Genomic DNA, 57671 nt, shown 5'->3' with positions numbered 1-57671 from the left:
TTCAGGTGGATGAGGACGACAAGAGCGTCCTGCTCGAAGGTATCTACCGCAGTCGCCTGCAGCAACAACCACCCGCACAGTGGAAGGAATTGAAGAAGAAACAGCGAGCCGAACGCATGCGTGAAGCGGTTCTGGCGTCCTGGGCCGAAAGCACCGCCCTGCTGCGCAGCCTCAGCCGCGATCGCGCAGCGGCGATCAAGGGGTACCTCGTGGATCACGGTCTGAATGCCGAGCGCGTGTTCCTGCTCGATACCGGCATTGCGGAACCACAGGATGACGGTCGCGTCGTTACCGTCCTGCACCTGGGAAGCGAATAGGCATGCCTGGACGCGCGATTCTGCTTGGCCTGCTGCTGTCAGGCGCACCGCTCTGGGCTCACGCCGATACGTTGCGCTGTGGCAGCCAACTGGTCAGCACTGGCGACCGCGCCTTCGCGGTCGAACGCAAGTGCGGCCCGCCCGTTCAGCGCGACCTGGTTGGCTATGGCCTTAGCGCCAATGGACGCCAGGAGTTCATTGTCGAAGAGTGGATTTACGGACCGAATAACGGCACGCTCAGCATTCTCACCTTCGAAGGCAACCGTTTAATACGGATTGAAACGCAACGGGCGAGATAGGCCAGTAACAGGAGACGTCATGCCCTACCGATCTCTCGCATATTTCTCCTTCCTCGCCCTGCTGCTGTGCAGCAATCTCACCTGGGCATCGTCGACCTTCCGCTGCAATAGCCGCCTGGTCAGCCTGGACGCCAGCACCGCGCAGGTCCGTGAAAAATGCGGTGCCCCCGCCAGCAGCACGGTGATCGGCTACAAGGAAATAGTCGACGATTACGGTTTCCGTCAGGAAGTAGTGGTGGAGGAATGGATATACGGACCGAACCACGGCATGTACTACTACCTGCGCTTCGAGGGTAATCGCCTGCGCGGCATCGACAGCAGGCGCGGAAACTGAGGCATGAGGGCATAAAAAACCCCACGCGAGGTGGGGTTTAGGCCTACCGGAGCGTTCCGGTAGCCGCGTGTTACTCGACGGCCTTCAAGCCATCGGCAGATACTTCGCGCACGCCCTTGATGCCCTTGGCCTTGGCGATTGCTGCCTCCTTCTCCGCTTCGGTGGCTACGGTACCCGAGAGCGAAACGACACCATCCTTGGTTTCCACTTCGATTTCCATGCCCGGCGTTGCATCTTCAGCCAACAGCGTGGATTTCACTTTGGTGGTAATCCAGGTATCGGAGACAGCGTCCTTGGCTTGCTCGACATTCTCATTGGTAGCGAGCATGACGGCTTCGGTTTTCTCGATAGCAGGCGTGTTGTCTGCCAGTGCTACGCTGGCCAATGGCAGGCTGAGGGCGGCGGTAACGGCGGCAGCAGTAAGAGAGTTCTGAATCTTTTTCATGATGTCACTCCTGTTTCTCGTGGTGTCCAGGCATTACTCCGAGCCCGGATTCAGGAGTGATAAGCGCAAGCGGCGTGCCAAACCGCGAAAAATAATAATTCCATTTATATTCAATAACTTACACGCATACCTGTAATTACACCTACGTGCACTATGCATGTTCACCCGCGAAGGCACGTGCATCTTGCAATCTATCAACTCGCTCGAACTGCTCGGACCGCTCGGACCGCTCCACGTACGGTGACGCGCAACCCTCTTTTGCCAGGCAACAAAAAAGGCCCCGAAGGGCCCTTTCTGCGATCGTCGAAGCTGTTCGCTTAAACGCCCGACGCTTCCGCAGCGGCAACGTCCTTGATCGACAGCTTGATGCGGCCACGGTTGTCCACGTCCAGCACCAGAACCTTCACTTCCTGGCCTTCCTTAAGCACATCGGTGACTTTCTCGATGCGCTGATCGCTGATTTGCGAGATGTGCACCAGACCGTCCTTGCCCGGCAGGATGTTGACGAAGGCACCGAAGTCGACGATGCGCTCCACCTTGCCGACGTAAATCTTGCCGATCTCGGCTTCGGCAGTGATGCCCAGCACGCGCTGCTTGGCCGCCTCGGCCGCCTCACGAGTCTCGCCGAAGATCTTGATCGAGCCATCGTCTTCGATGTCGATCGAAGCCTTGGTCTCTTCGCAGATGGCACGGATGGTAGCGCCGCCCTTGCCGATCACATCGCGGATCTTGTCCTGGTCGATCTTCATCGCCAGCATGGTCGGCGCGTTGGTCGACAGCTCGCTACGCGACTGAGCGATAACCTGATTCATCTGGCCGAGGATATTCAGGCGCGCTTCCAGGGCCTGGCCCAGGGCGATCTCCATGATTTCCTCGGTGATGCCCTGGATCTTGATGTCCATCTGCAGCGCCGTCACACCCTTGGCGGTACCGGCAACCTTGAAGTCCATGTCGCCCAGGTGATCTTCGTCGCCCAGGATATCGGTCAGCACGGCAAACTTGTCGCCTTCCTTGACCAGACCCATGGCGATACCGGCAACCGGCGCCTTCATCGGTACCCCGGCATCCATCAGTGCCAGCGAAGCACCGCAGACCGAAGCCATGGAGCTGGAGCCGTTGGATTCGGTGATCTCCGACACCACGCGGATGGTGTAGGGGAACTCGTCATCGCGCGGCAGCATGGCAGCGACGCCACGACGGGCCAGACGACCATGACCGATCTCGCGACGACCGGCGCCACCCATGCGACCACACTCACCAACCGAGAACGGCGGGAAGTTGTAATGCAGCATGAAGGCATCTTTCTTCTCGCCTTCCAGGGTATCGAGCAGCTGGGCGTCGCGCGCGGTACCGAGGGTAGCAACCACCAGCGCCTGGGTCTCGCCGCGGGTGAACAGCGCCGAACCGTGAGTCTTCGGCAGCACGCCGACTTCGATCTTCAACGGGCGCACGGTGCGAGTGTCGCGACCGTCGATACGCGGTTTGCCGTTGACGATGTTTTCGCGCACGGTGCGGTACTCGAGCAGACCGAACGCGTCCTTCACCTCGGAGACCGACGGCTGGCCTTCACCTTCACCGGCGAACCGGGCGACCACCTGCTCGCGCAGCTCGTCCAGACGGGCATAACGCTGCTGCTTGATGGTAATGGTGTACGCCTGAGAAATGGCTTCACCGAACTCGCCCTTGATGGCGGACAGCAGGCCGGTATTTTCCACCGGTGCGCTCCACTCCCAGGCCGGCTTGCCAGCCTCTGCGGCGAACTCCTTGACGGCTTGAATCACGGCCTGGAACTCCTGATGAGCAAACAGCACCGCACCGAGCATCTGATCCTCGGTCAGCTCCTGCGCTTCGGATTCGACCATCAACACGGCTTCTTCGGTACCTGCGACAACCATGTCCAGGCTGGAAGCCTTGAGCTGCTCGTAGTTCGGGTTGAGCAGATAGCCGGTGCTTTCATGGAAAGCCACGCGTGCCGCGCCGATCGGGCCATCGAAGGGAATGCCGGAGATGGCCAGCGCCGCAGAAGTACCGATCATCGATGCGATGTCCGGATCGGTCTTCTTGCTGGTGGATACGACGGTGCAGACTACCTGCACTTCATTCATGAAACCTTCGGGGAACAACGGACGGATCGGGCGATCGATCAGACGCGAGGTCAGGGTTTCCTTCTCGGAAGGACGGCCTTCACGCTTGAAGAAACCACCGGGGATCTTGCCGGCCGCGTAGGTCTTTTCCTGATAGTGCACCGACAGCGGGAAGAAGCCCTTGCTCGGGTCGGCGGTCTTGGCCCCTACCACGGTCACCAGAACGGTGACGTCGTCGTCGACGGTGACCAGCACGGCGCCGGAAGCCTGGCGGGCGATGCGGCCCGTCTCGAGAGTTACGGTCGACTGACCGAATTGAAATTTCTTGGTTACCGGGTTCACGGTGTTTTCCTTCTCTTTGTTGCCTTTGGGGGAAATCGGTGAAGCAGTGGGAGTCGGACCCTTTCTGCTCCTTCTAGAAAGCTAAAAGCTGGAAGCCCGAAGCTGGAAGCGGGGAACCCCAACTTTCAACTTCAAGCTTCCAGCTTCTTGCTTCCGGCGTGCGACGCTTAGCGACGCAGACCCAGACGGCCGATGAGGGCGCTGTAACGAGTAGTGTCCTTACCCTTCAGGTAATCCAGCAGCTTACGACGCTGGTTGACCATGCGGATCAGACCACGACGGGAGTGGTGGTCCTTACCGTTGGCCTTGAAGTGACCTTGCAGCTTGTTGATGTTGGCGGTCAGCAGGGCAACCTGCACTTCCGGAGAACCGGTATCGCCTTCAGCTTGCTTGTACTCGTTAACGATCTGGGCTTTTTCTTCAACGCTCAGTGCCATGATGGGCTCCTTGAGTGAACAGGCCGGGAGCGAGTCCCGTGTTTAATAAAGAGGCATGACCGTGCCTGCTGACAGCCACCCTCTGACGCACCACGCCAAGCATGATGCGTACCGGTCATTCCGACCGAATCAGTCGACGCGGCGCAATGCGCCCGTCTTCGCTCACCTCACCGATACCGATGAAGCGACCCGCATGATCCTGAACTCGGACCATGCCGTACTTCGGAGCATCCGGCGCACGCACCGGTTGCCCATGTAGCCAGTAATACGCACTATGCTCGGAAAACTGCAGTAGAGGCCAATGCTCAAGCCCGCTGTCCACCGGCTTGAGAAAGACGTCCAGTGCCTCGGCACCGCCTTCGGCATGCGCCTGCTCCAGTGTCTCAAGCGTCACCGTCTGAGCCAGGCTGAACGGTCCGGCTTGGGTACGACGCAGCTCCGCAACGTGTGCACCACAGCCGAGCAACCGGCCAAGATCCTCGACCAATGTGCGAATGTAGGTGCCCTTGCTGCAGGCTACCGCCAGCCGCGCCTTGTCGCCATCAAGCGCGAGTAACTCCAGGCGCGCAATATTAACAGAACGCGGCTCGCGCTCCACTACCTCGCCTGCACGCGCGAGCTTGTAGAGCGGCTGCCCGTCACGTTTGAGCGCGGAGTACATCGGAGGAATCTGCTGGATGTCGCCGCGAAAACGCGGCAACAGCGCCTCGAGCTGCTCGCGCGTGACAGCGACGGGCTTGCGCTCGAGCACTTCCCCCTCAGCATCGGCAGTGGTAGTCGTCACGCCCAGCTGCATTACCGTCTCATAGCCCTTGTCGGCGTCGAGCAGGTACTGGGAGAACTTCGTCGCCTCACCGAAGCACAGCGGCAGCACGCCTGTCGCCAGCGGATCCAAGCTACCGGTATGCCCTGCCTTCTCCGCATTGAGCAACCATCGGACCTTCTGCAGCGCGGCGTTGGAGGTGAACCCGCGAGGCTTGTCCAGCAGGATGATGCCGCTGACGTCGCGACGAACACGTTTGACCTGTGCCACCGATTACTCTCCGCGCTCGTCGTTATGCCTGCGATCTTCCGCAACCGCCCGCTCGATCAGCGAGGCCAGTTCGACCCCTCGCCGGACGCTGGCATCGTAGTTGAAATGTAGCTGCGGCACGGTACGCAGCTTCATCACCTTACCCAGCTGCATGCGCAGGAACCCGGCAGCATCATTGAGAATGCGCAGGCTATGGGTAACGGCTTGCGCATCGTCATCCTTACCCATCACCGTGATGAAGATCTTCGCGTGTGACAGGTCGCGGCTGACGTCCACGCCGGTAATGGTCACCAGCCCCAGGCGCGGATCCTTGATCTCACGCTGGATCAGCTGCGCCAGTTCGCGTTGCATCTGGTCGCCGATACGCTGGGTACGACTGAATTCTTTGGTCATATCGAAACTCGCAACAGGCTGCAGGCAACTCGCTTGCAGCGCTGAGAAACAGGAACACATAAATGCAAACGGCAAGTCCTGGCAGCGCAGCCACGCACTACCAGAACCTGCCGTCTGTAGCCGGCTTCGCCTTACAGCGAACGCGCTACCTCGACCTTCTCGAACACTTCGATCTTGTCGCCAACTTTGACGTCGTTGTAGCTCTTCACGCCGATACCACATTCCATGCCAGCGCGAACTTCGGAAACGTCGTCCTTGAAGCGCCGCAGCGACTCCAGCTCGCCTTCGAAGATGACCACGTCGTCGCGTAGAACGCGGATCGGGCGGTTGCGATGCACCATCCCCTCGGTGACCATGCAGCCGGCGACCGCACCAAACTTGGGCGAACGGAACACATCGCGGACCTCGGCGATACCGAGGATGTTCTCGCGCACGTCGCTGCCGAGCATACCGGTGAGCGCCTTCTTGACGTCCTCGATGATGTCGTAAATGACGTTGTAGTAGCGCATATCCAGACCTTCGGCTTCGACGATCTTGCGGGCACCGGCATCGGCACGCACGTTGAAGCCGAACAGCACGGCGTTGGACGCCAGCGCCAGGTTGGCATCGGACTCGGTGATACCACCAACGCCGCCACCGACCACACGAACCTGTACTTCATCGTTGCCCAAACCGTTGAGCGAGCCCTGAAGCGCCTCGAGCGAGCCACGCACGTCGGCCTTGAGAACGATATTGAGCGTCTTCTTCTCGTCCTGGCCCATGGTCTCGAAGATATTTTCCAGCTTGCCGGCATGCGCGCGAGCCAGTTTTACTTCGCGGAACTTGCCTTGGCGGAATAGCGCAACCTCGCGAGCCTTCTTCTCGTCAGCGACCACGGTCAGGTCGTCGCCGGCTTCCGGGGTACCGTCCAGGCCGAGAATTTCGACCGGAATCGACGGACCAGCCTCCTTCACAGGCTTGCCATTCTCATCAAGCATGGCCCGCACGCGACCGAAGTTAACGCCGCACAGAACCATATCACCCTGGCGAAGGGTGCCGTCCTGAACCAGTACGGTGGCCACCGGGCCACGGCCCTTGTCCAGCCGCGATTCGACTACCACACCCCGGCCAGGCGCCGACGGCGTAGCCTTGAGCTCGAGGATCTCGGCCTGCAGCAGTACCGCCTCGAGCAATTCGTCGACACCGGTACCCATCTTGGCGGAAACCGGGATGAACGGCGTATCGCCGCCCCACTCCTCAGGAATCACATCGAGCGCGGCCAGACCGTTCTTGATGTTGTCCGGGTTGGCATCCGGCTTGTCGATCTTGTTGATCGCGACCACGATCGGTACGCCCGCCGCTTTCGCATGCTGCACGGCTTCCTGGGTCTGAGGCATCACGCCATCATCAGCAGCCACGACGAGAATCACGATATCGGTAGCCTTGGCACCCCGCGCGCGCATGGCGGTAAACGCCGCGTGACCGGGGGTATCGAGGAACGTGACCATGCCGCGTTCGGTTTCAACGTGGTAGGCACCGATATGCTGAGTAATGCCACCGGCTTCGCCCACCGCAACTTTAGCGCGGCGAATGTAGTCGAGCAGCGAAGTCTTGCCATGGTCGACGTGACCCATGACGGTCACCACCGGCGCGCGTGTCGCTGATTCACCTTCGAACTTCAGCAGTTCGGCCAGTTGCTCTTCCAGAGCATTGTCGCTGACTAGCTTGACCTTATGGCCGAGCTCTTCGGCAACCAGCTGCGCAGTTTCGCGATCGAGCACCTGGTTGATGGTGACCGGCGAACCCATCTTGAACATGAACTTGATGACTTCAGCGGCCTTTACCGACATCTGCTGGGCCAGTTCTGCCACGGTGATGGTTTCACCGATCGATACTTCGCGCACAACAGGACCGGTCGGGCTCTGGAAGCCGTGCTGGTTACGTTTCTTGAGCTTGGACTTGCCACGACCACCGCGGCGGAAACCGTCGGCATCGTCTTCGCCGGTGCGCACGGTTCGCGTCAGCGGCGCTTTGGCCTTCAGCGAAGGGCGATGCTGCGCATGCTTGCGATCACGTCGCTCGTCCTCGTCACTGCGCGGCTTCTCGGTGCGGCGCGGTTCCTCTTTCTTGCGCTCTTCAACCGGCGCGGCGGCAACCAACAGCTCGGCTGTCGCAGGCTCGGAAGCCACCTCGGCAACGCGGGGCTCGGCGGCTGCCGCCTCAGCTTGCTGCTGAGTCTGGCGTCGGGCCTCTTCCTCAGCGCGAATCCGCGCCTCTTCTTCGGCCTTCAGGCGCGCCGCTTCTTCAGCCGCGCGCTGCTCTTCCAGCTCGCGCTGCTTCTCTGCCTCGATCTCGTCCGGGCTGCGCTTGACGAAGGTCTTCTTCTTGCGCACTTCGACGCTGATGGTCTTGCTGCCACCGACCTTCAGTTTCGTCGTGGTCTTGCGCTGCAAGGTGATCTTGCGCGGCTCGTCCACCTTGGCGCCGTGACTGCTCTTAAGATGAGCCAGCAGGGCCTGTTTTTCGTTATCGGTCACTACTTGCTCGGCGCTGGTGTGCGACAGCCCTGCCTCACGCATCTGCTGCAGCAGTCGCTCAACCGGTGTGTCGACCACTTGGGCCAGTTCTTTCACCGTGACTTGCGTCATGCATCTCTCTCCTCAGGCCGCTAATTACTTACTCGAACCAGTGGGCTCGGGCGGCCATGATCAGCTTGCCGGCACGTTCTTCATCGATGCCGTCTATGTCGAGCAGGTCGTCGATCGACTGCTCGGCCAGGTCTTCACGGGTAATGACACCCCGCACGGCCAACTCGACCGCCAGTTCCTTGTCCATGCCTTCCAACGCGAGCAAATCCTCGGCTGGCTGTGCGTCCGCCAGTTTCTCTTCTGTGGCGATGGCCTTGGTCAGCAGGCGATCTTTGGCACGTGTACGCAGTTCGTTGACGATGTCCTCATCAAAACCTTCGATGCCGAGCATTTCCTCCATCGGGACGTAGGCGATCTCTTCGAGAGAGGTAAAGCCCTCTTCGACCAGCACTTGGGCCAGCTCTTCATCGACATCCAGCTCTTCGATGAAACTACGCAAAATGTCGCCCGTTTCTTCCTGCTGCTTGGCCTGAATATCGGCCTCGGTCATCACGTTCAACGTCCAACCGGTCAGCTGACTGGCAAGACGCACGTTCTGACCGCCACGACCGATGGCCTGGGCCAGATTGTCCTCAGCTACGGCGATATCCATGGCATGGGCATCTTCATCGACGATGATCGCCGCAACCTCTGCGGGCGCCATGGCATTGATGACGAACTGTGCCGGATTCTCATCCCAAAGCACGATATCCACACGCTCGCCACCGATTTCGCCGGAAACCGCCTGGACGCGCGAGCCACGCATACCGATGCAGGCTCCCTGCGGATCGATACGTTTGTCCTTCGAACGCACGGCGATCTTGGCGCGCGAACCCGGGTCCCGCGAAGCCCCCATCACCTCGATCAGGCCTTCTGCAATCTCCGGCACTTCGATACGGAACAGTTCGATCAACATCTGAGGCGCGGTGCGCGACAGGATCAACTGCGGCCCGCGGTTCTCGGTACGAATTTCTTTCAGCAATGCCCGTACACGGGCACCGACACGAAAAGTTTCGCGCGCGATGATGTCTTCGCGTGCCAGCAGGGCCTCAGCATTGTTGCCCAGATCGACGATCACGCTGTCGCGAGTGACCTTCTTGACGGTGCCGGAAATGATCTCACCAACACGATCGCGATAAGCCTCGACCACCTGGGCACGCTCTGCCTCGCGCACTTTCTGCACGATCACCTGCTTGGCAGTTTGTGCAGCGATTCGACCGAACTCGATGGACTCGATTTTCTCCTCGAACACATCACCGATTTTCGCGTCCGGCTTGCGCTCTTGAGCCTGATCGAGGGCCAACTGGTGGGCGGGATCTTCAAAGTGCTCGTCATCCACCACGGTCCAGCGACGAAACGTTTCATAGCTGCCGTTGTGGCGATTGATCTCCACTCGCAGATCTACTTCGTCTTCGTAACGCTTTTTGGTTGCAGTGGCCAGAGCCAACTCCAACGCCTCAAAAATAACACCAGCCGGCACGCCCTTTTCGTTGGACACCGACTCCACAACTAGCAGTACTTCTTTGCTCATCGTACGCCTCGCCTTTCGCAATCCATTGGGGTCCGCGGGATCCGCATTCAGTCAAAACGGGGAACTATGTTGGCCTTATCGATCATGTCGACAGGCAAGAGATACTCATGATCGTCAACGAGTATCACCACATCCTGCTCCTCCACCCCGCGGAGAAGACCCTGGAAATTGCGCCGGCCCTCGAAGGGCGAGCGCAGCTTTATTTTTACCTGTTCGCCCACATGAGCAGCATATTGCTCAAGCTTGAACAACGGCCGATCCATACCGGGGGAAGAAACTTCGAGGGTGTAATCGACACTGATGGGATCCTCGACATCGAGAACACCACTGAGCTGACGGCTCACCTTTTCGCAGTCATCGATCAGAATCCCGTTGGCGTGATCGATATAGACACGCAGTAGCGAGTGCCTTCCCTGAGAGAGGAACTCGATACCCCAACACTGATATCCAAGCGCCTCTACCACCGGGGCCAACAAGGCCTGCAACTGTTCTAGCTTGCTCGACATCGAAGTCCCTCGCGCATGCTGTACAAACGAAAAATGGGCGAAACGCCCATCCCTGTGATCGCCCAAAGATGCCGGCGACCTGGCTCAAGCCAATAAAAAGCCCCTATACAGGGGCCCTTTACTTCACTGGTTGCGGGGGCTGGATTTGAACCAACGACCTTCGGGTTATGAGCCCGACGAGCTACCAGACTGCTCCACCCCGCGTCAAACTGGGCACGAATTATACAATCCCACCCACAACCGGTCAACCAAAAACCCTATTAAACAAGAAAGCCCGCACTAGGCGGGCCTGCTTGTTTGGTACCGAGGAGGGGACTCGAACCCCTACAGCCTATGGCCACTACCACCTCAAGGTAGCGTGTCTACCAATTCCACCACCTCGGCAAAAACCTTACTGCTTATCCTGAACCGAAGGAACTTCACCCGCCGGGTTACGCTCTTCAAGCACCGGAACATCCTCTACCGCCGGCTTGCTTACTGGAACCTCCAGCACCGCTGGATCCGGCAGCCCTGCCTGCGAAAGATGATCAGACTGCTGCCTGGCGAAAAAAGCCAAACCCAGACTTGTCACAAAAAAAACGCCGGCAAGTATAGCAGTGAATCGACTCAGAAAGGTAGTAGAACCTTGACTACCGAATACAGTTGCCGAAGCACCCGAACCGAACGACGCTCCCGCGTCCGCACCCTTACCCTGCTGCAGCAATACCAACACAACCACACCTAGAGCAACCAGCAGATGCACCACGATCACAACAGTCTGCAACATCTGATCAGTTCCCCGCAGCGCGACAGATCGCGCTAAAATCGTTCGCATTCAGAGAGGCACCACCTATCAGCCCCCCATCAACATCCACCTGCGAAAATAGCTCGGCGGCGTTTTCTGCCTTCACGCTTCCACCATAGAGAATCCGCAGGCCTTCCGCGATAGCTGGATCTCGACGCGCCACCACTCCACGAATAGCAGCATGAACACGCTGAGCCTGACCAGGAGTTGCCGACAAACCGGAACCAATAGCCCAGACCGGCTCATATGCAACCACTGCGAACTCGAAAGCTGCAACGCCAACCACATCCAGCACGCAACTAATCTGTCTCGACACTACCTCAAGCGTTCTTCCCGCTTGACGCTCATCGAACGTCTCACCAACACAAAGGATGGGCCTCAAACCGCTTGCCTGAGCCGCCGAAAATTTCCGGCTAACAACCTCGTCACCCTCACCCAGCAACAACCTTCGCTCGGAGTGACCGACTAAGACCCAAGTACAACCGGCATCCAGCAACTGCGCTGAAGACTCTTCACCGGTGAAAGCACCGAACCCACACTCTTCAGCGCAATCCTGAGCACCTACCGATATCGCCGAACCTTCCAGCTCGCCGACAACTTGTGCGATATGCAAAGATGAAGGGAAAACCGCAACATCTACACCACTTGGCAACTCTTCCCGCTTAAGGGAAGAAATCAGCTCTGCGACGCTAGTGCGGGTACCGTTCATTTTCCAGTTACCAGCTACCATCTTGCGGCGCATGCTTTACCTCGTCGGTCAAAGTGGGCGCAGATGTTACTCAACCGGTTGCCCCCTGGCAAGCATGATCATGCACAAACTTGTGCAACCACTTTGGCAAGGCCTTCGGCATACTCCCTGACCTGCTTTTCGTCGTCACCCTCCACCATCACCCGCACCAAGGGCTCCGTACCCGATTTTCGCAACAGCACCCTTCCACGACCCGCCATACGTTTTGTAACGTCCTCACAGGCGGCCTGTACGTCAGGATGAGCTATTGGGTCGACCCCGCCGGTGAAACGCACGTTTATCAGCACTTGAGGACATTTGTGCCACGCTAAGCGCTCCTGCGCGAGCGACTGACCACGTCGCCGCAAGGCGAGTACCACCTGCAACGCCGCGATGATGGCGTCACCTGTAGTTGTGTGCTGAGCACAGACGATATGTCCCGAATTCTCCCCACCCAACTGCCAATTGCGCTCAAGCATTTCCGCAATGACGTAGCGATCGCCAACCTTGGCGCGAACGAAGGGTATTTCACGCTCCTTGAGCGCCAGCTCCAGCCCTAGGTTGCTCATCAAGGTTCCAACAACACCACCTGATAACCGCGCACGATCCTGTAAATCAGTAGCGATGATATAGAGCAGCTCATCGCCATCGACGACCGCGCCAGTATGATCGACCATCATCACCCGATCACCATCGCCATCGAACGCGATACCAAGATCCGCGCCATTATCAACAACAGCCTTCTGCAACTGCCCAACGTGAGTTGAGCCGACATCGGCATTGATGTTTAGGCCATCGGGCTGCGCAGCGATTACGACAACCTGCGCACCGAGCTCACGGAATACGCTCGGCGCCACCTTGTATGTGGCCCCATGCGCACAGTCGATCACCAGCTTGAGACCCGAGAAGTCCGTACTGGTCGGCACGCTGCTCTTGCAGAACTCGATGTAGCGCCCCGCCGCATCGTTGATTCGAGACGCCTTACCCAGCTGGGAAGACTCGACGACCGTCATCGGCGCATCTAGCAACTCTTCAATCATCAGTTCGACTTCGTCCGGCAGCTTGGTGCCGCGACCGGAGAAAAACTTAATGCCGTTGTCATGATGCGGATTGTGCGACGCACTGATGACAATCCCGGCTTCCGCATGGAACGTGCGCGTCAGATAAGCAACCGCCGGCGTCGGCATCGGCCCCAACAACAGCACATCAGCGCCCGCCGCCGACAGTCCTGCCTGCAAGGCTGATTCGAACATGTACCCGGATATACGCGTGTCCTTACCGATCAGAATGCGGCACTTGCCTTGCTTGCGAAACGCCATACCCGCAGCCCATCCGAGCTTGAGCATGAAGTCAGGGGTGATGGGAAACTGCCCGACATGACCGCGAATTCCGTCGGTACCGAAGTACTTTCTACCCATGAACAATTTTCCCTATTCTGCTGCGTTAACTGCAGCAATCATACGAACTACATCAACCGTTTCCGCCACGTCGTGCACACGCACGATCTGCGCCCCTTTGGTAACCGCAAGCGCCGCCAATGCAAGGCTTCCATACAAACGCTCTCCTACCTCGCGACCCAACGCCTTGCCGATCATACTTTTGCGAGATACGCCGACCAGTAACGGGCGGCCGAGTCGATGCAGCTGCTCGAGATGCCTGAACAAGCTGAGGTTATGTTCGAGGGTCTTGGCAAAGCCGAATCCAGGATCCAACACGATACGCTGAGCCGCAATTCCCGCGGCTACGCATTCCGCCATGCGTCGCTCAAGAAAGATGCAAACCTCGTCAGTAACATTCTCGTAATGCGGGTCATCCTGCATGTCTCCCGGCTCACCACGCATGTGCATCAGACAGACCGGCAGCCCAGTATCGACTGCCGCATCCAGAGCGCCGTCACGCCGCAAGGAGCGCACATCATTAATCAGCCCCGCACCGAGCCGCGCGACTTCGCGGATCACCGCTGGCGTAGACGTATCGACAGAGATGATCACATCCAACTCGCGAGCAATCGCCTCCACCACCGGAGCGACGCGCTCCAGCTCCTCAGTGGGAGAGACAGTCCTAGCACCGGGCCGGGTGGACTCTCCGCCAACATCTACGAGTGCTGCACCGGCCGCCAGCATTGATTCGGCGTGCCGCAATGCTGCATCTCGCAATGCATAGCGACCACCGTCGGAAAAGGAATCTGGAGTGACATTCAGAATACCCATCACTTGAGGACGGGATAAATCAAGAACCCGGCTGCCACAGGACAGCCGGGTTGGAGACAGGGTTTCGATCATCTTGAAGCCTTAAACTCAGTGCTCGCCGGCCGGACCTCCGATCGGCGCCTCCGGGCGCCCGTCTTCAGGCTGTACCGGCGTACCAGAAGCGCCGGACCCACCTTGCCAGTCGCGCGGCTCTCGCGGTGGTCGCCCAGCCATGATGTCGTCGATCTGCTCGGCATCGATGGTTTCATATTTCATCAGCGCCTCAGCCATCATGTCCAGGCGGTCACGATTGTCCGAAAGAATCTGCTTGGCCGTGCCATAACAATGATCAATGATGCTGCGCACCTCCTGATCGATCAGCTTGGCTGTTTCACCGGAGACATTGGTGTGCTGGCTGCCCGCACTACGGCCCAGAAATACTTCACCCTCTTCCTCCGCGTACATGAGCGGACCAAGCTTTTCGGATAACCCCCACTTGGTCACCATGTTCCGCGCCAGTTGCGTGGCCCGCATGATGTCGTTGGATGCACCGGTAGTGACACCTTCGAAACCGAGCGTCATTTCCTCGGCGATACGCCCACCGAACAGTGAACAGATCTGACTGATCAATGCACGCTTCGAGAGACTGTACCGATCCTCCTCGGGAAGGAACATGGTGACCCCCAATGCACGGCCACGCGGAATGATCGACACCTTATAGACCGGATCATGCTCAGGCACCACCCGACCCACGATGGCATGTCCAGCCTCATGGTAAGCAGTATTAAGCTTCTCCTTCTCAGACATAACCATCGATTTGCGCTCTGCGCCCATCATGATTTTGTCCTTGGCCAGCTCGAACTCCCGCATCTCGACGATCCGTTTGTTGGCTCGAGCGGCGAACAGCGAAGCTTCGTTGACCAAATTGGCCAAATCTGCACCCGAGAAACCCGGAGTTCCGCGCGCAATCAGTGCCGGCTCGACGTTCTCGCTTACCGGAACCTTGCGCATGTGCACCTTCAGAATCTGCTCACGACCGCGAATATCCGGCAGACCGACCACCACCTGGCGATCGAAACGCCCCGGACGCAGTAGCGCCGGATCCAACACGTCGGGACGGTTGGTCGCAGCGATGACGATGATGCCGTCGTTCATCTCGAAACCGTCCATCTCCACCAGCAACTGGTTGAGGGTCTGCTCGCGCTCGTCATGGCCACCACCAAGCCCGGCCCCACGATGACGCCCCACCGCATCGATCTCGTCAATGAAGATAATGCAGGGTGCATGCTTCTTCGCCTGCTCAAACATGTCGCGCACGCGACTGGCGCCGACGCCAACAAACATCTCGACGAAGTCCGAACCAGAAATGGTGAAGAACGGCACTTTGGCTTCGCCGGCAATGGCCTTGGCCAGCAGCGTCTTACCGGTACCAGGCGGGCCAACCATCAAAACGCCTCGCGGGATACGGCCGCCCAAGCGCTGGAACTTGCCAGGATCGCGCAGGAACTCGACCAGCTCGCTGACCTCTTCCTTGGCTTCGTCGCAGCCCGCGACGTCGGCGAAAGTGGTCTTGACCTGATCTTCCGAAAGCAGGCGCGCCTTGCTCTTGCCGAAACTCATCGGGCCGCCCTTGCCACCGGCCCCACCCTGCATTTGCCGCATGAAGAACATGAATACGGCGATGATCACCAGAATCGGAAAACTAGCCACCAACAACTGAGTCCAGATGCTCTGCTGCTCGGGCTGCTTACCTTCGATGACCACGTTGTTGTTGATCAGATCGCCAATCAGGCCGTTGTCCTGGATCGCCGGACGAACAGTTTTGAAGGTTTCGCCGTCACTACGCTTACCAATGATCACGAATCCATCAACGGTGACGCGCTCGACGCGCCCTTCCTTCACCTGCTCGATGAAGTCCGAATAGTTGAGCGTCTGCGGCTCGCTCGGGCTGGAAAAATTGTTCATCACCGTCACCAGCACAGCGGCGATGATCAGCCACAGGATGAGGTTCTTAGCCATGTCGTTCAAATTAACTACCCTCTGGAGCAAACCCCCTCAAACGGGGCTGCATGACGGCCGAATGCTTGCTCGGCCTAACTTACTACACAACGCTGGAGAACTGGCAGCTCGTCTGTAACCCTATATGAAACAGCCTAGCGGACCAAACAGACTCCCGCTATCGCCCCACTGGTCATGGTCAATCACCGCTCACGCGTCCCGCCGCCCCTGAACCCCCGCGCCAGCAGATACTGCTCCCGTGAACGATCGCGCGACGAGAGCGGCTTGCGCATTTGCACCTTCTCGAAATTCTGGCGCACCTCTTTCAGGTAGGCATCGAAGCCCTCGCCCTGAAAGATCTTGATCAGAAAATCGCCGCCGGGACGCAGCACACGCGTCGCCAGATCCAACGCCAGCTCGCAGAGAAACATTGCCCGCGGCTGATCCGCTGCACGGACTCCACTCATATTGGGGGCCATGTCGGAAATCACAAGGTCCACCGGATGATCGCCAATCGCTTCGAGAATCTGTGCGAACACCTCATCCTCGGTGAAGTCGCCCTGAATGAAGGTAACATCGGCGATGCTGTCCATCGGCAGAATGTCAGAGGCAATAAGCCGCCCCTTGTCTCCGATGACTCGGCTGGTGACCTGCGACCAACCGCCGGGCGCAGCACCAAGATCGACCACCGTCATGCCAGGCCGCAAAATGTGATCCTTCTCTTGAATCTCCAGCAGCTTGTAACTGGCGCGGGAGCGATAGCCGTCCCTCTGCGCCATCTTCACGTAGGGATCATCGAAATGTTCTTTCAGCCAACGCGGGCTGGTCTTGGAGCGTGCCAAGCTGATACCTCATCTGTGCGGCTCGGAACCTGTCGGGTTACACTAGCCGCCGTTTTTCAAGGGTTCTGACGCAAGGGTCGAAATATGCCGCTCACCAACGAGCAGAAGAAACACTACAAATCCATCGGCCACCACCTGAAACCGGTTCTGATCGTAGCTGAAAACGGGCTCAACGAAGGCGTGATGGCCGAACTTGAACGCGCACTGAACGATCACGAACTGATCAAGGTTCAGTTTCGCATTGCCGAGCGCGAAGATCGGCGCGCACTGATGGAAGAGCTCTGCAAGACCGCCAATTGCGAGCTGGTACAAACCATCGGCAAGATGGCGCTGGTCTACCGCAAGAACCCAAAGGCCAACAAGCAACTTTCCAACATCCACCGCTTTCAGGCCTGATACCCACGGCGGGCACGGCCCGCCGCTTATTATCAGTCCTCACGTCCCGGCAACGGTTGCAACACCAGCATCAGCCCACAGCAGGCTATCGCGAGGTAACTGAACACCGGCCAGTAGACCGACTCAAAGCCGTCAACGCGCTCGACGAAGAAGCTGGCGGCAAGCAGCAGGATCGTCAGCAACAACTGGCCGCGCAGGTCGCGAACGAAACGCACCAACCCGGTAACCTGCACCAACACCATCGCCTGCAGGACCACGCAGAACGCCGCGAAACCCACCAGCAAAGGACGCAGCGCACTGGCGATGTCATCGACCAGCAACGGTGCCAGCCCTACCTTGCCCAGCGCAGGCAGCACGACGAAGTGCAATAGCCAAAGGCCGCCGACCCAGAAGGTCTGAGCCAGCTGCCAACTGATGACGGCGGCCGGCGACCGCCGTCGCTCAGAGATGGCGAACCTCGACAATCTCATACTCGATCAGACCGCTGGGCGTCTTGACCGCTACCACGTCCCCCTCTTCTTTGCCGATCAGCGCGCGAGCAATCGGCGAACTCACCGACAATTTGCCCTGCTTGATGTCAGCCTCGTCGTCACCAACGATCTGATAAGTCACCTGCTCATCGGTTTCGACGTTGGCGATATCCACAGTCGTACCGAAGATCACTTTACCGGTCGGCGGAATACTGGCGATATCGATTACCTGAGCGTTCTGCAGACGGCCCTCGATGTCACGAATGCGCGCCTCGACCATGCCCTGCTGCTCACGCGCTGCGTGGTACTCGGCGTTCTCCTTGAGATCGCCCAACTCACGCGCCTCGGCGATGGCCTGAGTGATCTGCGGGCGCAGCACAGTTTTCAGATGCTTGAGTTCTTCTTCCAGGGCGCGAGCGCCCTGGATGGTCATGGGGAATTTTGTCATGCGTTGATTCCTGCATGGAGATCCTGCAAACGGCGCACAGTCTTCTCGGGACCGAATTTGAGCGCCTCACAGATCGCCTGACCACCGGCGATGGTGGTGGTGATGCAGATCTTGTGCTGCAGGGCATTACGACGAATGGAATACGAATCGGCAATCGACTGCCGTCCTTCGGTGGTGTTGATGATCAGCGTAACCTCGTCATTCTTGATCATGTCGACCACGTGCGGCCGTCCTTCGGTCACCTTGTTCACGCGACGCACCGGCAATCCGGCGGCCTCGATGATGCGCGCCGTGCCGGCGGTCGCGACCACTTCGAAGCCCAGCCCGATCAGATCACGGGCGACCTGCTCGACGTAGGGTTTGTCGTCTTCGCGCACGCTGATGAACGCGCAACCGGAAGTCGGCAGGATTTCGCTGGCACCCAGCTGGGCCTTGGCGAAAGCCTCGGCGAAGCTATCGCCGACACCCATCACCTCGCCGGTGGACTTCATTTCCGGGCCAAGTATGGTGTCCACTCCAGGGAACTTGGCGAAGGGGAACACCGCTTCCTTGACGCTGAAGAACGGCGGGATGATCTCCTTGGTGAAGCCGATCTCAGCCAGGGTCTTGCCGGCCATGACGCGTGCGGCGACCTTGGCCAGCGACTCGCCAATGCACTTGGAAACGAACGGCACGGTGCGCGAAGCACGCGGGTTCACTTCCAGCACGTAGATGTCTTCGCCCTGCACGGCCATCTGCACGTTCATCAGGCCAACCACGTCGAGTTCCAGGGCCATCTTGCGCACCTGTTCGCGGATCTCGTCCTGAATGTGCTGCGGCAGCGAATAGGCCGGCAGCGAACAGGCGGAGTCACCGGAGTGCACGCCAGCCTGCTCGATGTGCTGCATGATCGCGCCGATCACCACCTGCTCGCCGTCGCATACGGCATCCACATCCACCTCGATGGCGCAGTTGAGGAAGTGGTCGAGCAGCACCGGGCTGTCGTTGGACACCTGCACCGCTTCGCGCATGTAGCGCTTGAGTTCTTCTTCCTCGTAGACAATTTCCATTGCCCGACCACCGAGTACGTAGGACGGACGCACCACCAGCGGATAACCGATGGTCTTGGACGCCGCGATGGCTTCCTCCTCGCTGCGCGCGGTGGCGTTCTGCGGCTGACGCAGGTTCAAGCGCTGCACCATCTGCTGGAAGCGCTCACGATCTTCGGCGCGGTCGATCGCGTCCGGGCTGGTACCGATGATCGGCACGCCGGCTTCTTCCAGGGCGCGGCAGATTTTCAGCGGGGTCTGGCCGCCGTACTGCACGATCACGCCCTTGGGCTGCTCGACACGGACGATCTCCAGCACGTCCTCCAGAGTTACCGGCTCGAAGTACAAACGGTCGGAAGTGTCGTAGTCGGTGGAGACGGTTTCCGGGTTGCAGTTGACCATGATGGTCTCGTAACCGTCTTCACGCATCGCCAGCGCCGCGTGCACGCAGCAGTAATCGAACTCGATGCCCTGACCGATACGGTTCGGACCGCCGCCAAGAATCATGATCTTGTCGCGGCTCGACGGATTGGCCTCGCACTCTTCCTCGTAGGTCGAATACATGTAAGCAGTGTCAGTGGCGAATTCGGCCGCGCAGGTGTCGACGCGCTTGTAGACCGGCAATACCTTGAGCTTATGGCGATGGCTGCGCAGGTTCTTCTCGGTGACACCCAGCAGCTTGGCCAGACGCGCGTCGGAGAAGCCCTTGCGCTTGAGCTTGTACATCAGATCTCGATCGATACTGGATAGACCGAGCGTCTTGACGTGCTCCTCTTCCTTGACCAGGTCCTCGATCTGTACCAAGAACCAAGGATCGATCTTGGTCAGTGCGAATACGTCGTCGACGCTCTTGCCGGCACGGAAGGCATCAGCCACGTACCAAATGCGGTCAGCGCCCGGAACGGTCAGCTCGCGCTTGAGGGTGCTTTCGGCCTCAACATCGGCAAAATTTAGCTTCGGATCGAACCCGGTAGCGCCGACTTCCAGCCCACGCAGAGCCTTCTGCATGGATTCCTGGAAAGTACGACCGATGGCCATGACCTCACCGACCGACTTCATCTGCGTGGTCAGACGCGCATCAGCCTTGGGGAATTTCTCGAAGGCAAAACGCGGCACCTTGGTTACGACGTAGTCGATGGCCGGCTCGAACGAGGCAGGCGTGCGGCCGCCAGTGATGTCGTTCTGCAACTCATCGAGGGTGTATCCCACCGCCAGCTTGGCGGCGATCTTGGCGATCGGGAATCCGGTAGCCTTGGAAGCCAAGGCCGAGGAACGCGACACACGCGGGTTCATCTCGATCACGACCATGCGACCGGTATTCGGGCAGATGCCGAACTGCACGTTGGAACCGCCGGTTTCCACGCCGATCTCACGCAGAACCGCCAGCGAGGCGTTACGCAGGATCTGATATTCCTTGTCGGTTAGGGTCTGCGCCGGAGCCACGGTGATCGAATCACCGGTGTGTACGCCCATCGGATCGAAGTTCTCGATGGAGCAGACGATGATGCAGTTGTCCTTCTTGTCGCGGACCACCTCCATCTCGTATTCCTTCCAGCCGATCAGCGACTCATCGATCAGCAGCTCGCTGGTCGGTGACAGATCCAGGCCGCGGGCGCAGATCTCTTCGAACTCTTCACGGTTGTAGGCGATACCGCCACCAGTGCCACCCATGGTAAACGAAGGACGGATGATGCAGGGGAAGCCGACCTTGTCGAGCACGGCGTAGGCTTCGTCCATGTTGTGCGCTATGCCAGATACCGGACAGGCCAGGCCGATGTTCTTCATCGCCTTGTCGAAGCGCGAACGATCCTCAGCCTTGTCGATGGTGTCGGCATTGGCACCGATCATCTCCACTCCGAACTTCTCCAGCACACCGTGCTTTTCCAAGTCCAGCGCGCAGTTCAGCGCGGTCTGGCCACCCATGGTGGGCAGCAGCGCATCCGGACGCTCCTTCTCGATGATCTTGGCCACGGTGGCCCACTTGATCGGCTCGATATAGGTAGCGTCGGCCATGGCCGGGTCGGTCATGATGGTGGCCGGGTTGGAGTTCACCAGAATGACGCGGAATCCCTCTTCCTTCAGCGCCTTGCACGCCTGGGCACCAGAGTAGTCGAACTCGCAGGCCTGGCCGATAACGATCGGGCCGGCACCGAGGATGAGGATACTTTTGATATCTGTACGTTTTGGCATTTTCTTACTCTCGAATCCTTTGGTCAGTCGGCAGGCTTAGCGGCGCTTGGCCATGGCTTCGATGAAACGGTCGAACAGTGGCGCGACATCGTGCGGGCCGGGGCTGGCTTCAGGGTGGCCCTGGAAGCTGAAGGCGACCTTGTCGGTACGCTCGATACCCTGCAGGGTACCGTCGAACAGCGACTTGTGAGTGGCGCGCAGATTGACCGGCAGACTGGCCTCGTCGACGGCAAAACCGTGGTTCTGGCTGGTGATCATCACTACACCGGTATCCAGATCCTGGACCGGATGGTTGGCACCGTGGTGGCCGTTGGGCATCTTCACCGTCTTGGCACCGGAGGCCAGCGCGAGCAACTGATGACCCAAGCAGATGCCGAAAACCGGAATATCGGTTTCGAGTACTTCCTGAATCGCCTTGATCGCGTAGTCGCAAGGCTCGGGGTCACCCGGACCATTGGCCAGGAAGATTCCATCCGGATTCAGCGCCAGGGCTTCGCTTGCCGGGGTCTGCGCCGGCAGCACGGTCACGCGGCAACCGCGCGCGACCAGCATGCGCAGGATGTTCCACTTCACACCATAGTCATAGGCCACAACGTGGTACGGCAACTCACTGGCAGGAGTTTCCGGATGACTATCGTTCTGCAGATTCCAGACGCTGGAGCGCCACTCGTAGCGTTCCTTGGTGCTGACCACCTTGGCCAGGTCCATGCCCTTGAGGCCGGGGAAGCTGCGCGCCAGTTCCAGCGCCTTGTCTTCGGTGGCATCGTCCCCCACCAGGATGCAGCCATCCTGCGCACCTTTCTCACGCAGAATACGAGTCAGGCGACGGGTATCGATGCCGGCAATGGCAACGGTACCGTTGGCCTTAAGGTAGTCGGGCAGCGACTGTTTGTTGCGCCAGTTACTGGCCAGCAGCGGTAGATCGCGAATGACCAAACCTGCAGCCCACACTTGAGCCGCCTCCGCATCCTGCGGCGTGGTACCGGTATTGCCGATGTGCGGATACGTGAGCGTGACGATCTGCTTGGCGTAGGAAGGATCGGTGAGGATTTCCTGATAGCCGGTCATTGCGGTGTTGAATACCACCTCACCGATGGTTTGCCCATCGGCGCCGATGGATTCGCCGCGAAAGATGCTGCCATCAGCAAGGGCGAGTATGGCTGGCTTAGTCAAGAGACCTCCCGTAGATCAAGGCTGGAGCAAACGCAGATTGTAAAAAAGCGGGATGACGTGTGAAGGTCATCCCGCTTTTTGTTTGATTCATTTCTGCGCAACTTTTAGTGGACACACTAAAGCGAGTAGCTTACAGAAAACCCCTTTTCGGGTCCAGCCAAAATGGCCGAACAGCGCGCCCGAAAAGAGCAGCATCCAGCCGACCAAAGCAGAAACTCATTTCAGACCAAGCACATCCTGCATGTCATAGAGTCCGGGAGGCTGCTGTTCCAGCCACAACGCCGCGCGCACCGCCCCCTTGGCGAACGTCATGCGACTGGACGCCTTATGCGTGATCTCCACACGCTCGCCATCCGCCGCGAACAACACGGTGTGATCACCTACCACATCACCGGCACGCACAGTGGCGAACCCGATGGTTTCCCGCGCACGCGCCCCGGTCTGCCCCTCTCGCCCGTATACCGCGACCTTCTGCAGATCACGTCCGAGCGCATTGGCGACCACCTCGCCCATACGCAGCGCGGTGCCGGATGGCGCATCGACCTTATGGCGATGATGAGCTTCGATTATCTCGATATCCACCTCATCCGCCAGCACGCGCGCAGCGGTGTCCAGCAGCTTCAGACAGAGGTTCACGCCGACACTGAAATTAGCCGCAAACACGATCGGAATATCCTTCGCTGCCGCCGCCAGCCGCTCTTTCTCCTCAGCCGAGAATCCGGTAGTCCCGATGACCATGGCCTTGCCCGCACGCCGGCAGATGTCCAGATTTTTCAACGTCACCGAGGGGTGAGTGAAGTCGATCAGCACATCGAACTCATCGGCAGCCTTGGTTAGGTCCCCGGACAGCGGCACCCCAAGCCGACCGATGCCTGCCAACTCACCAGCATCGGCCCCCACCAGACTGCTGTCCGGTCGGTCGATGGCGGCGGTCAGCCCCGCAGCACCAGCGGTCTGCTGCACCGCCTCGATCAGAATCTTGCCCATGCGCCCAGCGGCACCCATCACAGCAATACGTCGCATAAATCAGCTCCAGGCTGCATGCACCGCGCAGTGTGGGCAGCTTCAGCGCCCGCACTGCGCGTCACACTGATTACAAGTCCCCGAAAAAGCGCTTCACGCCCTCGAACCAGCCACTAGCCCTGGGCGAGTGTGAACTATCGTTTTGTAGCGTTCCGCGGAACTCTTCGAGCATTTCGCGCTGGCGCTTGCTCAGATTGACCGGCGTCTCGACCACCACCCGGCACATCAGATCGCCGGCAGCACCACCGCGCACCGGCGCCACGCCCTTGCCACGCAAGCGGAACTGTTTGCCGGTCTGCGTGCCTTCCGGGATCTTCAGCTTGACCCGACCGTCCAGCGTCGGCACCTCAAGCTCGCCACCCAATGCTGCATCGGCAAAACTGATCGGTACTTCGCAGTACAGGTGCTTGCCATCTCGCTGAAAAATCGAATGTTCGCGAACATTGACCACGACATAGAGGTCGCCCGCCGGGCCACCCTGAGCGCCGGCCTCACCCTCGCCAGACAGGCGGATACGGTCGCCGGTGTCGACACCCGGCGGAACCTTGACCGACAGCGTCTTCTGCTCCTCCACGCGCCCCTGGCCGTGGCAGCTGCCACAGGGATCGGAAATCATCTTGCCGCTGCCATGGCAGCGCGGGCAGGTCTGCTGCACAGAGAAGAAACCCTGCTGCATGCGCACCTGGCCAATGCCGCCGCAGGTGGTGCAGGTTACCGGACTGGAGCCCTTCTTCGCGCCGGAGCCATCGCAAGTCTTGCACTCGACCAGCGTCGGCACGCGAATGGTGACCGTGGTGCCGCGCACCGCCTCTTCCAGATCCAGCTCCAGGGTGTAGCGCAGGTCGCTGCCGCGCTGCGCGCCGCCACGCGAACTGCCGCGCGCCCCACCGAAGAAGTCGCTGAACACGTCACCGAAGATGTCGGAGAAATTCGCCCCACCGTAGCCTGCCCCAGCGCCTGCACCCATCTGCGGATCGACGCCGGCATGACCGTACTGGTCGTATGCCGCGCGCTTGCTCGCATCGGAGAGCACCTCGTAGGCCTCGTTAGCCTCCTTGAAGGCCTCTTCAGCGGCCTTGTCACCCGGATTGCGATCCGGATGGTGCTTCATGGCTAGTCGGCGGTAGGCCTTCTTCAGCTCCGCCTCGCTGGCGCCGCGCTCGACCCCCAGCACCTCGTAAAAATCACGTTTGGCCATAACTTTCCTGAACCCTCAAATTCATGCCCTCCAGACACGCCGACGCGGGAGCAAGCTCCCGCGCGGCGGTCAGGTCCGCCCGGCCGAAGCCTTGGGCGGACTGGAGCGGAAGCAAGCCGGGGCTTACTTGTTGTCCTTGACCTCTTCGAACTCGGCATCGACCACATCGTCGCCCGCCTGGTCCTTGTCCGCGGCCGGCTGACCTTCGGCACCCTGCGGCTGCTCGGCATACATCTTCTGCGCCAGCGGCGTAGAGGCCTGGGAAACCGCCGCGATCTTGGCCTCGATCTCGGCCTTGTCGTCGCCCTTGATGGCCAGCTCCAGTTCGCCGATGGCTTTCTCGATCGCCGTCTTGTCGTCGGCACTGGCCTTGTCACCGGCCTCGGTCAGCATCTTGCGAGTGGCGTGGACCAGCTGATCGCCCTGGTTGCGTGCAGTCGCCAGCTCCTCGAACTTGCGGTCTTCCTCGGCGTTGGCTTCGGCGTCGCGCACCATCTGCTCGATCTCCTCCTCGGACAGACCGGAGTTGGCCTTGATCACGATCGACTGCTGCTTGCCGGTGGCCTTGTCCTTGGCGGACACGTGCAGGATGCCGTTGGCGTCGATGTCGAAGGTGACCTCGATCTGCGGCATGCCGCGCGGTGCCGGCGGAATGTCGGCCAGGTCGAAGCGGCCCAGCGACTTGTTCTGTGCCGCCTGCTTACGCTCACCCTGCAGCACGTGAATGGTCACGGCATTCTGGTTGTCGTCGGCAGTGGAGAACACCTGCGACTTCTTGGTCGGAATGGTGGTGTTCTTCTCGATCAACGCAGTCATCACGCCACCGAGGGTCTCAATGCCCAGGGTCAGCGGGGAGACGTCGAGCAGCAGCACATCCTTGACGTCACCGGCCAGCACCGCGCCCTGAATGGCGGCGCCCATTGCGACGGCTTCGTCCGGGTTGACGTCCTTGCGCGCTTCCTTGCCGAAGAACTCGGCGACCTTCTGCTGCACCAGCGGCATACGGGTCTGACCGCCGACCAGGATCACGTCGTCGATCTTCGAAACGTCGATACCGGCATCCTTCAGAGCGATGCGGCAAGGCTCGATGGTGCGCTCGACCAGATCCTCGACCAGCGACTCCAGCTTGGCGCGGGAGATCTTCACGTTCAGGTGCTTCGGACCGGACGCATCGGCCGTGATATACGGCAGGTTGACGTCAGTCTGCTGGCTGGAGGACAGCTCGATCTTGGCCTTCTCGGCAGCTTCCTTCAGGCGCTGCATGGCCAGCGGATCGCCCTTGAGGTTCATGCCGGTCTCTTTCTTGAACTCCTCGACGAGGTAGTCGATCAGGCGAATGTCGAAATCCTCGCCACCGAGGAAGGTGTCACCGTTGGTAGCCAGCACTTCGAACTGATGCTCACCATCGACCTCGGCGATCTCGATCACCGACACGTCGAAGGTACCGCCGCCCAGGTCATAGACGATCACGGTGTGGTCGCCCTTGGCCTTGTCCATGCCGTAGGCCAGCGCCGCGGCGGTCGGCTCGTTGATGATGCGCTTGACGTCCAGACCGGCGATGCGCCCGGCGTCCTTGGTGGCCTGGCGCTGGCTGTCGTTGAAGTAGGCCGGAACGGTGATGACCGCTTCGGTGACCGGCTCGCCCAAGTAGTCCTCGGCGGTCTTCTTCATCTTCTTCAGCACTTCGGCGGAAATCTGCGGAGGCGCCATCTTCTGGCCCTTCACTTCGACCCAGGCGTCGCCGTTATCTGCCTTAACGATGCTGTACGGCACCATCTTGATGTCCTTCTGCACCACGTCTTCTTCAAAGCGACGGCCGATCAGACGCTTGACTGCATACAGGGTGTTCTGCGGGTTGGTCACCGCCTGGCGCTTGGCCGACTGGCCCACCAGGGTTTCGCCATCATTGGTGTACGCGATGATCGACGGAGTGGTACGGCCGCCTTCGGCGTTCTCGATGACCTTGACGTTGCCGTTTTCCAGAATGGAGACACAGGAGTTGGTGGTCCCCAGGTCGATACCGATGATCTTGCCCATTTAATCTCTCTCCGAACTTTGATTGGTCCGCGCCTGTTTACCGGCTGCGGGTAACACAAAAACGCTTGGCTACCAGATGGGGATGGCCAGCCCGAATTCAAGCCTTCTCGTCAATTGAAGGCGGCACGTCGGCCGGCGCCTTACTGACCACCACCATCGCCGGACGCAGGAGGCGCCCGTTGAGCAGATAACCCTTCTGGAAGACCTTGAGCACGCTGCCCGGCTCGGCATGGGTACTCTCTTCCATTGCCATTGCCTGATGGTGCTCCGGATTGAACGGCTCGCCATGCGGATCGATCTGCGTCAGCTGATGGCGCGCCAGCGTGTCGAGCAACAGCTTGAGCGTCAGCTCCAGCCCCTCGCGCACCGACTTGACCGCCTCATCGTCCGGCTTCGACAGCTCGAGGCCCCGCTCCAGACTGTCGGCGACCGCCAGCAGATCGCCGGCGAACTTCTCCAGCGCAAACTTGTGGGCCTTCTCCACATCCTGCTCGGCACGCCGGCGAATGTTCTGCAGTTCAGCCGCCACCCGCAGCGACTGATCCTGGGCAGCCGCCAGCTGCTCCTCGAGGGACTGCACGCGGGCAGCCAGATCTTCAGCCGCGGTGGCTTGCGCGGGCTCTTGCCCTTCAGGGGTCTGGTTGTCCAGGTTCTGCTCGTCGGCCATGCATTCCTCCTTAATCTCAGTACGTCGGCGGGCGACAGCCCGCGCTTGTGCCGCTATATGGGGGCACAAAACCTCGCTTCAAGGGCAAAGCCCCTACAGCGTGTCCAGGTTGCCGATGAAGACCTCACCACATAGATCGGCCCGCCGCAGCCCCCTTCGCACCCACGGAGACGCGCGCACTTGAAGCGACACAGAAAACCACTGTATAAATAGCCAGCCACGCAACTCCGGAGCGCCACCATGCTGGTTCATCTTTCGGTTCACAACTACGCCATCGTCGAACATCTGGATCTCGAGCTGAAACGCGGCATGAGCGTGATCAGCGGAGAGACCGGGGCCGGCAAGTCGATCATGCTCGATGCCCTGGGCTTGGCGCTCGGCGACCGTACCGACAGCAGCGTGGTACGGCTGGGTGCTGACAAGGCAGACATCCTCGCCAGCTTCGATCTGGACGACATTCCCGACGCCCGCGCCTGGCTTGCGGAGCGCGACCTCGATACCGAAGGGCCCTGCATTCTGCGCCGCGTGATCACTACCGAAGGTCGCTCGCGCGGCTATATCAACGGCACTCCCTGCCCGCAGGGCGATCTCAAAGCTCTCGGCGAGCTGCTGATCGACATTCACAGCCAACATGAGCACCAATCGCTACTAAAGCCCGACACCCACCGCCGCCTGCTTGATGAGTACAGCGGCAGTCAGGATCTGGCGCGTCAGGTTCAGCTCGCCGCACAGCGCTGGCGCCAGACCCGGCAAACCCTGGAGCGCCTGAGCAACAGCAGCGACGAACAGCGCGCACGCCACCAGCTACTCAGCTACCAGCTGGAAGAACTGGAAAACCTGGCACTGGCCGAGGATGAACTGGAACAGCTGGAGCAGGAGCACAAGAACCTTGCGAATGCCGAACAGCTACTCGGCGCCTGCCGCCAGGTCATGGAACTATGCAGCGAAAGCGATGCGGGCAACGTGCTATCCGCCCTAACGTCGAGCCTGCAACGCCTGAGCGCCTTCCAGAACCAGGCGGGCGCACTTGGCGAAGCGGCCAACCTGCTGGCCAGCGCGCAGATTCAAGTCGAGGAGGCCGTCGGCGAACTCAATCGCTTCATCGATCATTTCGATGCTGACCCGCAACGCCAGCAGGCATTGGAAGAACGGCTGGACGCCATCTATACCCTGGCGCGCAAACATCGCGTACAGCCTACGGAGCTGGTCAGCCTGCAGCAGCGACTGCTGGAAGAGCTGGAGGGCCTGAATGCCGATGATGAAGCGCTTGAACGTCTCACTGAAGAGCTGGCCGCCAATGCGCGCCACTACGAGGAAAAAGCCGGCGAACTCAGCCGCATCCGCCAGGCCGCCGCTGCACAGTTGTCAAGCGCGGTAGAGAACGAGATCCAGCGCCTGGGCATGCCCGGCGGCCAGTTCAGCGTGACGCTCAAGCCGGCTGCGGAAGGCGACTATCCGCCCTACGGGCTCGAGCAGGTGGAGTTTCTGGTCAGCGCCAACCCAGGGCAACCGTTGCGCCCGCTGGCCAAAGTCGCCTCGGGCGGCGAACTGTCGCGCATCAGCCTGGCGATTCAGGTGATCACTGCCCAGACCTCGCGAGTACCAACGCTGGTCTTTGATGAGGTAGATGTTGGCATTGGCGGCCCGACCGCCGAAATCGTCGGCCAGTTGCTGCGTCGACTTGGCGAACGCGGCCAGGTACTGACGGTCACGCACCTGCCGCAGGTTGCCGCCCAGGGTCATCATCACCTGTTCGTACACAAGGCGCGGGGCAGCGACGAAACGCGCACTGCCGTCGCCGAACTGGATGGCAGCGGACGTATCGAGGAGATCGCACGAATGCTCGGCGGCGTCGACCTGACCGAGCAATCACTGGCGCACGCTCGCCAGATGGTCGGCGCGGCACAATCCTGAGCGCCGAGCAGATCGAACAAAAAAGGCGACCCGCAGGTCGCCTTTTTTCATGCAAAGAAGACTTCAGGCCTTCTTGCGCACGTAGAGCACCAGATTGTGATCGACCAGCTCATAGCCGTGCCGTTTGACGATCTCTTTCTGTAGCTTCTCGATTTCCGAATCGAAGAACTCGATCACCTCACCACTATCGACACAGACCATGTGATCGTGATGGCCGCCATCTGCCAGCTCGAATACGGCATGCCCGCCATCGAAGTTGTGCCGAACCACCAGCCCAGCTGCTTCGAACTGCGTCAGCACACGGTAGACAGTCGCCAGTCCGACGTCTTCGCCCGCCTCCATGAGCGCCTTGTAGACATCCTCAGCGCTCATATGACGCCGGTCGGTGGTGTCCAGCATCTGCAGGATCTTCACCCGGGGCAGAGTTACTTTCAGACCAACTTTTCGTAGTTCGCTATTTTCAACCATGGGTGGCTTTCTCGCTGCTGCTGTTTCGCAGCCTCCTTCAATACGGGTATGATCCGGGTTCTTTGCCCAGCCAAGATAGTGGAAGTCACCCACCGATGCAAAACACCAAGCTCATGCTGACCAGCCTCACGCTCGTGGGTTTGTTCGCACTCGCCGGTTGTTCATTTCCCGGGGTTTACAAGGTCGACATTCAACAGGGCAATGTCGTCACGCAGGACATGATAGACCAGTTGCGCCCGGGAATGACCCGCAAACAAGTGCGGTTTATCATGGGCAACCCGCTGATCACCGATACCTTTCATGCCAATCGCTGGGATTATCTGTACAGCATTCAGCCTGGCGGCAGCCCGCGACAGCAGGAGCGTGTGAGCCTGGTCTTCGACGGCAACGACCAGCTGGTCGGCCTGGCCGGCGACTTCATGCCCGGCGTCAGCCGCGACGAGGCAATCCTCGGCACCCAGCCAGCTACGTCCGAGGCACCCGCTGCGAGCAAGCCCGAGACCCAGCAGCCAGAGACGGAGAAACCTGCGCCAGGCTCACTACTCGAACAGATCCAGCGTGAAGTCGACGCTGCCGAACCGGTGGCGGTACCGATACCCGAACCGCTGGACACCGAATAAGCACGCAATAAAAAGCCCGGCCTAGCCGGGCTTTTTATTGCCACTGAAACGCTTACCGCTCAGTTCGCCTCAGCGTCGTCGGCCTTGGTCTTCGCCGCCTTGGCGGCACGCTGCTTGCGCACCTCCTTAGGATCAGCGATGAGCGGCCGGTAGATCTCCACCCGCTCGCCCTCTTCCAGAATCCGCTCGTCCGGCTTGGCTACCGCCTTGCCGAAGATCCCCAGCGGTGCACTCGCGAGATCGAGGCCCGGGAAAAACGCAGCCATCCCCGAACGTAGCGCCGCGTCGCGCACCGAAGTCCCGGCCGGCACGGTCAGGCGCAACAACTTCTGCTTGTCGGCCAGTGCATATACCACCTCTATGGCGATCTCCGGCTTATCCATAGAGCTGCTTCGCCCGATCACAGAACGCATCAACCAAAGTGTTGGCCGCTTGATTGAACAGCGGACCAAGCGTGGCCTTGACCAGTGGACCTGCGTAGTCGAAGGTCAGATCGAGGCTGATCTTGCAGGCCTTCTCTCCTAGCGCTTTGAACTCCCAGATGCCGTGCAGGTGACTGAACGGCCCCTCCTCCAACGTCATTTCAATACGTTTGCCAGCCTGCAGCTCATTACGCGTCTTGAACTTCTGACTGAGGCCAGCCTTGGCGACAGTCATGCTCGCGTGCATCTGCGTATCGCTGCTGGCCAACACCTCGGTGGCGGAGCACCAGGGCAGGAACTGCGGATAGCTCGCCACGTCGTTGACCATGTCGAACAGAGCCCGTGCCGGGTATGGGAGCAGCGCCGAGCGTTGAATATGCGTCGTCATGCGGACCTTCTACTTCGTCATGCCGTCTGCGCTTGCAGCCATCCCGCTGCCGTTCTGCTCCACGAGCAGCCCCGGCCTTGGCAGCACCACCACGGCGCGTGCAAAAAACCGCGACATTGTCAGGGATAAGCGCGCCCCCCTCAAGTTTCACGCAACCACAATGCCGAGGCTGTCGCCAGCCGCGATGCGACTCCCTATAATGCGCCCCCTATGGCCAAACAGAAGAAACAGTCCCCCGGGACCATCGCGCTGAACAAGAAAGCGCTACATGATTATTTCATCGAACAGAAGTTCGAGGCCGGTCTCGTCCTCGCTGGCTGGGAAGTGAAAAGCCTGCGGGCGGGCAAGGCACAGCTGGTCGATAGCTACGTCTTGCTCAAGGATGGCGAAGCCTGGCTGATGGGCAGCCACATCACTCCTCTGACCACGGCGAGCACCCATGTCATCGCCGACCCGACTCGTACCCGCAAGCTGCTATTGAACAAGCGCGAGCTAGGCAAGTTGTTCGGTGCCGTGCAGCAGAAGGGCTACGCCTGCGTGGCGCTGTCGCTGTACTGGAAGAAGCACATGATCAAGTGCGAGATCGCCCTGGGCAAAGGCAAGAAGGAGTTCGACAAGCGCCATACCGAGAAGGAGCGCGACTCCGCCCGTGAGATCCAGCGAGCCATGCGCACCAAAGGCAAGGACGACTGAATCGTTCGCCGCTCTCACCCGCCTAAGATCCCCTCCCGAGCACGCCCGCCCCGCAGGCGTGCCCTCCTCAAGCCTTGTGTCCCACCCGCTCGCCATGGCGGCGCTGCGCGCGAGCCAGACGTTGAGCCTCCTGCTGCCCTTCGGCGAGCACCTCCTGCACGTAATTAATGTGCCGATGGATCACGTCGCGGGCCTCGCTCGCGCGCCGCGCCATGATCGCCTCGTACAGCTCGCTATGCTGGCTCATCAGCATGTGCCGCGTTTCATCGCGCAGGGCGTACATTCCGCCAATGTTGGTCACGACATTGCGCTTTAGCAGATCGAAGAGACCACGAATGGTATGCAGCAGCACGGCGTTATGGCTGGCTTCCGCGATGGCCAGATGGAACTGGGCATCGGCCGCCCCCTCCTCTGCGCGGGTGACCGTACCCTCACGGGCGTAGCAATCCTGCAGTGCGGCGAAGGCCTCGGTCAGCCGCTGCTGGTCCACCTCGGTGGCGCGCATGGCAGCGTAATAGGCGCAACTGCCTTCCAAGGTATGCCGGAACTCCAACAGATCACGCTGTGCGTCACGGTTGTTCTCCAGCAGGTGCAACAATGGATCGCTGAACGTGGAGCCCAGAGACTCGGCGACGAAATTGCCGCCGCCGTGCCGACTGATCAGCAACCCCTTGGCAGCGAGCTTCTGGATCGCCTCACGCAGTGACGGGCGCGATACGCCGAACTGTTCGGCCAATGCGCGCTCGGCGGGCAGCCGCTCACCGGCCTTGAGCGTACCTTCCAGAATCATGGTTTCCAGCTGCGCAACGATGTCATCGGCCAGCCGCCGCTGGCGCACCACTCCCACTTCCATCGCGAATCCCGCTCTCGATTGGTTTGACCACTTTAAATGTCATGCCAGCCTAACGGCGCCCGAATGGCCCCGCAACACCGCAGCGTACTACCAATGTCTAAAGTTGCTGAATTGACGCATCCAAGCGCGACCTCTTACGCTGGCGTCTCGCACCGATAAATTGGTATTACCACTTTACAGTGCGAATCCCAACAAGAAGAGGACGACCCATGAAGTCGTATCGAATTCGCCAATCCTCGGTCTCTATCGACCCCATCCAGCGCCTTGTGACGGCGGGAGTCTGAATCCATGTCAAACGGCCTTCTCGCGTTCTTCGCGTTTTCCCCAATTCTGCTTGCTGCCATCCTGCTGATCGGCCTGCGCTGGCCCGCCAAGCGCGCCATGCCGCTGGTGTACCTGCTCACCGCGGGTATCGCGCTGTACGTCTGGGACATGAGTTTCAACCGCGTACTCGCTTCGACCGTACAAGGTCTGGTGATCACCGCCGGCGTCCTGTGGATCATCTTCGGCGCAATCCTGCTGCTCAATACGCTCAAGCACTCCGGTGGCATCACCGCCATCCGTGCTGGTTTTACCACTATCAGCCCCGATCGCCGCATCCAGGCCATCATCATCGCCTGGCTGTTCGGCTGCTTCATCGAAGGCGCTTCGGGCTTCGGCACCCCGGCAGCCATCGCCGCGCCGCTGCTGGTCGCCATCGGTTTCCCGGCCTTGGCCGCGGTCATCCTCGGCATGCTGGTGCAGTCGACACCGGTGTCCTTCGGCGCTGTCGGCACACCGATCATCATCGGCATCAACGGCGGTCTGGACACCGCGACGCTGGCTGCGCAACTGACCGCCCAAGGTTCCAGCTGGCCGGCCTTCCTGCAGCTGATCACCAGCGAAGTGGCGATTCTCCACGCCGTGACCGGCACCATCATGCCGCTGATCATGGTGCTGATGCTGACCCGCTTCTTCGGCAAGGAAAAAAGCTGGAAGGCCGGTTTTGAAGTGCTGCCCTTCGCCCTGTTCGCCGGTCTGGCCTTCACCCTGCCCTACGTCGCCACCGGCATCTTCCTCGGCCCGGAGTTCCCCTCCCTGCTGGGCGGGCTGATCGGCCTGGCCATCGTCACCAGCGCCGCCCGTTTCGGCTTCCTGGTTCCGAAGAAATCCTGGGACTTCGCTGATGCCAAGGAATGGCCGAGCGAGTGGCTCGGCAGCATCGAGATGAAGCTCGAAGAACTGACCGCCAAGCCGATGAGCACCTTCCGCGCCTGGCTGCCCTACGTACTGGTCGGCGCGCTGCTGGTGATCAGTCGCACGGTTCCGGAAGTCGGCGCCTTCATGAAGTCCGTCGTGCTGGTCTTCCCGGACATCCTCGGCGAGGCCGGCATCAAGGCCGACTTCATGCCGCTGTACCTGCCGGGCGGCATTTTGGTCGCCGTAGTCATCGCCACGTTTTTCCTGCATGGCATGAAGGTTCGCGAACTGGCCGCTGCGGTCGGTGAATCGAGCAAGGTGCTGATCGGCGCCGGCTTCGTGCTGCTGTTCACCGTGCCGATGGTGCGCATCCTGATCAACTCCGGCGTCAACACCGCAGAACTGGCGAGCATGCCGATCACCATGGCGCGCTACGTGGCCGATAGCGTGGGTTCGGTCTATCCGCTGCTGGCACCAAGCATCGGCGCACTGGGTGCCTTCATCGCCGGCTCCAACACTGTCAGCAACATGATGCTCAGCCAGTTCCAGTTCGGCGTCGCGCAGAACCTTGGCATCTCCGGCGCATTGATCGTCGCCGCTCAGGCGGTAGGGGCAGCGGCGGGCAACATGGTGGCGATCCACAACGTCGTCGCTGCCTCCGCTACAGTGGGGTTGCTAGGCCGCGAAGGAACTACGCTTCGCAAGACGGTATGGCCAACGCTGTACTACGTTCTGGTCTCGGGCCTACTGACGCTGATCGCGATCTACGTGATGGGCGTGAGCGACCCGCTGGTCGGAGTGTGATTCAACCGTGATGTCTTGCCCCGCCCATGCGGGGCAAGAGCGTTTCCAACATCCCGCAGTTTGCGGATAACCGGGTCCACCCGGAGACCAAGCCGATGAGCGAACTCTTCTACGATGCTGCGCCGAACGCTACCCGCGTCGCGCCGCCGCTGCCCAAACCACGCGAGTATCCGGCCAAGCCGAGCCAGGTCTACCTGTTCGGAACCTGCGTGGTGGATCTGTTCTATCCCGAGGCTGGCCTGGATGCCATCCGTCTGCTCGAACGCGAAGGACTGACCGTGCACTACCCGCAGGGCCAGACCTGCTGCGGCCAGCCGGCCTACACCACCGGCTATACCGACGAGGCGCGCAAGGTGGCCCGTGCGCAGCTGGCACTGTTCGCCAACGACTGGCCGGTGGTCGTCCCTTCCGGTTCCTGCGCCGGCATGCTGCGCCACCACTATCTGGACCTGTTCAAGGACGAGCCGGCCACGCTGAAGCAGGCCCAGGCGCTGGCCGAGCGCACCTTCGAGCTGGCCGAGTTCCTGCTCAACGTCTGCAAGGTCGAGTTCAAGGACGCCGGCACACCGACCAAGGTTGCCCTGCACACCTCCTGCTCAGCCCGTCGCGAGATGAACACCCACCTGCACGGCCGTGCCCTGCTCGCCCAGCTGGGCCAAGTCGAGCGCGTCGAGCATGATCACGAGAGCGAATGCTGCGGCTTCGGTGGCACCTTCAGCGTGCGCATGCCCGATATCTCCGGCGCCATGGTGCTGGACAAGACCCGCGCGCTGAAGGAATCCGGCGCGCATCAGGTGGTCAGCGCCGACTGCGGCTGCCTGATGAACATCAATGGCTCGCTGGAAAAGCAGCGCGAAGCCCTGCGCGGCCAGCACCTGGCGAGCTTCCTCTGGCAACGCACCGGAGGTGCCCGATGAACGCCGAACAGCGCATCCCCGCGGTACAGATCGAGAACGCCGGCGACCCGGACTTCCGCGCCCGCGCGCGCAAGTCGCTGAAGGACGAGCAGCTGCGGCGCAACTTCCGCACCGCCATGGACTCGCTGATGACCAAGCGCGCCGCGGCCTTCAGCGATGCCGACGAACGCGAGCGGCTGCGCGAGATGGGCAACCATATCCGCGCCCGCGCACTGTCCAAGCTGCCCGAACTGCTCGAGCGGCTGGAAACCAACCTGACCCGCAACGGTGTGAAGGTGCACTGGGCGGAGACGGTCGAAGAGGCGAACGACATCGTCCTCGGGATCGCCCGCGCTCACGAGGCGCGCCAAGTGATCAAGGGCAAATCGATGGTCAGCGAAGAAATGGAGATGAACCATTTCCTCGAAGGCCATGGCATCGAATGCCTGGAATCGGACATGGGCGAGTACATCGTCCAGCTCGACCACGAAAAGCCTTCCCATATCATCATGCCGGCGATCCACAAGAACGCCGGCCAGGTCGCGTCCCTGTTCCACGACAAGCTTGGCGTGGAGTACACCAAGGACGTCGACCAACTCATTCAGATCGGCCGCCGCACGCTGCGCCAGAAGTTCTTCGAGGCCGACATCGGCGTCTCCGGGGTCAACTTCGCGGTGGCCGAGACCGGCACCCTGCTGCTGGTGGAGAACGAAGGCAACGGCCGCATGAGTACCACCGTGCCGCCGGTGCATATCGCCGTCACCGGCATCGAGAAGGTCGTGGAGAACCTGCGCGACGTCGTCCCGCTGCTCTCCCTGCTGACCCGCTCGGCGCTGGGCCAGCCGATCACCACCTACGTCAACATGATCTCCGGCCCGCGCAAGGCGAACGAGCTGGACGGCCCGCAGGAAGTGCACCTGATCCTGCTGGACAACGGCCGCAGCCAGGCCTTCGCCGACAGCGAGCTGCGCCAGACGCTCAACTGCATCCGCTGCGGCGCCTGCATGAACCACTGCCCGGTGTACACCCGCGTCGGCGGCCACACCTACGGCGAGGTCTATCCCGGGCCGATCGGCAAGATCATCACCCCGCACATGGTCGGTCTGGACAAGGTGCCGGATCACCCCAGCGCCTCGTCGCTGTGCGGCGCCTGCGGCGAAGTCTGCCCGGTGAAGATTCCAATTCCGACCCTCCTGCGCCGTCTGCGCGAGGAGAACGTCAAGGCACCGGACGACCCACACAAGGTCATGCGCGGCCAGGGCGCCAAGTACTCGCGGCAAGAACGGCTGATCTGGGCCGGCTGGCGCCTGCTCAATAGCAGCCCGACGCTGTACCGCCTGTTCGGCTTCTTCGCCACCCGCCTGCGCGCCCTGACGCCGTCGAACATCGGCCCCTGGACGCAGAATCACAGCGCACCGAAACCGGCCGCCCGCTCGCTGCACGAGCTGGCCAAGGCACACCTGGAGGGCAAGCGATGAGCCTCGACCGCTGCCGCCTCAACACCCGTGTGGACAAGGCTGCGCCGTTGTCCACCCTACGCCGGCCTGCGGGCTCCGTAGGGTGGAAAACAAGCGCAGCTTTTTTCCACCAACGTGCCGTTTCCGGGAGCCTGACATGAGCGCCAAAGCCAACATTCTCGCCAAGCTGAACACGAGCTTGGAAGGCACCACACCGATCGTCGATGACTACGACGAGTCGCTGGTTACCCAGCCGTGGACTTACCCCGCGGAGCAGCGTATCGCCCGCCTGCGCCAGCTGATGGAAGCTGTGCACACCGAGATCCATCTGACCACCGATGCCGGTTGGCCCGCCCTGCTCGAACAGCTGCTGCACGACCGCCAGCTGCCGAGCCTGCTGATCGCCCCAACCACGCCGTACGGCCAGCGCTTCACCGCGTATTGCGCCGGCCGTGAAGGCCTGCCGACGCTCAAGGCTTACGACCGCCCGGTCGAGGAATGGAAGGACGAGCTGTTCAACGACACCCCGGCCAGCCTCACCGGCACCCTCGGCGCCATCGCCTCCACCGGCAGCCTGATCATGTGGCCGACCCGCGAGGAACCACGCCTGATGAGCCTGGTGCCGCCGGTGCATTTCGCCATCCTCAAGGCCAGCGAAATTCACGACAACTTCTACGAGATCCAGCAGAAGTTTCACTGGGCCGCCGGCATGCCGACCAATGCACTGCTGGTCTCCGGCCCGTCGAAGACCGCCGACATCGAGCAGGTGCTGGCCTACGGCGCCCACGGGCCGAAAGATCTGGTCTTGCTGATCCTGGAGGACGCATGAACGCGGCCGCCCAGCTCGAACGTGCGCCGCTGCCGGCGGCGTTCATCCGTGAAGTCGAACGCCTGATCCCCGCCGAACGTCGCTTCGACGACCCGGTTTCCACTCTCGCCTTCGGCACCGACGCAAGTTTTTACCGGCTGATTCCCAAGCTGGTGGTGCGCGTCGAATCCGAAGCCGAAGTGGTCAGGCTGCTCAAGCTGGCGCATGCCGAGAACGTGCCGGTGACCTTCCGCGCCGCCGGCACCAGCCTGTCCGGCCAGGCGATCAGCGACTCGGTGTTGATCGTGCTCGGCGACAACTGGAACGGCCGCGAGATTCGCCACGGCGGCGCGCAGATCCGCCTGCAACCCGGCGTCATCGGCGCCAACGCCAACGCGGTGCTCGCGCCCTTCCAGCGCAAGATCGGCCCCGACCCAGCGTCGATCAACGCGGCGAAGATCGGCGGCATCGTCGCCAACAATTCCAGCGGCATGTGCTGCGGCACCGCACAGAACAGCTACAAGACCCTCGCCGGCCTGCGTGTGGTGCTGGCCGACGGCACCGTGGTCGACAGCGAGGATGCCGCCAGCGTCGCCGCGTTCCGCCAGAGCCATGCGGCGCTGCTCGAGCAACTGGCCGAGCTGGGCCGCGAGACCCGCGCCAATGCCGAGCTGGCGGCGAAGATCCGCCACAAGTATCGGCTGAAGAACACCACCGGCTTTTCGCTCAATGCGCTGGTCGACTACGACGAGCCGCTGGATATCCTCAATCACCTGATGGTCGGTTCCGAAGGCACGCTGGGCTTCATCAGCGCGGTGACCTACGACACCGTACCGGACCATCCGCACAAGGCCAGCGCGCTGGTCGTGTTCCCCGACGTGGAAACCTGCTGCCTCGCCGTGCCGGTGCTCAAGCAGCAGCCGGTATCGGCGGTTGAGCTGCTCGACCGGCGCAGCCTGCGCTCGGTCGAGCACAAGGCCGGCATGCCCGAGTGGGTGAAGGAACTGTCGCCGACGGCCTGCGCGCTCCTGATCGAATCGCGCGCCGCCAGCCAGTCGCTGCTGCACGAGCAGATCAACCTGATCATGACCTCCATCGCGCATTTCCCGGTGGAAAAGCAGGTCGACTTCAGCGAAGACCCGGTGGTCTACAACCAGCTTTGGAAGATCCGCAAGGACACCTTCCCGGCAGTCGGCGCCGTGCGCCAGACCGGCACCACGGTGATCATCGAAGACGTCACCTTCCCCGTCGAGCGCCTGGCCGAGGGTGTCAACCGCCTGATCGAACTGCTCGACAAGCACCGCTACGACGAGGCGATCCTCTTCGGCCATGCGCTGGAGGGCAACCTGCACTTCGTCTTCACCCAGGGCTTCGATGACCCGGCGCAGGTCGCTCGCTACGAGGCCTTCATGGGCGAAGTGGCGCAACTGGTAGCCGTCGAATTCGGCGGCGCGCTCAAGGCCGAGCACGGCACCGGGCGCAACATGGCGCCCTTCGTCGAGCTGGAATGGGGCAGCGAAGCCTACGCGCTGATGTGGAAGATCAAGCGCCTGCTCGACCCCACCGGCATCCTCAACCCGGACGTGGTGCTCTCCGAAGACCCGGACATCCACCTGAAGAACCTCAAGCCCTTGCCGGCCGCCGACGAAATCGTCGACAAGTGCATCGAATGCGGCTTCTGCGAGCCGGTCTGCCCGTCCAACGGCCTGACCCTCACCCCGCGCCAGCGCATCGTCATCTGGCGCGACATCCAGGCGCGCAAACGTGCCGGCGTCGACACCACGGAAATCGAGCGGCTCTACCACTACCACGGCGTCGAAACCTGCGCGGCCACCGGTCTCTGCGCCCAGCGCTGCCCAGTGGGCATCAATACCGGCGACCTGGTGCGCAAACTGCGCGGCCGTGAGGCGAACAAAACCGGCACCGCCAACTGGCTGGCCGAGCATTTCGCCACCGCCGTGCAAGGCACCCGCTTCATGCTGCATGTGGCCAACGGTGCGCACTTGATCATGGGCACCAAGAATCTGGCCAAGCTGTCTTCGGCGATGACCAATGCCAGCAAAGGGCGCGTGCCACAGTGGACGCCGTCCACGCCGCAGCCACTGCAACGCCTGCACCTGCCCAAGCCAGCTACCGGCGACGAGCGCCCACGGGTGGTCTACCTCGCCGCCTGCGTTTCCCGTGCCATGGGCCCGGCGGCACGCGATCAGGAACAGGAGCCGCTGCTCGACAAGACCCGCAGCCTGCTGGAAAAGGCCGGCTACCAGGTGATCTTCCCCGAACAGTTGAACGACCTGTGCTGTGGCCAGCCGTTCGCCTCCAAGGGCTACGCCGAGCAGGGCGAACGCAAGCGCCAGGAAATGCTCGATGCGCTGCTCAAGGCCAGCCGCGGCGGGCTCGACCCGATCTACTGCGACACCAGCCCCTGCACCCTGCGCCTGGTCCAGGGCCTGACCGATCAGCGCCTGGACCTGTACGACCCGGTGCGCTTCATCCGCACGCATCTGCTCGACCGGCTGGACTTCGTCCCGCAGGACAAGCCGATCGCCGTGCACGTCACCTGCAGCACCCAGCACCTGGGCGAGGCGCAGGCGCTGATCGACATCGCCCGCCACTGCGCCAAGGAAGTCGTGGTGCCCGAAGGCATCCACTGCTGCGGCTTCGCTGGCGACAAGGGTTTCACCACGCCGGAGCTGAACGAGCACGCGCTGCGCAGCCTGAAGAACGCCGTGCAGATCTGCGACGAAGGCATCTCCACCAGCCGCACCTGCGAGATCGGCCTGTCGCGTCATGGCGAGATCGACTACCACGGTCTGGTCTACCTGGTCGACCGCGTAACCCGGCCCAAGGTCAGCGCATCGCTCTAACTCGCCGCATACGGCCCCGTGCGCAATGCCGGGGCCGCTGCGTTTGTGGCATTTCGATGAACGCTCAAGCGTAATCGCAGTCGGAATTTCAGAGCCCCTGACGGGTTCGATTCGACTCGGCGCCGCCGCTTTATCCGTTCATCAGGCGGACCGGGAAGTCCAAAGACTGGAGGACCCACAATGAAAATTCACGCTTTGCTCGCATCCGCCGTGCTGCTCGCCAGCCCCGCCGTTTTCGCCCAAGACGATCTGTGTCAGCTCAACCTGCAGGAAATCGACGACAACATGGCCACCAACATGGCCACCCTCGGGGAACCGGCCAAGAGCCAGGTCGAGGAATCCGTCCAACAGGCCAAACAGGCTCAGCAAGCGGGAGACACCGAGGCCTGCATCGCCCATTCCACCAAAGCCCTGCAGGCACTCAAAGGTCCGGGTAGCTCCGGCAGCGGCGGCACCAGCGGCTCAGGCTCCGGCGCAGGCAACTGAGCCCGCGGTGGCGGGGTCGACAAGCCGACCCGCCACCCCACCACTGTACATTTTGTAACCAGCATGGCTAAAAAGTGATCGACACGGCAAACGCTTCGCCGTATAGTCGCGCCCAGCACCACAAGCGACACCAGGGGCCGATTAGGATTCGACGCCGGTAACGAAACTTGAGGGGCATGCCGAGTTGGTAACAGAACTCGTAAATAAACTGTTGCAAACCTATAGTTGCCAACGACGACAACTACGAAGGGTACGCGCTAGCCGCCTAACCTTCATCTGGTCGCTTCGGCGCCAGCGGTCACTAGGGGATGCCTGTAAACCCGAAATGACCGTCAGATAGAACAGGATCGCCGCCAAGTTCGCTGTAGACGTAACGGCTAAAACTCATACAGCTCGCTCTAAGCACCCTGCCAATCGGGCGGCGCGGAGTTAACTCAGTAGATCTGGCTAAGCATGTAGAACCGATAGCGGAGAGCTGGCGGACGGGGGTTCAAATCCCCCCGGCTCCACCAATTCAACACTGAAACCCGTCTAGAACGCGGGTTTCAGCCCAGATTTGATGGCATTGGATTACTCACAGTCCGTCTGTGAATCCAAAAGGTATGCCATCATGTCCAAGCGCCAAAGCAAAACAGGTGTCCCCCACCTGGTCTATCAAGCCAACTCTGGCTTCCAGTACTACCTCACATTCCCGAAGCATTTCGCGGCCAACCCGAAACTGCCTGCGCAAATCCGGTGGTCGCTCAGCCACGACGAAGCCCTGGCCCGCGATCTCGCTAAGTACCTGAATGCTTCTTTCGAGCACTTCCTTGCCAAAGCAACAGAGCACTACGTCGAGCTCTTTTCTGACCGCCTGCTGGTTGACCTCCAAAGGTTTCACCTTGCGGTAGCGGAAGCACTTAAATTCGCCGACCGAGTTTGGAAAGTCCGCCCGTCGCCAATGAAGCTCGCGAACCAAGACCTTTCGGTCGCCCACGCTCGCATGATGAAAGAGAGTGCCGAGCGTGTAGTGCTCTATAGCCACGAGCCAGGGGGCGAAATTTTCTTCGCACTGACACCAACGCCCGCACTGGTAAAAGCGCTTGGGGTCGGGTTCGTACGCTTTGACTGGCCGCTCGGAACCAGCAACCAGAACGTGGCGAGCGACGCTGCCCGGTACATTTACGCTGCCCTTGATGTACTCGAGACAGTCCCACCCTCTCCAGGGCGCTATTCGAAAGAATCTCCTGCGTTTGCAGCGATGACGCTTTATGAATACCTGTGCCATGCCCGCCCAGACCAGGGTCGGAATCTCATGCACATCCCCCAAGCACTACCGCAATCTCGGCAAGCTTTGCATTTTCATCTTCAGCAAGCCAACGCGATGCATCTGAAGCTGCGCATCATTGATCGAGCGCTCTTGGTGCAGGAGGAGTCGGGGCTTTATGTGATGCTTATCGAACTTGATCCGCTGTGCATGAAAGCGCATCTGAGAGAAAAGAAAAGCTTTCGGGTTGAGCTGCTCACTAGCTCCATCATCATTGCGGTCCTCATGCTGACGTATACGCTGCAGAAGGTTGATAAGGTGCTGTTGCGTTACTTTCAGGAAGACGATCACCAAGATCCTTACGCCCAAGCCATGCAGGAAATCGGTGACCTGGTTCGGCGGATGTTGGGTTCTGCTGCAACCACCGAGCCTATGCAGACGATTCCGGAGCTGAACTCGCCGACAGATACTGTGGCACCGCCACAGGATCCAGGCACGCTCGCGTTGCTGAATGCGCTCGGGAGCGTTCTGCCCGACGCGCAGAAAGCGAAGCTTGAAACCCTCTTTACGCAACCTTCGGTCAGCGAACGCATTGTCTCGCCGACGAGCAGTCCAAACGCAGGGCTGAGCCTCGCAGCATTGGTAAAGGAATACGAAGAACGGCAAATTCGTGAAGGAGCCTGGGCCAATCCGCGGACTCGCATTACCGCAAGGGCCCGCCTGGCAGGCCTGTGCGAACTGCTTGGCGGGCACCGGCAAGTCGGAACGCTGAGTCGTGCCGAATTCAACACACTACGCGATCATTTGCGCAGCTATCCGAAGAACCGGCATCGCCTCCGTGCCACGCGTAACCAGCCGCTAAGTAAGATCATTAGCGACGGTAAGTTCGAGCCAATCAACCCTCGCACCGCGAAGAAGTTTTTCGAATTGGCGAGGGCGCTTGTCACCTACGCCCATGATCAAGGTTACATCACCGAAAACATCGCGGCCGGATTGGCGTTCAGCACGAAAGGTGCCGAGGCGCCTAGGAAGCGCACATATAGCCCAAGCCAAATCGAGAAGCTGCTTCACGGCCCGGCCTACACGCTGACCCAGCCGCCTCGCTGGCGTCTGGACGACTACAAGTTTTGGTTACCGCTGCTAGGCCTCTATACCGGCGCGAGGCTCAGCGAGCTGTGCCAGCTACGGCTCGAAGACATTCGGCAGGAGCTCGGCGTTTGGATCATCAGCATCAATCGGACAGGGTCGAAGCAACTCAAAACATCCGACTCTGAACGGCTAGTGCCCATTCACAAGCAGCTGATCGAGACAGGCTTCCTCGACTATCACCAAGCTCGCCTGGACATAGTTAAGCAGGATATGAAAGCTCCTCTTTTCGAAAATATCCGTGTCTACGGTGATCTTTCTCCTGGGCACGTTGCGAGTCGTTGGTACCTGGGCTCAAGCCAGGGCAGTCATGGCTACTTGGGGCTCTGCGGCCTCGGAGAGGAGGGCCTGACGTATCACGGCCTACGGCATACTTTTATCAACCAATTCCGCAGACAGAACCTCGACCTCGCGAAAGCTAAAGCACTCGTGGGTCACGCTGATAAAAGTACAACTGGCGGCTATGGCGACTGCTATCCGGCAGGCGTCCTCAAGGACGAGCTCGACAAAATCGATTTCGGCCTTGGCTTGGATCACATCCATTACCGGCACTATCAGGGGCTCCAGAAAGCACAAGGTGACTTTAAAGTCGGGCGGCCGGTGGGCACGCCATTCCCGAACGTGCGAGCTCCTAAGCGCCACTGGAAATCGTACGCATAAGGCCTAGCCAAACAGAGGCGGGAGCCCTGCTCCTGCCCTTTTTACACATCCCATAATTATTGACAAAGTGTCAATAAAAACTATCGAATGTATTTTTCCAATAGATTATCTTGACTGGTCATTTATACAGTAATAATCTCGAGCCTCACCCACCGTGAGGTATATATGAATGTAACGTCCCCTATCTCCATTCCTTTTTATAAGGGCCTGAGCCTGATTGTAGAGCCTGGCCATGAAGAGCACTTGCGAATCGCCTTGGCGAACATCTCCGCGGTAACGGACGCGATCAACCGCTTCCACTCTTCACCGTTACTTACCGAGTTCATGGACACTACGCTGTCCCGCTTCCTGCGAGAAAACACTTACGCAGGAAAGTCCGAGCATATGCTGCGGGCTCGAATGGAAAAGCTGAAGGTCATCCTGACCCGAGATAACCCTACACGCCGAGTCGCTGAGCTTGATCGAGCTGATGTGCAGCGTCTAAAGGATCAGTTGCCATTGTTACTGAAGCAGAACTCGGCTTCGGGAAGTAAAGGCGCAAACCTCACGACCTATTACCAGCTGTTCAATCGCATGCTGGACGAGGCGCTGGAGAGCAAGCTGATTACTGATGCGATCAAGGTTGCTACTTGCAGTACAAAACAGGCCGAGGTCACCAAGCCATTTCTAGATAGCAACCTGATTCAGATGCTCTCCGGCTGGCCTTACCAAAAGTACCTCGCGGGCACACTGCCCAAGGTCTACCAAGACGCCAAGCCGTATCGGTTCTGGTTGCTTCCTCTCGGGCTCTACACCGGCGCGCGGCTCAATGAACTCTGCCAGCTTCGTGTGCATGATGTGATCCGGGATGTCCACGGCGTAGAGCTCATCGACATAAACGATAACGGCTACAACAAGTCGCTAAAAACGGGCTCATCGGCACGGCAGATTCCGATCTGCACGAAGCTTGTGGAGATGGGTTTTATAAATTTCGTAGAGGAACGACGACGGGCCGATGGCAACGATGCATTGCTTTTCGGCGAGCTGAGCTTTGACCCGAAGCACTTATACTCCCGCGATCCGAGTCGTTTTTTCTGCGGGCCGTGTACGGGAACGGGATACATCGGTCAGCATTGTCCGCCGGCCGTTAATGGCGGGCTCAATTTTAAAAGTCTCCGTCGTTCGTTTGCCGTCCGGCTGGAACGGTCAGGCATATCTCCGTCCACGATCGCCCATCTGCTGGGCCATGAGGGCGGTGCTCCGGAGGTCACAGCAGACCACTACTTGGAAAAGCCGCTGAGTTTGAGATTACTGGAGCAGATGGAACGCGGCCTGACTTACAACATCCAGACCGACGAGATTCGCTGGGAGCATTTTAAAAAGCTGCTCAATAGCCAGGTGGGACGTGGAAAGCGCGGGAGGAAAAGTAAGCTGCAGCTTTACTAACGCATAGAGCGGGAACGATCATCGCTTGGAGATGGTTATGAGACAGGATGAATAAAAGGCCGCAGCTAATCTGCGGCCTTTTTCGTTCTGAACACAACAGGAAAGAAACCGTATATTCACACGACTGCGGGTATCACTTGCGGCGACCGTTGGAACACCCAATCGCTGAGCACGCTCTTCCACCGAAAAATTTGGATCGGCTGCGACGCGAATTTCGTGACAGTCGGCGGTTACTGCCACACAAATCGCACTTGAAGCATGGGCGCTTTGGGATCAGACCGAACGCTGCATCATAGCTCCGTGACAAACACCCGGCACGGTCCCCCGGCGCATCGACGCGCACTAGGTGCCGCAAGCCCTAAGAGTGACACGGCGAGAGTGCAGCACTCGAGTCATGCGGCATGGTGGTCGTGATAGAACAAGTGTGCAGCGGCAATCGGGCCCGAGTTTGTTAGGCCGGATACGGGGGCGCGCTCGCGGAGGCGCAGCTCACGTCTTCTGCTAAATCGCCATTTCGGCCAGGCAACGCCTGGCGGCTAGAGCTTTGACAACAAAATTGCGGGGGCATACTTGAAGCAGCGAAGCGTTCCTTCAAGTATGCCCCCGCGCCCCATACTTGAAACCTTCAAGTATGGGGCAGTTGAGCATTTTGGGCGTTTGCAGGTAAGCGAAACGAATGTGGAGCGAGACCGAGCAATAAGACCAAAATGATCAACTGCCTTCGCGAAGCGGCTGCCATTGTTGTCAAAAAAGCAGCTTTCTTCATTTGCCGCGGGTAAATGGCTAGCTCAAATTTCGATGCTATGCATGGCTACCTCTGCTAAAGCGGAAGAAGCCTGCTCACGTCCGCTTCCTCTATGGAATGCGCAACATTTCTATGCATCGACCGCCGCTTGGTCACCTCCCATTCTGCTAACCCACCACGTCTTAAGTCAGGAAAGTACGCACCTCTCAACAGACAAACGCTCCGTAGCGCTATTCCTGTACCAGCCTCCCGATGACTTCATCGCACTCGAAATCGGTCGACCTTCCTTTTCCCCCTTCATGCCCAAACGGTAGACTGAGACACAACACAGCAGTGTCGTTCTCAGAAGGTTACCCATGTCCAAACTCGCCGAATTCAAAGCTCTAGAAGCCCAGCTCGCAGCCCAATGTTGGCGCTGATGGAAAATTGACCCACCCTGCCGATTGAAATTTGACCCAGGGCGGATTGCTGATTTTGTTACCAGCAACTGTGGATAAGTCTACCAGCGCAGCTGCTGTTGCCCCCACTCCTTCGCTAGCCCAGTTCAGTTGTTTAAGACCTGCCACACGCAGCCATGTAGCAGGCCGTCGTCGCCATGAAATCAGAACGGCTCATCGTCCTCCGGTTCCTGGCCGCCCTTACGCTTTCGCTCCCGTGATTTGATCTTGGCCTGGGCCGCCAAGCTACTGTGTTGCAGGCGATAGGACTCGTTACCGGTTTCGACGATGTGGCAGTGGTGGGTCAGCCGATCCAGCAGGGCGGTGGTCATCTTGGCGTCGCCGAACACGCTCGACCATTCGGCGAAGCTCAGGTTGGTGGTGATCACCACGCTGGTGTGTTCGTACAGCTTGGACAGCAGGTGAAACAGCAACGCACCGCCAGCCTGGCTGAACGGCAGATAACCCAGTTCGTCGAGGATGACCAGATCCATGCGCAGCAGTGCCTGGGCGATCCGCCCGGCTTTGCCGTCGTGTTTTTCGCGCTCCAGCAGATTGACCAGATCGACCGTGGAGTAGAAGCGCACGCGCTTACCGTGCCGGGTGATGCCGGACACGGCCAGCGCGGTGGCTAGGTGGGTTTTACCGGTGCCTGGCCCACCGATCAGCACCACGTTCTGCGCGGTGTCGGTAAAGGCCAGGCTGGCCAGCTCGCTGATCAGGCGTGCGTCGGCGCTAGAGGCGTTGAAATCGAAGCTGGCCAGATCGCGGTGCATCGGCAGCTTGGCCATGTTCATCTGGTGGCTCACCGAGCGCATGGCGCGATCTGTGTGCTCTTGTTCCAGCAGGTGTTCGAGCAGCCACTTGGACGAGGCTGTGTTCGACTCACCCTGTGCAGTTAACTCCGCCCAGGCCGTGGCCATGCCGTGCAGGCGCAGCTCCTTGAGTTCCGCCATCAAATCACGCATGACCGACCTCCTCGGCCTGGCCACGCAGGCGGTCGTAGCGCGCCGTGTTAGCGACGGGGGCTTCCTTGAGCGACAAGTGGGTTTCGACGCTGGGTGGTGGTTCGGTCGCGGCCAGGCGCGCCACGACATTGAGGATGTGTTCGGCGCTCAGGCTGCCGCTTTCCAGTACCAGCTCAACAGCCACCAGCACCGCATCGAGCCCGGCGACTGGTACGGCAGCCAGAACTTGCGCCATGATCCGGTCACCGCCGGCATGACGCCCCAGACCGTGCTTAAGCTGACGCAGCGGCGCCGGCAGATCAGCAAAGGGCGCGCCGTTGCGCAGCGCACCGGGCTTGCGTTCGATCAGCGGGAGGTAGTGCTGCCAGTCATAGCTGACCTGGTCGCGATCCAGCAAGCGGACATGGCTGGCGATCAGCGCGTCGTCAGCCACCACCTCGATTCGCGTCGGATACAAACGGCTGCTGACCCACTTACCCGCGTACTCACACGGCACCGAGTAGCGGTTGCGCCCGACGCTGACCAGGCAGGTGCTGGAGACCCGCGCAGGCCGCTCGACGTAACCGTCGAATGGCGCTGGCACAGGCATCAGTTCAGCGCGCTCCAACTCCAGCACTTCGGCCACACTCAGCCCGCTGTATTGAGGGTGCGTCAGCTCGTTCCAAAGCGCGCGGCAGCGCTGGCCCAGCCAGGCATTGAGTTCCTCGACGGAGTGAAACTGGCAGTCCTGGGCGTCTAGCCAGATACGCCTGCGGCTGTCTTGCACGTTCTTTTCAACGATGCCCTTTTCCCAACCAGCGGCGACGTTGCAGAAGTCCGGATCGAACAGGTAATGCGCGCACATCACCGCAAAGCGCGCATTCACCGCCCGGCCTTTGCCCTTATTGACCTTGTCGACGGCGGTCTTCATGTTGTCGTAGATGCCCCGGCGCGGCACGCCGCCCAAGGAGCCGAACGAGCGTGTATGGGCGTCAAATAACATCTCATGGCCCTGGCTCGGATACGCCACAAGCCAGAACGCACGGCTGGCACACAGCTTCAGATGTGCCACCTGCATACGCCGGTAAATGCCGCCGACCAGCAAGCCTTCCTCGCTCCAGTCAAACTGAAACGCCTCGCCAAGAGCAAAGGTCAGCGGCACAAAGGCCTGCGACGCCTTGCCCTGTCCCCCTCGCCAGGCACGGATAAACGCGGTGAGCTGGCTGTAGCCACCGTCATAACCTTCGGCTTTGATTTGCGCCAACAGCGCCTTGGCACTGCGCTGCTGTTGCTTGGGCCGCAGCGAATCGGCTTTTAGCGCCTGCTCCAGCGTGGCGTGAAAAGGGCTGAGTTTGTTGAAGATCGCGCGGCGTTGGTAGACCGGCGGCTTGGCCTCAGGTGCTCTGACCCACTTGCGAATCGTGTTGCGCGCCAACCCGGTGCGCTTGGCTATCTCATGCAGCGACAGCTTGTCGCGGAAATACATCCGGCGGATTTTGCCCATCATTTCCATACTGATCACCCTGTGTTCTCCTGCTCAAAAATTGAGCAGGAGCAGTTGAACACCTGGGTCAGTTTTCAGTCGGCAGAACAGCCTCTACTGGGTCAGTTTTCGGTCAGCGGCAACAGCCCAGTGGTAACCACCCTAGAGAGGTTAGCTGAATTTTTCGAGGCTGAGGAGTATCACCAAGACTTCTTCACAAAGAATCCAAGCAACAGATACTGCCAGATATCAATCTCACCAAAGCTCGCAAAACTGGAAAAAATAATCAAAAAATAATCAAACATGTGGCACCACTAGTACCACATAAACTTAGCGATCTGATTCTTCGAAATGGCCTGACTAGAGGTCTCTCTTACAACGTCTGCGATGGAGGCACCGGGTTCAGAACACTCCTGAATGACCTGGGCCTTAAAAGATTTGCTGTAGGTACGGCGCTGAGGGGGCATGGAAAATCCGCTTGATGGGCCATGGCCTTCGGCGGCGGTGTCGGGAAGGTGTGTTGGCAGGACGGATACTGTTGAACTACGTTGTCTGGGGCAACGGAAGTGTTTCGGCCCGACTCTGGAACGCGATCCGCAGCGACGACTGGGCAATTCCGCACGTTGGCCTGAGCAGCCTCGGGGAAATCGTCGGCTGGGCGCGCCCAGACGAGTTTCCGCCAAGGAACATGCAGACGAGCAAGGGGCTGCGGGCACTCGGCTACAACGTGAGGATCGGTGTTTGATCGAGGCGCCTGTGGCACACGCAGGCTGACGAGCCATGCGCTGTCCATGGCCTGATCAGGCCGCCCCGCTGCGCCTTGCCTGAGCAGTTGACCTGCATCAATGGGGCGGGAGATCGCTGTACATTGACTCTTGAAGTTTGTCCTGGTAAGCGCAATACCTTGCAAAGTCTTGCAAGAACTTCCTCAGGCGAGGCCGCGTGACGACGGAACTTGTGGGGGTGGTATGACAGCGCGCCAGCAGGCGATCTTCACACTCGACGAGTTGGCTGCCTACTTGAAAGTCGGCAAGCGGACGCTTTACCGGCTCGCCTCGCACGGGGAGATTCCGGTCTTCAAGGTCGGCGGGACGTGGCGGTTTCGTCAAAGTGAAATCGAACGATGGATCAATGATCAGATCCAAGCAGGCAGAAAGAAGGAGGTGATACGCACAGATGAGCAGCCAAAGTCAGCGGAACACTCCGTGTCGTCTGGGCGCGCTGTCCGTCGCCGCAGGCAAACGGAGCGAGCGAGAGTCTTCAATTTTTCTTCTGGAGGTATGACATGGACATTGATTTCAAGAAGTTGGCTCCCTGGAACTGGTTCAAGAAGGAGCAGGAAGAACAACAGAGCACTGCCTCGCTGCCCGTGCAGCGCAATGACCTGCCGGTGGCGGGTGGGCCCGTCAGTCCCATCCTGCAATTGCACCGCGAGATCGACCGCCTCTTCGACGACACGTTTCGAGGCTTCGGTTTCCCGGCGCTGGCCATGCCACGCTGGCCGTCGGACTGGCCGGGCCTGCTGAAGCCGGCGCTGGACATCCAGGAGACCGACAAGCAGTACAAGATCGCCCTGGAAGTGCCCGGCGTCGAGGAAAAAGACATCCAGATCACGCTCGACAACGACGTGCTGCTGGTGCGCGGTGAAAAGCGTCAGGAGCAGGAAACGAAAGACGGCGGTTTCCACCGGGTGGAGCGCTGCTACGGCAGCTTTCAGCGCGCTCTGAACCTGCCGACCGATGCCAACCAAGACACGATCAAGGCCGCTTTCAAGAACGGCGTACTCACGATCACGATGGAAAAGCGCGAGGCCAGTGCTCCCAAGCAGGGCCGCTCGATCCCGATCAACGGCTGACGCCGATCGGCTCGTCCTCCGAAAAAACCAGGTGAAGGTCGAGGCGCCGTGATCGGTGGCGCCTCGTCAAATCAATCTTTACAGGAGCATCAGCATGGCCAGAAAACAATGCCAAGTCTGCGACCAGTCCGCCACGGTGCGGGTGGAAGCCAATCTCAATGGTCGCCACAGCACCATGCTGTTGTGTGACGATCACTATCGCCAACTGGCGCGCCAGCAAAAGCGCACCGTCTCGCCGCTGGAGGCTCTGTTTGGCTCGCGCAGCGGTTTGTTCGAAGACTTCCTCGGCAGCGACTTCTTCCGCATCGGTGACGATGCACCGTCCGTGGCGGCTGATGCCGACGAAGTGGTCGATGCGTCTTTCGGCGAATCCGCTCCCGCAACGGCGGGCACGGCGCGCCGCCGCGGCAGCGGGCTGGCCAGCCGTATCAGCGAACAGTCCGAGGCCCTATTGCAGGAGGCCGCCCGACACGCTGCAGAGTTCGGGCGCGCCGAAGTCGATACCGAACACCTGCTGCTGGCGCTATCCGACAGCGACGTGGTCAAGACCATCCTGGGGCAGTTCAAGATCAAGGTCGATGACCTCAAGCGCCAGATCGAATCCGAAGCCAAGCGCGGCGATAAGCCGTTCGAGGGCGAGATCGGCGTGTCGCCCCGGGTCAAGGACGCGCTCAGCCGTGCTTTCGTGGCCTCCAACGAACTCGGCCACTCTTATGTCGGGCCGGAGCATTTCCTGATCGGGCTCGCCGAGGAAGGCGAAGGTTTGGCGGCCAACCTGCTGCGCCGTTACGGCCTCACGCCGCAAGCGCTGCGCCAGCAGGTAAGCAAGGTGGTCGGCAAAGGGGCCGAGGATGGCCGCGCCGAGACGCCGACCAACACGCCGGAACTCGACAAGTATTCGCGCGACCTCACCAAGATGGCGCGCGAGGGCAAGCTCGATCCGGTCATCGGCCGCGCGCAGGAGATCGAGACGACCATCGAAGTGCTGGCCCGGCGCAAGAAGAACAACCCGGTGCTGATCGGCGAGCCCGGCGTCGGCAAGACCGCCATCGTCGAAGGGCTGGCGCAGCGCATGGTCGCCGGCGAAGTGCCCGAGACGCTGCGCGACAAGCGCCTGGTGGAACTCAACATCAATGCCATGGTGGCCGGCGCCAAGTACCGCGGCGAGTTCGAGGAGCGCGTGCAGAAGGTGCTCAAGGAAGTGACCGAGCACCAGGGCGAGCTGATTCTCTTCATCGACGAAGTGCACACCATCGTCGGTGCAGGCCAGGGTGGCGGCGAAGGCGGGCTGGACGTGGCCAACGTGTTCAAGCCGATGATGGCGCGCGGCGAACTGAACCTGATCGGCGCCACCACGCTCAACGAGTATCAGAAGTACATCGAGAAGGACGCCGCGCTGGAGCGTCGCTTCCAGCCGGTGATGGTGCCCGAGCCGACGGTAGCGCAGACCATGATGATCCTGCGCGGCCTGCGCGACACCTTCGAGGCGCACCACAAGGTCAGCATCACCGAGGATGCGATCATCGCCGCCGCCGAGTTGTCGGACCGCTACATCACCGCGCGCTTTTTGCCTGACAAGGCCATCGACCTGCTCGACCAGGCGGCCGCACGCGTGAAGCTGTCGGCCACGGCCCGCCCGGTGGCGGTGCAAGAGCTGGAGTCCGAACTGCACCAGCTGCGGCGTGAGCAAGACTATGTGGCTTCGCGCAAGCAGTACGACAAGGCCGCCGAGCTGGGCAAGCGCATCGAGGCCAAGGAGACTGAACTCAAGAAGCTCGTCGAGGAATGGGAACGCGAGCGCGCCTCGGGCAGCGCCGAAGTCAAGGCCGAGCATGTCGCGCAGATCGTCTCGCGCCTGACCGGCATTCCGGTCAACGAGCTGACGGTGGAAGAACGCGAGAAGCTGCTGCATCTGGAGCAGCGGCTGCACGAGCGCCTGGTGGGCCAGGACGAAGCAGTACGTGCCGTGGCCGATGCCGTGCGGCTGTCGCGCGCGGGCCTGCGCGAAGGCGGCAAGCCAGTGGCCACCTTCCTGTTCCTCGGGCCGACGGGTGTGGGCAAGACCGAACTCGCCAAGGCACTGGCCGAGTCCATCTATGGCGATGAGGGCGCGCTGCTGCGCATCGACATGTCCGAGTACGGTGAACGCCATACCGTGGCACGCCTGGTGGGCGCGCCTCCGGGTTATGTGGGCTATGACGAGGGCGGCCAGCTCACCGAGAAGGTGCGTCGCAAACCCTACAGCGTGTTGTTGCTCGATGAGATCGAAAAAGCGCACCCCGACGTCTACAACATCCTGCTGCAGGTATTCGACGACGGGCGGCTCACCGACGGCAAGGGCCGGGTGGTGGATTTCACCAATACCATCATCATCGCCACCTCGAACTTGGGCTCGGACATCATCCAGCGTCGGCTGAAGGCCCGTGGCGCCGCCGGCGAGGAATACGAGAAGACCAAGTCCGAGGTGATGGACGTGCTGCGCGGACACTTCCGCCCCGAGTTCCTCAACCGCATCGACGAGATCATCGTCTTCCATGCGCTGGGCAAGGAGGAGATCCGCCATATCGTCGGCCTGCAGCTCGATCGTGTGGCCCGCAACGCCGCCAGCCAGGGCGTGACGTTGACCTTCGACCAGACCTTGATCGACCACTTCGCGGAGGAAGGCTACAAACCCGAGTTCGGCGCGCGCGAGCTCAAGCGGCTGATCCGCAGCGAGCTGGAAACCGCGCTGGCACGCGAGATGCTCGGTGGTGGCATCGGCAAGGCCGATCACGCCAGCGCCCGCTGGGATGACAAGGCCGAACGGGTGGTCTTCGAGCGCCAGGAGCCAGCCGCGCAGCCGGCCGAGCCTGAAAAGCCCGATGCAGCGAACGTGGCCGAGGCACCGCCGAACGGCGAGAGCAAGCCTGCGCGCAAGAAGAAGTCAGCGGGCGGCGGATCTTGAGCGATGGGAGGCTGTCGTGTCCGACCCCAATGGGCTGACATGGGCAGCCACCCTCGTGTCGCTGGCGGTCGCTGTTCCCACAGCGGGGCACGCGGTCATCTACAAGCGTGACCCTCGATCGGCCACGCTGTGGGTACTGCTGATCGCCTTGTTGCCGCTGGGCGGTTCGCTGCTGTATGGGCTGTTCGGCATCAACCGTTACCAGCGGCGGGCGCGGCGGCTCTTCCCGGGGGCAGATCCTGCTGCTCGGCAGGACCTCTCGCCCACGATGCCCGAGGCTGTATCGCCGCCGCTTGCCGGTCTGGCCCACCTGGTGGGACGCGCCACCGGCCAGTCGCTGACCAGCGGCAACCGCATCGAGCCGCTCATCGATGGCGAGCAGGCCTACCCGGCCATGCTCGCTCCCATCGAATCGGCGCGGCACAGCGTCGCGCTGGCTTCGTACATCTTCGACGGCCAAGGCATCGGGGCGCAGTTCGTCGATGCGCTGCGCCGGGCTCATGCGCGCGGCGTGCAAGTGCGGGTGCTGATCGACGACGTGTATGCCCGCTGGACGCCCCGCAGCGCCTACCGCGCCTTGCAGCGCGCCGGCGTTCCGGTGGCGACGTTCAACCCGACATTGATTCCCGCGCGCCTGCATGCCGCGCATCTGCGCAATCACCGCAAGCTGCTGGTGATCGATGGCGAGACGGGTTTCACCGGCGGCATGAACATCTTCGGTTCGTATTGGCGGCCCGATGCGCCGGGCCAGGCCTGTCACGATTTGCACTTTCGTCTGCGCGGGCCGGTGGTAGAGCATCTGATGCGGAGCTTCACCGATGATTGGTGCGATACCACGGGCGAGCGGCTCAGCAAGGGTTACTGGGGCGAACCGCCCGTAATGGCTGATGAGCAAGGAACCTCTTGGGCGCGCGGCATCGAGGCCGGTCCCGACGAGGCCCTGGACCGGATGCGCTGGACCTTCATGGGCGCTTTGAGCGCGGCGAAGCATTCGGTGCGCATCTGGACACCTTACTTCGTCCCCGATCAGCCGATGATCGCGGCGCTGAGTACGGCCGCGTTGCGCGGCGTGCGTATCGACGTGCTGACGCCCGCAAACGGCGACCATCCCACGGTGCAATGGGCCGCGCGCGCCCACTACTGGCAGGTGCTGGAGCACGGTGTGCGCATCTTCGAACGGCCTGGCCCGTTCGACCACAGCAAGCTGATGCTGGTAGACGGAGCGTGGTGCTGCCTGGGTTCGGCCAATTGGGATGCGCGCAGTTTGCGCCTCAACTTCGAGTTCAATGTGGAGGTGTACGACACCGCGTTGTCTAGGCGGCTGTCATCCCTTTTTGATGCCGCTCGTGATGCGTCGGGCGAGATATCGGCGAAGGCGTTGCGCGCCCGCCCGCTGGCCATCCGCTTGCGCGACGGGGTGGCCCGTCTGTTCACCCCCGTTCTCTAGCGACACGACTTGCGAGGTACCCTGCCCATGGAAAAGAAAGATCAATGGAACATTGGCTACTGGATCGTCGCCGGTCTGTTGCTGCTGACGCTGCAGAACTACTGGCAGGCGGCCAAGACCGTCGAGCCCGTGCCCTACAGCGAATTCGAGAAGGCGTTGGCCGAGGGGCGCGTCGCCGATGTGCTGGTGGCGGACCGCACGGTGACCGGGCGCCTGAAATCGCCGGACAGCCGGGGCAAGACCACCATCGTGGCCACCCGGGTCGAACCCGACCTGGCCGAGCGGCTGTCCAAGTACGACGTGCCCTATGCGCGGGTGGTGGAAAGCACCTGGCTGCGTGATGTGCTCTCCTGGATTCTGCCGGCGGTGGCCTTCTTCGGCGTCTGGTTCTTCCTGTTCCGCCGCTTCGCCGAGAAGCAGGGCATGGGTGGCTTCCTGAGCATCGGCAAAAGCCGCGCCAAGGTATTCATGGAGAAGAACACCGGCGTCACCTTTGCCGATGTGGCGGGTGTGGATGAAGCCAAGACCGAGCTGGTCGAGATCGTCGATTTTCTGAAGAACCCGCAGGAGTATGGACGGCTCGGGGCGCGCATCCCGAAAGGTGTGTTGCTGGTTGGCCCGCCCGGCACGGGCAAGACCCTGCTGGCCAAGGCCGTGGCGGGCGAGGCCGGGGTACCGTTCTTTTCCATCTCAGGCTCGGAGTTCGTCGAGATGTTCGTCGGCGTGGGTGCAGCGCGCGTGCGCGACCTGTTCGAGCAGGCCCGCGGGCAGGCGCCGGCCATCATCTTCATCGACGAGCTCGATGCGCTGGGCCGCGCGCGCGGCGTCGGCGGGCCCATCGGCGGCCACGACGAGCGTGAGCAGACGCTCAACCAGCTGCTCACCGAGATGGACGGCTTCGACAGCTCGGTGGGGCTGATCATCCTCGCCGCCACCAACCGCCCCGAAATCCTCGACCAGGCGCTGCTGCGTGCCGGCCGCTTCGACCGCCAGGTGCTGGTGGACCGGCCCGACAAGAAGGGACGGCTGGACATCCTGAAAGTCCACGTCAAGAAGGTGACGCTGGCTCAGGATATCGATCTCGAACAGGTGGCTGCGCTGACCACGGGCTTTTCGGGTGCAGACCTCGCGAACCTGGTCAACGAGGCCGCGCTGGCCGCGACCCGGCGCAAAGCGTCCGCCGTGGAGTTGCAGGATTTCACCGCCGCCATCGAGCGCATCGTGGCGGGCCTGGAGAAGAAGAACCGAGTGCTCAATCCCAAGGAGCGGGAAACCGTGGCCCATCACGAGATGGGCCATGCGCTGGTGGCGCTGGCGCTGCCCGAAACCGACCCCGTACACAAGATCTCGATCATCCCGCGCGGCATCGGCGCGCTGGGCTACACCTTGCAGCGCCCCACCGAAGACCGCTTCCTGATGACGCGTACCGATCTCGAGCACAAGATCGCCGTACTGCTGGGCGGGCGTGCCGCCGAAAAGCTGGTGTTCGGCGAGTTGTCTACCGGGGCGGCGGACGATCTGGCGCGAGCCACCGACATCGCCCGTGACATGATCACCCGCTTTGGCATGGACGAGGGCCTGGGCTACATCGCCTTCGAGGCGCAGCGGCCCCGCTTTCTCGATACACCTGAACTGGCCCACGGCGGTTGCCGGGTGGCCGAATCGACCCAGGCGCGCATCGATCAGGCTATCCGCGACATCGTGATGGGCGTGTTCGAGCGCGCCTACCGGATTCTCGACATCAACCGCGCGGTGCTGGAGCGCTGTGCGCGCGAGCTGCTGGCGCGGGAAACGCTCGACGAAAGCGATATCCGTCAATTGACTCAAGGACTTGTTCGGAACTGAAAACAGTAGTAGGTGCCATTCAGAGTAAACCGACGGCTCTGTTCAGTGCGTCATCCAATTCGTTGAATCGCCCCTAGTTTCGTAGACACCTCCAGGCCTCATAATACGGCCCACTAGGAGGTGCCATGAGCAACCCGCG

At 60.8% G+C, this 57671-nt stretch carries 49 protein-coding genes, 2 tRNA genes, 1 other RNA gene and 1 pseudogene (1 of these 53 running past the window's edge); 23 read left to right on the top strand and 30 right to left on the bottom strand.

Annotated features, from left to right (window positions below; all coding sequences use genetic code 11):
• The 3 genes in view from N8H22_RS18890 to N8H22_RS18880 are tightly spaced (at most 19 nt apart) and all read left to right on the top strand, a layout consistent with a single transcriptional unit that may run on beyond the window.
• Window positions 1-317, top strand: partial view of a DUF748 domain-containing protein gene (locus tag N8H22_RS18890; RefSeq protein WP_264592032.1) — the 3' portion only. It extends 2575 nt beyond the left edge of the window; the window shows 317 of its 2892 coding nt (coding positions 2576-2892); its start codon lies beyond the left edge, outside the window; its stop codon occupies window positions 315-317.
• A 2-nt stretch (window positions 318-319) separates the two neighbouring features.
• Entirely contained in the window at window positions 320-616 is a 297-nt protein-coding gene (locus N8H22_RS18885; protein ID WP_264592031.1) for a DUF2845 domain-containing protein, read from the top strand.
• A gap of 19 nt (window positions 617-635) precedes the next feature.
• Window positions 636-950 carry a DUF2845 domain-containing protein gene (locus N8H22_RS18880; protein WP_264592030.1) on the top strand — a complete coding sequence of 105 codons (315 nt, stop codon included), beginning with the start codon at window positions 636-638 and terminating at the stop codon, window positions 948-950.
• 70 nt (window positions 951-1020) lie between these two features.
• On the opposite strand, the gene N8H22_RS18875 is transcribed toward N8H22_RS18880, so the two are convergent.
• From N8H22_RS18875 to rlmE, 16 genes are all read right to left on the bottom strand, one after another.
• Window positions 1021-1395, bottom strand: a complete 375-nt coding sequence (locus N8H22_RS18875; RefSeq protein WP_264592029.1) for a BON domain-containing protein — start codon at window positions 1393-1395, stop codon at window positions 1021-1023.
• Between the two features lie 317 nt (window positions 1396-1712).
• Window positions 1713-3821: a polyribonucleotide nucleotidyltransferase gene (gene pnp / locus N8H22_RS18870; protein ID WP_264592028.1), complete on the bottom strand. Its 2109-nt coding sequence runs from the start codon at window positions 3819-3821 to the stop codon at window positions 1713-1715.
• A 167-nt stretch (window positions 3822-3988) separates the two neighbouring features.
• Entirely contained in the window at window positions 3989-4258 is a 270-nt protein-coding gene (gene rpsO / locus N8H22_RS18865; RefSeq protein WP_003240577.1) for a 30S ribosomal protein S15, read from the bottom strand.
• A 115-nt stretch (window positions 4259-4373) separates the two neighbouring features.
• Window positions 4374-5291, bottom strand: coding sequence for a tRNA pseudouridine(55) synthase TruB (truB, locus tag N8H22_RS18860; protein WP_264592027.1), 918 nt, complete (start codon window positions 5289-5291; stop codon window positions 4374-4376).
• 3 nt (window positions 5292-5294) lie between these two features.
• A complete protein-coding gene (rbfA, locus tag N8H22_RS18855; RefSeq protein WP_264592026.1) occupies window positions 5295-5684 on the bottom strand; it encodes a 30S ribosome-binding factor RbfA in 390 nt (129 codons plus the stop codon).
• A 131-nt stretch (window positions 5685-5815) separates the two neighbouring features.
• Window positions 5816-8311 carry a translation initiation factor IF-2 gene (gene infB / locus N8H22_RS18850; protein ID WP_264592025.1) on the bottom strand — a complete coding sequence of 832 codons (2496 nt, stop codon included), beginning with the start codon at window positions 8309-8311 and terminating at the stop codon, window positions 5816-5818.
• Window positions 8312-8339: 28 nt separating this feature from the next.
• Window positions 8340-9821, bottom strand: a complete 1482-nt coding sequence (nusA, locus tag N8H22_RS18845) for a transcription termination factor NusA (RefSeq protein ID WP_264592024.1) — start codon at window positions 9819-9821, stop codon at window positions 8340-8342.
• 47 nt (window positions 9822-9868) lie between these two features.
• Window positions 9869-10327, bottom strand: coding sequence for a ribosome maturation factor RimP (rimP, locus tag N8H22_RS18840; RefSeq protein WP_264592023.1), 459 nt, complete (start codon window positions 10325-10327; stop codon window positions 9869-9871).
• Window positions 10328-10454: 127 nt separating this feature from the next.
• Window positions 10455-10531, bottom strand: a tRNA-Met gene (locus N8H22_RS18835).
• Window positions 10532-10625: 94 nt separating this feature from the next.
• Window positions 10626-10711: transfer RNA gene (locus N8H22_RS18830), tRNA-Leu, on the bottom strand.
• A 7-nt stretch (window positions 10712-10718) separates the two neighbouring features.
• Window positions 10719-11093 (bottom strand): preprotein translocase subunit SecG, encoded by a 375-nt coding sequence (secG, locus tag N8H22_RS18825; protein ID WP_264592022.1) that lies wholly within the window; start codon window positions 11091-11093, stop codon window positions 10719-10721.
• 4 nt (window positions 11094-11097) lie between these two features.
• Complete coding sequence (tpiA, locus tag N8H22_RS18820) at window positions 11098-11853, bottom strand: triose-phosphate isomerase (protein ID WP_264592021.1); 756 nt, start codon at window positions 11851-11853, stop codon at window positions 11098-11100.
• Between the two features lie 65 nt (window positions 11854-11918).
• Window positions 11919-13256, bottom strand: a complete 1338-nt coding sequence (gene glmM / locus N8H22_RS18815; protein ID WP_264592020.1) for a phosphoglucosamine mutase — start codon at window positions 13254-13256, stop codon at window positions 11919-11921.
• A gap of 12 nt (window positions 13257-13268) precedes the next feature.
• Window positions 13269-14120: a dihydropteroate synthase gene (folP, locus tag N8H22_RS18810; protein ID WP_264592019.1), complete on the bottom strand. Its 852-nt coding sequence runs from the start codon at window positions 14118-14120 to the stop codon at window positions 13269-13271.
• Window positions 14121-14135: 15 nt separating this feature from the next.
• Window positions 14136-16046 carry an ATP-dependent zinc metalloprotease FtsH gene (ftsH, locus tag N8H22_RS18805; protein WP_264592018.1) on the bottom strand — a complete coding sequence of 637 codons (1911 nt, stop codon included), beginning with the start codon at window positions 16044-16046 and terminating at the stop codon, window positions 14136-14138.
• A 182-nt stretch (window positions 16047-16228) separates the two neighbouring features.
• Window positions 16229-16867, bottom strand: coding sequence for a 23S rRNA (uridine(2552)-2'-O)-methyltransferase RlmE (gene rlmE / locus N8H22_RS18800; RefSeq protein WP_264592017.1), 639 nt, complete (start codon window positions 16865-16867; stop codon window positions 16229-16231).
• Window positions 16868-16951: 84 nt separating this feature from the next.
• Here rlmE and yhbY point away from each other — a divergent pair, with 84 nt between their 5' ends.
• Window positions 16952-17263, top strand: a complete 312-nt coding sequence (yhbY, locus tag N8H22_RS18795) for a ribosome assembly RNA-binding protein YhbY (protein ID WP_264592016.1) — start codon at window positions 16952-16954, stop codon at window positions 17261-17263.
• Between the two features lie 32 nt (window positions 17264-17295).
• On the opposite strand, the gene N8H22_RS18790 is transcribed toward yhbY, so the two are convergent.
• The 8 genes from N8H22_RS18790 to grpE all read right to left on the bottom strand — a co-directional run bounded on the left by N8H22_RS18790 (window position 17296) and on the right by grpE (window position 27512).
• Window positions 17296-17727: a DUF4149 domain-containing protein gene (locus tag N8H22_RS18790; RefSeq protein WP_264592015.1), complete on the bottom strand. Its 432-nt coding sequence runs from the start codon at window positions 17725-17727 to the stop codon at window positions 17296-17298.
• Window positions 17705-18181, bottom strand: a complete 477-nt coding sequence (greA, locus tag N8H22_RS18785) for a transcription elongation factor GreA (protein WP_264592014.1) — start codon at window positions 18179-18181, stop codon at window positions 17705-17707. Before greA ends, N8H22_RS18790 begins: the two co-directional genes overlap by 23 nt.
• Window positions 18178-21399 (bottom strand): carbamoyl-phosphate synthase large subunit, encoded by a 3222-nt coding sequence (carB, locus tag N8H22_RS18780; RefSeq protein ID WP_264592013.1) that lies wholly within the window; start codon window positions 21397-21399, stop codon window positions 18178-18180. The genes greA and carB overlap by 4 nt, the downstream gene beginning before the upstream one ends.
• Before the next feature lie 36 nt (window positions 21400-21435).
• Window positions 21436-22572, bottom strand: coding sequence for a glutamine-hydrolyzing carbamoyl-phosphate synthase small subunit (carA, locus tag N8H22_RS18775; protein ID WP_264592012.1), 1137 nt, complete (start codon window positions 22570-22572; stop codon window positions 21436-21438).
• 216 nt (window positions 22573-22788) lie between these two features.
• Window positions 22789-23595: a 4-hydroxy-tetrahydrodipicolinate reductase gene (gene dapB, locus N8H22_RS18770; protein ID WP_264592011.1), complete on the bottom strand. Its 807-nt coding sequence runs from the start codon at window positions 23593-23595 to the stop codon at window positions 22789-22791.
• Between the two features lie 70 nt (window positions 23596-23665).
• Entirely contained in the window at window positions 23666-24793 is a 1128-nt protein-coding gene (gene dnaJ / locus N8H22_RS18765; RefSeq protein ID WP_264592010.1) for a molecular chaperone DnaJ, read from the bottom strand.
• Between the two features lie 123 nt (window positions 24794-24916).
• Window positions 24917-26830, bottom strand: coding sequence for a molecular chaperone DnaK (gene dnaK / locus N8H22_RS18760; RefSeq protein WP_264592009.1), 1914 nt, complete (start codon window positions 26828-26830; stop codon window positions 24917-24919).
• A gap of 97 nt (window positions 26831-26927) precedes the next feature.
• On the bottom strand, window positions 26928-27512 hold the full coding sequence (grpE, locus tag N8H22_RS18755; protein ID WP_264592073.1) for a nucleotide exchange factor GrpE: 585 nt from the start codon (window positions 27510-27512) through the stop codon (window positions 26928-26930).
• A gap of 225 nt (window positions 27513-27737) precedes the next feature.
• Here grpE and recN point away from each other — a divergent pair, with 225 nt between their 5' ends.
• A complete protein-coding gene (gene recN, locus N8H22_RS18750; RefSeq protein WP_264592008.1) occupies window positions 27738-29411 on the top strand; it encodes a DNA repair protein RecN in 1674 nt (557 codons plus the stop codon).
• A gap of 63 nt (window positions 29412-29474) precedes the next feature.
• On the opposite strand, the gene fur is transcribed toward recN, so the two are convergent.
• Window positions 29475-29879, bottom strand: a complete 405-nt coding sequence (fur, locus tag N8H22_RS18745; RefSeq protein WP_264592007.1) for a ferric iron uptake transcriptional regulator — start codon at window positions 29877-29879, stop codon at window positions 29475-29477.
• A 95-nt stretch (window positions 29880-29974) separates the two neighbouring features.
• Here fur and N8H22_RS18740 point away from each other — a divergent pair, with 95 nt between their 5' ends.
• Window positions 29975-30499 carry an outer membrane protein assembly factor BamE gene (locus N8H22_RS18740; RefSeq protein ID WP_264592006.1) on the top strand — a complete coding sequence of 175 codons (525 nt, stop codon included), beginning with the start codon at window positions 29975-29977 and terminating at the stop codon, window positions 30497-30499.
• Between the two features lie 59 nt (window positions 30500-30558).
• On the opposite strand, the gene N8H22_RS18735 is transcribed toward N8H22_RS18740, so the two are convergent.
• Window positions 30559-30882, bottom strand: coding sequence for an RnfH family protein (locus N8H22_RS18735; protein ID WP_264592005.1), 324 nt, complete (start codon window positions 30880-30882; stop codon window positions 30559-30561).
• On the bottom strand, window positions 30875-31309 hold the full coding sequence (locus tag N8H22_RS18730) for a type II toxin-antitoxin system RatA family toxin (RefSeq protein WP_264592004.1): 435 nt from the start codon (window positions 31307-31309) through the stop codon (window positions 30875-30877). Before N8H22_RS18730 ends, N8H22_RS18735 begins: the two co-directional genes overlap by 8 nt.
• A 210-nt stretch (window positions 31310-31519) precedes the next feature.
• Here N8H22_RS18730 and smpB point away from each other — a divergent pair, with 210 nt between their 5' ends.
• Window positions 31520-32002 carry an SsrA-binding protein SmpB gene (gene smpB, locus N8H22_RS18725; RefSeq protein WP_264592003.1) on the top strand — a complete coding sequence of 161 codons (483 nt, stop codon included), beginning with the start codon at window positions 31520-31522 and terminating at the stop codon, window positions 32000-32002.
• 67 nt (window positions 32003-32069) lie between these two features.
• Here the strand turns inward: smpB and N8H22_RS18720 are convergent, their stop codons facing one another.
• Entirely contained in the window at window positions 32070-32855 is a 786-nt protein-coding gene (locus N8H22_RS18720) for a GntR family transcriptional regulator (RefSeq protein ID WP_264592002.1), read from the bottom strand.
• 288 nt (window positions 32856-33143) lie between these two features.
• On the opposite strand from N8H22_RS18720, the gene N8H22_RS18715 reads away from it, so the two are divergent.
• The 9 genes from N8H22_RS18715 to N8H22_RS18675 all read left to right on the top strand — a co-directional run bounded on the left by N8H22_RS18715 (window position 33144) and on the right by N8H22_RS18675 (window position 45829).
• Window positions 33144-34838: an L-lactate permease gene (locus N8H22_RS18715; protein WP_264592001.1), complete on the top strand. Its 1695-nt coding sequence runs from the start codon at window positions 33144-33146 to the stop codon at window positions 34836-34838.
• Window positions 34839-34933: 95 nt separating this feature from the next.
• Entirely contained in the window at window positions 34934-35755 is an 822-nt protein-coding gene (locus N8H22_RS18710) for a (Fe-S)-binding protein (RefSeq protein ID WP_264592000.1), read from the top strand.
• Entirely contained in the window at window positions 35752-37212 is a 1461-nt protein-coding gene (locus tag N8H22_RS18705) for a LutB/LldF family L-lactate oxidation iron-sulfur protein (RefSeq protein WP_264591999.1), read from the top strand. Before N8H22_RS18710 ends, N8H22_RS18705 begins: the two co-directional genes overlap by 4 nt.
• A 136-nt stretch (window positions 37213-37348) precedes the next feature.
• On the top strand, window positions 37349-38020 hold the full coding sequence (locus tag N8H22_RS18700; protein WP_264591998.1) for a lactate utilization protein: 672 nt from the start codon (window positions 37349-37351) through the stop codon (window positions 38018-38020).
• Window positions 38017-40866: an FAD-binding and (Fe-S)-binding domain-containing protein gene (locus N8H22_RS18695; protein ID WP_264591997.1), complete on the top strand. Its 2850-nt coding sequence runs from the start codon at window positions 38017-38019 to the stop codon at window positions 40864-40866. Before N8H22_RS18700 ends, N8H22_RS18695 begins: the two co-directional genes overlap by 4 nt.
• A gap of 180 nt (window positions 40867-41046) precedes the next feature.
• Window positions 41047-41352, top strand: a complete 306-nt coding sequence (locus N8H22_RS18690) for a hypothetical protein (RefSeq protein WP_264591996.1) — start codon at window positions 41047-41049, stop codon at window positions 41350-41352.
• A gap of 133 nt (window positions 41353-41485) precedes the next feature.
• Window positions 41486-41864, top strand: a transfer-messenger RNA (tmRNA) gene (gene ssrA, locus N8H22_RS18685).
• A gap of 98 nt (window positions 41865-41962) precedes the next feature.
• Window positions 41963-44404 (top strand): site-specific integrase, encoded by a 2442-nt coding sequence (locus tag N8H22_RS18680; protein WP_264591995.1) that lies wholly within the window; start codon window positions 41963-41965, stop codon window positions 44402-44404.
• Window positions 44405-44569: 165 nt separating this feature from the next.
• Complete coding sequence (locus tag N8H22_RS18675) at window positions 44570-45829, top strand: site-specific integrase (RefSeq protein WP_264591994.1); 1260 nt, start codon at window positions 44570-44572, stop codon at window positions 45827-45829.
• A 1346-nt stretch (window positions 45830-47175) separates the two neighbouring features.
• On the opposite strand, the gene istB is transcribed toward N8H22_RS18675, so the two are convergent.
• Together istB and istA are read right to left on the bottom strand one after the other, a co-directional pair.
• On the bottom strand, window positions 47176-47979 hold the full coding sequence (gene istB / locus N8H22_RS18670) for an IS21-like element ISPst3 family helper ATPase IstB (protein WP_011911830.1): 804 nt from the start codon (window positions 47977-47979) through the stop codon (window positions 47176-47178).
• A complete protein-coding gene (gene istA / locus N8H22_RS18665) occupies window positions 47972-49471 on the bottom strand; it encodes an IS21-like element ISPst3 family transposase (RefSeq protein ID WP_125020941.1) in 1500 nt (499 codons plus the stop codon). The genes istB and istA overlap by 8 nt, the downstream gene beginning before the upstream one ends.
• On the opposite strand from istA, the gene N8H22_RS18660 reads away from it, so the two are divergent.
• The 7 genes and pseudogenes from N8H22_RS18660 to ftsH (N8H22_RS18630) all read left to right on the top strand — a co-directional run bounded on the left by N8H22_RS18660 (window position 49415) and on the right by ftsH (N8H22_RS18630) (window position 57532).
• On the top strand, window positions 49415-49738 hold the full coding sequence (locus tag N8H22_RS18660; RefSeq protein ID WP_262384545.1) for a peptide-methionine (S)-S-oxide reductase: 324 nt from the start codon (window positions 49415-49417) through the stop codon (window positions 49736-49738). The two genes, istA and N8H22_RS18660, sit on opposite strands and share 57 nt — an antisense overlap.
• A gap of 184 nt (window positions 49739-49922) precedes the next feature.
• A complete protein-coding gene (locus tag N8H22_RS18655; protein ID WP_003116633.1) occupies window positions 49923-50186 on the top strand; it encodes a hypothetical protein in 264 nt (87 codons plus the stop codon).
• Window positions 50187-50409: 223 nt separating this feature from the next.
• Window positions 50410-50682 (top strand): annotated as a pseudogene (locus N8H22_RS18650) (helix-turn-helix domain-containing protein); the annotation flags it as partial.
• Between the two features lie 44 nt (window positions 50683-50726).
• Entirely contained in the window at window positions 50727-51296 is a 570-nt protein-coding gene (locus tag N8H22_RS18645) for an Hsp20/alpha crystallin family protein (RefSeq protein ID WP_023657737.1), read from the top strand.
• A 94-nt stretch (window positions 51297-51390) separates the two neighbouring features.
• Window positions 51391-54240 (top strand): heat shock survival AAA family ATPase ClpK, encoded by a 2850-nt coding sequence (gene clpK / locus N8H22_RS18640; protein WP_264591993.1) that lies wholly within the window; start codon window positions 51391-51393, stop codon window positions 54238-54240.
• Window positions 54241-54256: 16 nt separating this feature from the next.
• Complete coding sequence (gene cls, locus N8H22_RS18635; RefSeq protein ID WP_003279748.1) at window positions 54257-55687, top strand: cardiolipin synthase; 1431 nt, start codon at window positions 54257-54259, stop codon at window positions 55685-55687.
• A 27-nt stretch (window positions 55688-55714) separates the two neighbouring features.
• Window positions 55715-57532 (top strand): ATP-dependent zinc metalloprotease FtsH, encoded by a 1818-nt coding sequence (gene ftsH, locus N8H22_RS18630; protein WP_264591992.1) that lies wholly within the window; start codon window positions 55715-55717, stop codon window positions 57530-57532.
• Window positions 57533-57671 lie beyond the last annotated feature (139 nt).

The organism is Stutzerimonas sp. S1, assembly GCF_025966695.1.
Lineage (GTDB): Bacteria > Pseudomonadota > Gammaproteobacteria > Pseudomonadales > Pseudomonadaceae > Stutzerimonas.
This window is presented reverse-complemented; position numbering and strand designations above follow the sequence as displayed.

Coding starts and splice junctions, on each gene's coding strand:
- ftsH (WP_264591992.1), top strand. CDS start 55,715: ATGGAAAAGAAAGATCAATGGAACATTGGCTACTGGATCGTCGCCGGT.
- folP (WP_264592019.1), bottom strand. CDS start 14,120: ATGATCGAAACCCTGTCTCCAACCCGGCTGTCCTGTGGCAGCCGGGTT.
- N8H22_RS18705 (WP_264591999.1), top strand. CDS start 35,752: ATGAACGCCGAACAGCGCATCCCCGCGGTACAGATCGAGAACGCCGGC.
- N8H22_RS18880 (WP_264592030.1), top strand. CDS start 636: ATGCCCTACCGATCTCTCGCATATTTCTCCTTCCTCGCCCTGCTGCTG.
- N8H22_RS18680 (WP_264591995.1), top strand. CDS start 41,963: ATGTCCAAGCGCCAAAGCAAAACAGGTGTCCCCCACCTGGTCTATCAA.
- ftsH (WP_264592018.1), bottom strand. CDS start 16,046: ATGGCTAAGAACCTCATCCTGTGGCTGATCATCGCCGCTGTGCTGGTG.
- N8H22_RS18730 (WP_264592004.1), bottom strand. CDS start 31,309: ATGACGACGCATATTCAACGCTCGGCGCTGCTCCCATACCCGGCACGG.
- smpB (WP_264592003.1), top strand. CDS start 31,520: ATGGCCAAACAGAAGAAACAGTCCCCCGGGACCATCGCGCTGAACAAG.
- dnaJ (WP_264592010.1), bottom strand. CDS start 24,793: ATGGCCAAACGTGATTTTTACGAGGTGCTGGGGGTCGAGCGCGGCGCC.
- recN (WP_264592008.1), top strand. CDS start 27,738: ATGCTGGTTCATCTTTCGGTTCACAACTACGCCATCGTCGAACATCTG.
- N8H22_RS18695 (WP_264591997.1), top strand. CDS start 38,017: ATGAACGCGGCCGCCCAGCTCGAACGTGCGCCGCTGCCGGCGGCGTTC.
- yhbY (WP_264592016.1), top strand. CDS start 16,952: ATGCCGCTCACCAACGAGCAGAAGAAACACTACAAATCCATCGGCCAC.
- infB (WP_264592025.1), bottom strand. CDS start 8,311: ATGACGCAAGTCACGGTGAAAGAACTGGCCCAAGTGGTCGACACACCG.
- istA (WP_125020941.1), bottom strand. CDS start 49,471: ATGGAAATGATGGGCAAAATCCGCCGGATGTATTTCCGCGACAAGCTG.
- dnaK (WP_264592009.1), bottom strand. CDS start 26,830: ATGGGCAAGATCATCGGTATCGACCTGGGGACCACCAACTCCTGTGTC.
- N8H22_RS18700 (WP_264591998.1), top strand. CDS start 37,349: ATGAGCGCCAAAGCCAACATTCTCGCCAAGCTGAACACGAGCTTGGAA.
- N8H22_RS18690 (WP_264591996.1), top strand. CDS start 41,047: ATGAAAATTCACGCTTTGCTCGCATCCGCCGTGCTGCTCGCCAGCCCC.
- N8H22_RS18710 (WP_264592000.1), top strand. CDS start 34,934: ATGAGCGAACTCTTCTACGATGCTGCGCCGAACGCTACCCGCGTCGCG.
- rimP (WP_264592023.1), bottom strand. CDS start 10,327: ATGTCGAGCAAGCTAGAACAGTTGCAGGCCTTGTTGGCCCCGGTGGTA.
- N8H22_RS18740 (WP_264592006.1), top strand. CDS start 29,975: ATGCAAAACACCAAGCTCATGCTGACCAGCCTCACGCTCGTGGGTTTG.
- N8H22_RS18720 (WP_264592002.1), bottom strand. CDS start 32,855: ATGGAAGTGGGAGTGGTGCGCCAGCGGCGGCTGGCCGATGACATCGTT.
- istB (WP_011911830.1), bottom strand. CDS start 47,979: ATGCGTGATTTGATGGCGGAACTCAAGGAGCTGCGCCTGCACGGCATG.
- N8H22_RS18675 (WP_264591994.1), top strand. CDS start 44,570: ATGAATGTAACGTCCCCTATCTCCATTCCTTTTTATAAGGGCCTGAGC.
- dapB (WP_264592011.1), bottom strand. CDS start 23,595: ATGCGACGTATTGCTGTGATGGGTGCCGCTGGGCGCATGGGCAAGATT.
- N8H22_RS18875 (WP_264592029.1), bottom strand. CDS start 1,395: ATGAAAAAGATTCAGAACTCTCTTACTGCTGCCGCCGTTACCGCCGCC.
- glmM (WP_264592020.1), bottom strand. CDS start 13,256: ATGGGTAGAAAGTACTTCGGTACCGACGGAATTCGCGGTCATGTCGGG.
- N8H22_RS18655 (WP_003116633.1), top strand. CDS start 49,923: ATGGGCCATGGCCTTCGGCGGCGGTGTCGGGAAGGTGTGTTGGCAGGA.
- N8H22_RS18735 (WP_264592005.1), bottom strand. CDS start 30,882: ATGGATAAGCCGGAGATCGCCATAGAGGTGGTATATGCACTGGCCGAC.
- clpK (WP_264591993.1), top strand. CDS start 51,391: ATGGCCAGAAAACAATGCCAAGTCTGCGACCAGTCCGCCACGGTGCGG.
- N8H22_RS18715 (WP_264592001.1), top strand. CDS start 33,144: ATGTCAAACGGCCTTCTCGCGTTCTTCGCGTTTTCCCCAATTCTGCTT.
- tpiA (WP_264592021.1), bottom strand. CDS start 11,853: ATGCGCCGCAAGATGGTAGCTGGTAACTGGAAAATGAACGGTACCCGC.
- rpsO (WP_003240577.1), bottom strand. CDS start 4,258: ATGGCACTGAGCGTTGAAGAAAAAGCCCAGATCGTTAACGAGTACAAG.
- N8H22_RS18885 (WP_264592031.1), top strand. CDS start 320: ATGCCTGGACGCGCGATTCTGCTTGGCCTGCTGCTGTCAGGCGCACCG.
- greA (WP_264592014.1), bottom strand. CDS start 18,181: ATGACAAAATTCCCCATGACCATCCAGGGCGCTCGCGCCCTGGAAGAA.
- fur (WP_264592007.1), bottom strand. CDS start 29,879: ATGGTTGAAAATAGCGAACTACGAAAAGTTGGTCTGAAAGTAACTCTG.
- secG (WP_264592022.1), bottom strand. CDS start 11,093: ATGTTGCAGACTGTTGTGATCGTGGTGCATCTGCTGGTTGCTCTAGGT.
- rbfA (WP_264592026.1), bottom strand. CDS start 5,684: ATGACCAAAGAATTCAGTCGTACCCAGCGTATCGGCGACCAGATGCAA.
- N8H22_RS18645 (WP_023657737.1), top strand. CDS start 50,727: ATGGACATTGATTTCAAGAAGTTGGCTCCCTGGAACTGGTTCAAGAAG.
- N8H22_RS18660 (WP_262384545.1), top strand. CDS start 49,415: ATGCAGCGACAGCTTGTCGCGGAAATACATCCGGCGGATTTTGCCCAT.
- nusA (WP_264592024.1), bottom strand. CDS start 9,821: ATGAGCAAAGAAGTACTGCTAGTTGTGGAGTCGGTGTCCAACGAAAAG.
- carB (WP_264592013.1), bottom strand. CDS start 21,399: ATGCCAAAACGTACAGATATCAAAAGTATCCTCATCCTCGGTGCCGGC.